This window comes from Kordia zhangzhouensis (assembly GCF_001005305.1).
In the GTDB taxonomy this organism is placed as follows: domain Bacteria; phylum Bacteroidota; class Bacteroidia; order Flavobacteriales; family Flavobacteriaceae; genus Kordia; species Kordia zhangzhouensis.
Map to the genome: position 1 here is coordinate 1 of NZ_LBMH01000007.1, position 57,671 is coordinate 57,671.

Annotated in this window: 47 protein-coding genes (1 of these 47 running past the window's edge); 15 read left to right on the forward strand and 32 right to left on the reverse strand. The window is 33.7% G+C overall.

Going from position 1 to position 57,671, the window contains the following annotated elements; translation table 11 throughout:
• The 10 genes from AA088_RS18675 to AA088_RS11925 all read right to left on the reverse strand — a co-directional run.
• Positions 1-2,364 (reverse strand): immunoglobulin-like domain-containing protein (locus tag AA088_RS18675; protein WP_157547182.1); only part of this gene is annotated, 2,364 nt, incomplete at its 3' end.
• Between the two features lie 493 nt (positions 2,365-2,857).
• On the reverse strand, positions 2,858-4,555 hold the full coding sequence (locus AA088_RS11885; protein ID WP_046745237.1) for a patatin-like phospholipase family protein: 1,698 nt from the start codon (positions 4,553-4,555) through the stop codon (positions 2,858-2,860).
• Positions 4,556-4,717: 162 nt separating this feature from the next.
• Positions 4,718-6,826, reverse strand: coding sequence for a flavin monoamine oxidase family protein (locus AA088_RS11890; RefSeq protein ID WP_046745238.1), 2,109 nt, complete (start codon positions 6,824-6,826; stop codon positions 4,718-4,720).
• A 174-nt stretch (positions 6,827-7,000) separates the two neighbouring features.
• Positions 7,001-7,162, reverse strand: coding sequence for a hypothetical protein (locus AA088_RS18365; RefSeq protein WP_157547183.1), 162 nt, complete (start codon positions 7,160-7,162; stop codon positions 7,001-7,003).
• Positions 7,163-7,501: 339 nt separating this feature from the next.
• Positions 7,502-10,132 carry a DNA gyrase/topoisomerase IV subunit A gene (locus tag AA088_RS11895; protein WP_046745239.1) on the reverse strand — a complete coding sequence of 877 codons (2,631 nt, stop codon included), beginning with the start codon at positions 10,130-10,132 and terminating at the stop codon, positions 7,502-7,504.
• A 484-nt stretch (positions 10,133-10,616) separates the two neighbouring features.
• Complete coding sequence (locus tag AA088_RS11905; RefSeq protein ID WP_046745240.1) at positions 10,617-12,473, reverse strand: DNA topoisomerase IV subunit B; 1,857 nt, start codon at positions 12,471-12,473, stop codon at positions 10,617-10,619.
• Positions 12,474-12,616: 143 nt separating this feature from the next.
• Positions 12,617-13,417, reverse strand: a complete 801-nt coding sequence (locus AA088_RS11910; protein WP_046745241.1) for a hypothetical protein — start codon at positions 13,415-13,417, stop codon at positions 12,617-12,619.
• An 82-nt stretch (positions 13,418-13,499) separates the two neighbouring features.
• Complete coding sequence (locus AA088_RS11915) at positions 13,500-13,940, reverse strand: hypothetical protein (protein ID WP_046745242.1); 441 nt, start codon at positions 13,938-13,940, stop codon at positions 13,500-13,502.
• Between the two features lie 101 nt (positions 13,941-14,041).
• Entirely contained in the window at positions 14,042-15,133 is a 1,092-nt protein-coding gene (gene ychF / locus AA088_RS11920) for a redox-regulated ATPase YchF (RefSeq protein ID WP_046745243.1), read from the reverse strand.
• Between the two features lie 92 nt (positions 15,134-15,225).
• Entirely contained in the window at positions 15,226-16,359 is a 1,134-nt protein-coding gene (locus tag AA088_RS11925) for a M57 family metalloprotease (RefSeq protein ID WP_046745244.1), read from the reverse strand.
• A gap of 166 nt (positions 16,360-16,525) precedes the next feature.
• Between AA088_RS11925 and AA088_RS11930 the strand changes: the two genes are divergently transcribed.
• Positions 16,526-19,042, forward strand: a complete 2,517-nt coding sequence (locus AA088_RS11930; RefSeq protein ID WP_046745245.1) for a M14 family metallopeptidase — start codon at positions 16,526-16,528, stop codon at positions 19,040-19,042.
• 26 nt (positions 19,043-19,068) lie between these two features.
• Here the strand turns inward: AA088_RS11930 and AA088_RS11935 are convergent, their stop codons facing one another.
• Positions 19,069-19,404 (reverse strand): tRNA-binding protein, encoded by a 336-nt coding sequence (locus tag AA088_RS11935; RefSeq protein WP_046745246.1) that lies wholly within the window; start codon positions 19,402-19,404, stop codon positions 19,069-19,071.
• 45 nt (positions 19,405-19,449) lie between these two features.
• Between AA088_RS11935 and AA088_RS11940 the strand changes: the two genes are divergently transcribed.
• Positions 19,450-20,007, forward strand: a complete 558-nt coding sequence (locus tag AA088_RS11940) for a thioredoxin family protein (RefSeq protein WP_046745247.1) — start codon at positions 19,450-19,452, stop codon at positions 20,005-20,007.
• Here the strand turns inward: AA088_RS11940 and AA088_RS11945 are convergent, their stop codons facing one another.
• Together AA088_RS11945 and AA088_RS11950 are read right to left on the reverse strand one after the other, a co-directional pair.
• Complete coding sequence (locus tag AA088_RS11945; protein WP_046745248.1) at positions 20,008-20,562, reverse strand: YfiT family bacillithiol transferase; 555 nt, start codon at positions 20,560-20,562, stop codon at positions 20,008-20,010.
• A 41-nt stretch (positions 20,563-20,603) separates the two neighbouring features.
• Positions 20,604-21,536: a peptidylprolyl isomerase gene (locus AA088_RS11950; protein ID WP_046745377.1), complete on the reverse strand. Its 933-nt coding sequence runs from the start codon at positions 21,534-21,536 to the stop codon at positions 20,604-20,606.
• A 477-nt stretch (positions 21,537-22,013) separates the two neighbouring features.
• On the opposite strand from AA088_RS11950, the gene AA088_RS11955 reads away from it, so the two are divergent.
• The 3 genes from AA088_RS11955 (at position 22,014) to AA088_RS11965 (ending at position 24,992) form a co-directional block, all read left to right on the forward strand.
• The gene (locus AA088_RS11955) at positions 22,014-22,196 is read left to right on the forward strand and encodes a hypothetical protein (protein WP_046745249.1); all 183 of its coding nucleotides are present in this window, start codon (positions 22,014-22,016) and stop codon (positions 22,194-22,196) included.
• A 107-nt stretch (positions 22,197-22,303) separates the two neighbouring features.
• The gene (locus AA088_RS11960; protein WP_052752884.1) at positions 22,304-24,307 is read left to right on the forward strand and encodes a tetratricopeptide repeat-containing sensor histidine kinase; all 2,004 of its coding nucleotides are present in this window, start codon (positions 22,304-22,306) and stop codon (positions 24,305-24,307) included.
• A 16-nt stretch (positions 24,308-24,323) separates the two neighbouring features.
• Positions 24,324-24,992 (forward strand): response regulator, encoded by a 669-nt coding sequence (locus AA088_RS11965; protein WP_046745250.1) that lies wholly within the window; start codon positions 24,324-24,326, stop codon positions 24,990-24,992.
• 49 nt (positions 24,993-25,041) lie between these two features.
• Here AA088_RS11965 and recQ read toward each other — a convergent pair whose 3' ends face one another.
• Complete coding sequence (gene recQ, locus AA088_RS11970) at positions 25,042-27,240, reverse strand: DNA helicase RecQ (RefSeq protein WP_046745251.1); 2,199 nt, start codon at positions 27,238-27,240, stop codon at positions 25,042-25,044.
• Between the two features lie 85 nt (positions 27,241-27,325).
• Between recQ and AA088_RS11975 the strand changes: the two genes are divergently transcribed.
• The 7 genes from AA088_RS11975 to AA088_RS12000 all read left to right on the forward strand — a co-directional run bounded on the left by AA088_RS11975 (position 27,326) and on the right by AA088_RS12000 (position 33,733).
• Positions 27,326-28,294: a KpsF/GutQ family sugar-phosphate isomerase gene (locus tag AA088_RS11975; protein ID WP_046745252.1), complete on the forward strand. Its 969-nt coding sequence runs from the start codon at positions 27,326-27,328 to the stop codon at positions 28,292-28,294.
• Positions 28,294-29,112, forward strand: coding sequence for a twin-arginine translocase subunit TatC (gene tatC, locus AA088_RS11980; RefSeq protein ID WP_046745253.1), 819 nt, complete (start codon positions 28,294-28,296; stop codon positions 29,110-29,112). The genes AA088_RS11975 and tatC overlap by 1 nt, the downstream gene beginning before the upstream one ends.
• The gene (locus AA088_RS11985) at positions 29,105-29,452 is read left to right on the forward strand and encodes a carboxymuconolactone decarboxylase family protein (protein ID WP_046745254.1); all 348 of its coding nucleotides are present in this window, start codon (positions 29,105-29,107) and stop codon (positions 29,450-29,452) included. The genes tatC and AA088_RS11985 overlap by 8 nt, the downstream gene beginning before the upstream one ends.
• 75 nt (positions 29,453-29,527) lie before the next feature.
• Positions 29,528-30,277, forward strand: coding sequence for an LPS export ABC transporter ATP-binding protein (gene lptB / locus AA088_RS11990; protein ID WP_046745255.1), 750 nt, complete (start codon positions 29,528-29,530; stop codon positions 30,275-30,277).
• 113 nt (positions 30,278-30,390) lie between these two features.
• Positions 30,391-30,723, forward strand: coding sequence for a hypothetical protein (locus tag AA088_RS18370; RefSeq protein WP_157547185.1), 333 nt, complete (start codon positions 30,391-30,393; stop codon positions 30,721-30,723).
• A 40-nt stretch (positions 30,724-30,763) separates the two neighbouring features.
• Positions 30,764-33,163 carry a TonB-dependent receptor gene (locus AA088_RS11995; protein ID WP_046745256.1) on the forward strand — a complete coding sequence of 800 codons (2,400 nt, stop codon included), beginning with the start codon at positions 30,764-30,766 and terminating at the stop codon, positions 33,161-33,163.
• Positions 33,164-33,175: 12 nt separating this feature from the next.
• Positions 33,176-33,733, forward strand: a complete 558-nt coding sequence (locus tag AA088_RS12000; protein ID WP_046745257.1) for a hypothetical protein — start codon at positions 33,176-33,178, stop codon at positions 33,731-33,733.
• A 74-nt stretch (positions 33,734-33,807) separates the two neighbouring features.
• On the opposite strand, the gene AA088_RS12005 is transcribed toward AA088_RS12000, so the two are convergent.
• On the reverse strand, positions 33,808-35,115 hold the full coding sequence (locus AA088_RS12005; protein WP_046745258.1) for a right-handed parallel beta-helix repeat-containing protein: 1,308 nt from the start codon (positions 35,113-35,115) through the stop codon (positions 33,808-33,810).
• Between the two features lie 2 nt (positions 35,116-35,117).
• Positions 35,118-35,858 (reverse strand): CDP-alcohol phosphatidyltransferase family protein, encoded by a 741-nt coding sequence (locus tag AA088_RS12010; protein ID WP_046745259.1) that lies wholly within the window; start codon positions 35,856-35,858, stop codon positions 35,118-35,120.
• Between the two features lie 148 nt (positions 35,859-36,006).
• Between AA088_RS12010 and AA088_RS12015 the strand changes: the two genes are divergently transcribed.
• Together AA088_RS12015 and AA088_RS12020 are read left to right on the forward strand one after the other, a co-directional pair.
• Positions 36,007-37,065 (forward strand): putative type IX sorting system protein PorV2, encoded by a 1,059-nt coding sequence (locus AA088_RS12015; RefSeq protein WP_164484239.1) that lies wholly within the window; start codon positions 36,007-36,009, stop codon positions 37,063-37,065.
• A gap of 75 nt (positions 37,066-37,140) precedes the next feature.
• Entirely contained in the window at positions 37,141-38,328 is a 1,188-nt protein-coding gene (locus AA088_RS12020; protein WP_046745261.1) for an Lnb N-terminal periplasmic domain-containing protein, read from the forward strand.
• A gap of 55 nt (positions 38,329-38,383) precedes the next feature.
• Here the strand turns inward: AA088_RS12020 and AA088_RS12025 are convergent, their stop codons facing one another.
• Entirely contained in the window at positions 38,384-39,781 is a 1,398-nt protein-coding gene (locus tag AA088_RS12025) for a sugar transferase (protein ID WP_046745262.1), read from the reverse strand.
• Positions 39,782-39,790: 9 nt separating this feature from the next.
• Positions 39,791-41,068: a phenylacetate--CoA ligase family protein gene (locus AA088_RS12030; RefSeq protein ID WP_046745263.1), complete on the reverse strand. Its 1,278-nt coding sequence runs from the start codon at positions 41,066-41,068 to the stop codon at positions 39,791-39,793.
• A 159-nt stretch (positions 41,069-41,227) separates the two neighbouring features.
• Between AA088_RS12030 and AA088_RS12035 the strand changes: the two genes are divergently transcribed.
• A complete protein-coding gene (locus tag AA088_RS12035) occupies positions 41,228-42,106 on the forward strand; it encodes a class I SAM-dependent methyltransferase (RefSeq protein WP_046745264.1) in 879 nt (292 codons plus the stop codon).
• 144 nt (positions 42,107-42,250) lie between these two features.
• Here the strand turns inward: AA088_RS12035 and AA088_RS12040 are convergent, their stop codons facing one another.
• The 14 genes in view from AA088_RS12040 to AA088_RS12105 are tightly spaced (at most 13 nt apart) and all read right to left on the reverse strand, a layout consistent with a single transcriptional unit that may run on beyond the window.
• Positions 42,251-43,255 (reverse strand): glycosyltransferase family 4 protein, encoded by a 1,005-nt coding sequence (locus tag AA088_RS12040; protein ID WP_046745265.1) that lies wholly within the window; start codon positions 43,253-43,255, stop codon positions 42,251-42,253.
• Positions 43,256-43,268: 13 nt separating this feature from the next.
• Positions 43,269-44,234: a glucosamine inositolphosphorylceramide transferase family protein gene (locus tag AA088_RS12045; RefSeq protein WP_052752885.1), complete on the reverse strand. Its 966-nt coding sequence runs from the start codon at positions 44,232-44,234 to the stop codon at positions 43,269-43,271.
• A 1-nt stretch (position 44,235) separates the two neighbouring features.
• Complete coding sequence (locus tag AA088_RS12050; RefSeq protein WP_046745266.1) at positions 44,236-45,840, reverse strand: glycosyltransferase family protein; 1,605 nt, start codon at positions 45,838-45,840, stop codon at positions 44,236-44,238.
• Positions 45,840-46,793 (reverse strand): glycosyltransferase family 2 protein, encoded by a 954-nt coding sequence (locus tag AA088_RS12055; RefSeq protein WP_046745267.1) that lies wholly within the window; start codon positions 46,791-46,793, stop codon positions 45,840-45,842. Before AA088_RS12055 ends, AA088_RS12050 begins: the two co-directional genes overlap by 1 nt.
• A gap of 1 nt (position 46,794) precedes the next feature.
• A complete protein-coding gene (locus AA088_RS12060; protein WP_046745268.1) occupies positions 46,795-48,114 on the reverse strand; it encodes an O-antigen ligase family protein in 1,320 nt (439 codons plus the stop codon).
• Positions 48,111-49,193 carry a glycosyltransferase gene (locus AA088_RS12065; protein ID WP_046745269.1) on the reverse strand — a complete coding sequence of 361 codons (1,083 nt, stop codon included), beginning with the start codon at positions 49,191-49,193 and terminating at the stop codon, positions 48,111-48,113. The genes AA088_RS12060 and AA088_RS12065 overlap by 4 nt, the downstream gene beginning before the upstream one ends.
• Positions 49,190-50,410: a hypothetical protein gene (locus AA088_RS12070; protein WP_046745270.1), complete on the reverse strand. Its 1,221-nt coding sequence runs from the start codon at positions 50,408-50,410 to the stop codon at positions 49,190-49,192. Before AA088_RS12070 ends, AA088_RS12065 begins: the two co-directional genes overlap by 4 nt.
• Positions 50,411-50,417: 7 nt before the next feature.
• Positions 50,418-51,539: a glycosyltransferase family 4 protein gene (locus AA088_RS12075; RefSeq protein WP_046745271.1), complete on the reverse strand. Its 1,122-nt coding sequence runs from the start codon at positions 51,537-51,539 to the stop codon at positions 50,418-50,420.
• A 1-nt stretch (position 51,540) separates the two neighbouring features.
• The gene (locus AA088_RS12080) at positions 51,541-52,320 is read right to left on the reverse strand and encodes an FkbM family methyltransferase (RefSeq protein ID WP_046745272.1); all 780 of its coding nucleotides are present in this window, start codon (positions 52,318-52,320) and stop codon (positions 51,541-51,543) included.
• Complete coding sequence (locus tag AA088_RS12085) at positions 52,317-53,318, reverse strand: glycosyltransferase family 2 protein (protein ID WP_046745273.1); 1,002 nt, start codon at positions 53,316-53,318, stop codon at positions 52,317-52,319. The genes AA088_RS12080 and AA088_RS12085 overlap by 4 nt, the downstream gene beginning before the upstream one ends.
• Positions 53,315-54,460 (reverse strand): glycosyltransferase family 4 protein, encoded by a 1,146-nt coding sequence (locus AA088_RS12090; RefSeq protein ID WP_046745274.1) that lies wholly within the window; start codon positions 54,458-54,460, stop codon positions 53,315-53,317. Before AA088_RS12090 ends, AA088_RS12085 begins: the two co-directional genes overlap by 4 nt.
• A gap of 12 nt (positions 54,461-54,472) precedes the next feature.
• On the reverse strand, positions 54,473-55,780 hold the full coding sequence (locus AA088_RS12095; protein ID WP_046745275.1) for a hypothetical protein: 1,308 nt from the start codon (positions 55,778-55,780) through the stop codon (positions 54,473-54,475).
• Position 55,781: 1 nt separating this feature from the next.
• Complete coding sequence (locus tag AA088_RS12100) at positions 55,782-57,188, reverse strand: glycosyltransferase family protein (RefSeq protein ID WP_046745276.1); 1,407 nt, start codon at positions 57,186-57,188, stop codon at positions 55,782-55,784.
• Positions 57,173-57,671: the end of a hypothetical protein gene (locus tag AA088_RS12105; RefSeq protein WP_046745277.1), read on the reverse strand. Its footprint extends 1,076 nt past the window's final position; only the last 499 of its 1,575 coding nucleotides appear in the window; the start codon falls outside the window, past its right edge — the gene reads right to left on this strand; the stop codon is at positions 57,173-57,175. The genes AA088_RS12100 and AA088_RS12105 overlap by 16 nt, the downstream gene beginning before the upstream one ends.

Here is a 57,671-nt window from a genome sequence, read left to right on the forward strand (position 1 = left end):
TGTAGCGCCTGCTTCTACATAAATATCTCCCACATTTAGATTAATGATTGTGTCTCCATTTAAAGTGATTGTAGGAGGAACATCATCAACAGGAATAACTACATGAACTGTTCGAGTTACCTCGTTGGCTTCATTTCCAGCCGCATCAGAGACATTATAGAATAGTGTGTAAGTCCCTGCTGTTGTTGCATCTACCGATCCAGTTACCTGAATGGCATTTGTGATATCTCCATCTATATTATCAAATGCTGTTGCCCCTGCATCTGTATATGTTGTGTTTATAGGTAATGTTATTGGATTATCTCCAAGTAAGGTAATAACTGGTTTTAATGTATCTGGTTCTGCTGAAACAATTCGCACAGTATAATCTTCTACTTCCCCATAAGTAAATGTTTCGCAGGGCAATGGAATTTCGTTGTATTTCATAGAAACTCGCATTCGAGTAACTCCATTAGGGATTGCCGTTGGAATTGTAAATGTACCACTAACAGGAGTCGTCTGTGTTGCTGATTGCGTCCATACCTGCTCTCCAGGATCGTCAAAATCTCCATCTTTATTGTAATCAATCCAAGCTGCATAAGCTTCATCGTATGCTGAACCTGTCCAAGTTGGTGTTACGGTTATTGTATATTGTGCATTTTTCGTCAAATCGGTTGTTATATTTGTAAAATCAGAATAAAATTGAGCATCTGAAGCATTGTTAATATCTCCAATTTGAACATTGCTAATGTATTCGTCTGTCACATTAGAACTTACTGAGTTACAATAAATCAATACGAGGTCTTGACCAGTTGTTATTGTTACCTCATTACTCATTGCTGATTCGTTTCCGGCAGCATCTACAGCAGTGATACTAAATGTATAAGTTGTATTGGGAGATAAGCCTGAAACTACATACGCCATCGATTCTGGTAAAGATTCTCTTAAATTTCCATTTTGATATAAATTATATCCAATAACGTCTACATTGTCTGTAGAAGCTGTCCATGAAAGGTCTGTTGAACTCTCTGAGGTATTATTTGCAACCAAATCTAAAGGAACTGTTGGCGCTTCGGTATCTTGAGAAATATCATTAACAATTTTGATAGTTTGTGATGTTTTAAAGTAACCACATGTACCTACAGCATAAGTAACTTCATATGTTCCTGAAATAGAATTTGCCACATCAATTTCTCCTGTTGTAGGATTGAGTGCTATTCCTGAAGGAGCTGAAAATAAACCATTGCTTACGCCAATAACAACTGGTGTTGGATTTGATCCATTGATGGCATAAGTACTTGCCATATATGAGAATTTGGCAAAATCATTGTAGTGTGTGTTGATAAAGTTGAGTACAACTGCGGCATAATCTTTTGCAAAAGGCACTAGAGTTTGCGGTCTGTTGTCATACACTTGTCCATTATACGTACCTAAATCGCGTACACGGCGGTTTACTTCTGTCATAATTCCATCGATTCTTCCTGCACCACCACGTCCGTCATTGGCTCCATTTCCAGAACCATGGCGTCTGTTGTTGTAATAATCTCCATCAAAATAAGCATTATTGTTAGGTTTTGTATCATCGCAACTTCCATCTCCATTATTGGTTGCACTAGGAACTGCCCTATATCCACTTGTACTATTGCAACCAGGATACCCCAAACTAGCATAAAACGTACCTGAAGCAGATTGAAACATTTCTCCAAGACTTGTATTTCCTCTAATGAGCTCTTCGTGTGTTAAATTGTTTAAATTACTACTAACTAAATGTCTGATTGTCGATTTGTTAATAATATTCGAGGCGTTTAAGTCTGCCACATTCAACTCATTTGCTGTTATATTGTATCCTGCTTCAATCCGAGGAATAGAGTGGCTTTGCCCGTGAAGATCAATGTACAATCCTTTTCCCCAATTGGCTTCAACAGAGGCACTTGCTTGATCTATAAAATTATGGAATGCATTCCAATGGTCTGCTGCATTTGCGTTTCCACAGGTAGCTTCATTTATCTCTCTATTAGGATCTAGTTTGGATCGATGCAAATTGTTTATGATTACATGAGCATAACAACCCGTAAGTTGAAATATTTCTTTTTGTATTTCACGAACTAGAATTTCTGTATTATCATCTCGCTCGTTTGTACCGCAATTTCTATCAGGTAATGAACTATCATTGTCTGGATAAAAAATTCCTCCTATTGTTTGTCCTGATTGTAATACACCTCCATGCGGAGCGGAAATGATAATTGGTAAATTTCCTGGTATGTATTCAATGTAATTTCTAGTGTCGCCTGTAGTTTGTTGGTAGTACATAGACACGCCTGGTGTTTGTGCTTGTAAATAAGACGCAAGAAAGCATAGCACAAAGAATTGTAAAGTTTTCTTCATTTTTTTAATAATTAGGTTAAGTTCATAGATTATTTTGGGAAGAATAATCCGAAAAACAGTTTTATTTTTTTTGAAACACACATTTGGGGCAAAATGTATATTCCAGAGGCTATAAATTGATTAAAAAATCACCCGATTTTTTGGGGCAATGCTATATATAATTTGTTAAATCCGTATATCTATTTGTTATATAATTGCATTAGATCGGGTAAAATTTGAATCATTTATAACAAATGTAGCTGACTCTTTTTGGAAAACTTTATGATTTTACCTTACAATAGTTAAGTGATTCACTTAAATCACCTCTCTTTTACATTTTTTTAAAATATTTATATAAAAAAAGATTGTCTTTACAGCTTTATGATTGTGTAGTCGTGAACTTAGTTTAAAACTCAAAGCATTGATTTGAAGTACTATGAGAATCTTGTTAAGTTAGAGTATGACAGTCACAAGTTGTATAGACAACCTTATTTGTGTCTTTTGTACGTATTTATTATGCTTTTTTCAATGTTTCTACATAAAATAACGGATTTTCATTGAACGCTTTCCAATCTTCTAATAATGCATCATATAATGCATCTATTGCAGTAGTTTGCTCTTCAGAAAGTTTTATTTTTTTGTTTTTCTTTAGTTTTAATATATAATCCATCAATTTATAGCATGAGGTAAATTGACCACAGGCAATGAGTGTATCCATTCGGTCTTTTTGAATGTCGGTTTCATCCCACCATAGTGTTGTAGGTGTTTCTGAAGCTGTAAGCCCTACATTTTTTAGGATTGTACTTGGTGCAGGCTTGATATTTCTGTTATAGCTAAAAGATTTACTATAAGCTGTTTTTTCACCATTTAGTTCATATACTGTTGCTGTAATGACTTTGTGTCGTAGTTCTGAATTTGAATACAGTAACTTATAATTTAAACGTCTTACTTGTTTTAAAAAAATATCATTCACCATGATTACCGTAGAAGAGATACGTTCTGTAAGCATTCGTTGAACAAGTCCAATACTTAATTTCCCAAAGCTTAATACATCATCTACCAATGGCGGCGGAACATTTTTGGTAAATAGTGACTTGATTGAGCGTATGCCAAATCCTTTGGCTACCGTTGCGAGTAACCCAAGTACCGTAAGTAACAGTCCAATACCAGTTATAATTCCTCCTAAAATATATAAAGCAGTCCAAGATTTGCCTTTAACTATTTCCATAGAATTGAGAACCATCAACAAAATACCTACCACAAGAACGATGATATATAGCGGTTTTATTTTGACAAAACTCATGATTTTAGAAATTGTACTTTTGATACTTGCACTTTCGTTTTTGGCTTTTGCTTCTGGTTGCCACGGGTTCATTTTAAAACTTCCTACATCATTTACTACTATCAAGTCTAGTTCTTTTTTTAGTTCATCATCACGCTTACGAGCTTCACTAATATTAATCATACTTCCAATTCCTTGATTGTCAGCAATTCCTCCATCCATAATTCCAACTCCATCAGCAAAACGTTCTAAACTTTTAACAGATTTGTACGCCGTTGTTTGTTGGTTTTTAATATAATCATCAGGAAAAGTTAAGGGCTCAAATCCCAATGGAAAACAAGAAGAGGAAGCTACTATATCGCCTAGCTGCAATTGCCCTTCTAAATCGTTTAAATGTTTACTACTTAACGGTTTGTTTCCAAATAATCCACAATTTTGAAAACGAAAAGCTAAACCAAACGAAAATTCAGTAGAGTTAAAACATACATATTTCAAATTCTTTAACTTCTCTTTGTCTAAAAACATATCAAAGCTTCCTTTGTAGATTTCCATATCTGCATAGGTAAGCGCAAAAGCATTGATTAATGAACGCTTTTTATGTGGATTTTCTTTCCAGACTTTATCATTCCCTAATTTTTCAATTGCTGTCGACAATAACATGTCATAAGTAGGTTTGAAATCATTATAGAATTGTGTAAAAAATTCTTGAAAGTTAAAATTTTCTTGTTGAGAAGCTTTTGCAAATGCAACTCCAAATAAAGTTCCACCACTTACGGTACTAATAGCTTCAACATTTTCTAGTAATGGTTTTCCTAAATAGTGAATCTTATCATAATAAGAAACCACTCCTAGAGAAAAAAAGGTAGCACGATAACCGCCACCACTAAAACATAACCCTATGTTTTGAAACGGAATAAAATCTTCTTGCATGATGTGTAGTTTATATGGTTCGTTAGTATTAATTGGCTATTAATGAGTAAGGGAAGTTTCTCAAATATAATCATTTAGGTATGTAAAAACCAAAAGGAAAGTCGTAAAAGACCTTCCTTTTGTAAAGAAAATATATAGTTGTTAGTAGTACTGATATATATGTCATTTTTTTACGGCAACATCGGGAGCTGTTAACACACCCCATGTCGCTTTCATTTTAACAATGTGTTTTGTTGCGTTCATCTGCTCTAAAATATTATTGACCGCATTATACGCAGAATCTAAAGCTCCTACAATCCATCCATGATGAACAGAGCAACACTCTCCTGCTATATTTAATGCTCCATCAAATTCAGGAGTTAGCAATGTTGGATATAGATTTTTAAATTGTCCTGGGTTGAATAATGCAAAAGCACCACCACCCGCATGATTGTCCCAATACCATGTTTTTGTGGTTACACCATTAGTATATCCTGCAAAATGTTCATAAATATCTATTTCAGGGTACATAAATTGAATTCCTTTCAAGCATTCATTAACACGCTCTTCATCAGTCAATGTTCCCATACGCTCGGCATCTTGAGCCCAGCAATAAATTTGTAATACACCTTTTTCTGCATCATATCCATACGAAGGATATACAATTTGTCTATTAGCGCGATCACTTGCAGAAACACCCAACCCTGTTTCGTATTGACGTTCTCCTAAATTTTTCCAAAATTGTTTATTGAATGTTATGAACGCTTTAAAAGCTGGCATATAGTTACATTCGCGTAAAGCCCGTGTTTTAGCAAATGATAGGTTTTCAAAAAAGTTAGCATGTTTTTGTCCGTTAAGATAGGCTCCGTTTGGCAATGTACTGATTACATATGCGTATTCTCGTGTCAATTCATTAACCGTTCCATCTTCTTTTTGATGCTCAATTGTTAATCGCATTCCGCCTTTATTATCAAATAATGATGCGTCATATACAGCTTGTGAGACTTTATGATTCATATGAACACGTTTCTTTTCTTCGGAAGGATCATAAGAAGTATTCGCTTCATGTTTTGGTTCTGCTTTTGGAACAGATGTTGGCGGTTCTGCGTCTTTCGTTAAGTTTGGTGGAGAATACCCATAGGCATCATTTTTGCCTTTTTCCATTCCAATAAGCTCTTGCGCAACTTGTCCGTCGTTCATCGTAACTCCTTTTTTAAGATTGAGTACGGTACGACAAGTATCTGGAAAATGCTGCATTCCTTTATCCATCGTAATCATATAAATGTTTGGATCGGAATAATCATACGAATTTTTACTACCATCCCAGTCATATACCGCAATTACCATTTCAACAAAAGAAACACTGTACATTCCAGTTCCAACATTCACAGTTTCTAAATAACTTGCTACATTATACGAAAGGTTTTCACAAGGCGCGCCCATCTTAGGGTCGTAATATTCTTCCAAGTCTGCCAACGTAAATACATTGGTCAAATAGGCCCACATAGAGTAGTTATCATAACGCATCAGCTTCGCAAAACCTGTTTCAAACGATTTGTCAATCGCCTCCAAAAAAGGACCATTAACTTTGTCTAAAATTACATTGATAGGCAAATATTTATTTCCGTTTTTATCAACCTTTTCTGTTACCCAAACTTCCGGTAAATCACCTCCTTGTTGAACTCCAAAGTTTAGCGAGTTCGTAGAAGCATCTTTTGCTAAAATGGGTGCTTTCATATTGTTATATCGTAAGCGTTGATATTCAGAGTTGTAATAGAATTTTCGCCATCTGAGTAATTGATCTTTCAATCCATTACGTTCTAATACATAATTTAATGATAATGCTAAATGCTGTACAGGCAACATATCGTCTGAGAATTGCGGAATGCGCATACCTCCTACTTCCCCATACAATCCTTTGTTTTCTTTACTTTCTGCATCATACTTAGGAGAATACCAAGTATCAATACGGCCTCCTACACGATTTGAAGCTTCAAAAATTTCAAATTCTATACCAAGTGATTGCAAAATTAGTCCAGCATACATCCCTGCAAATCCGCCTCCAATAATACCCACTAATGGTTTTGGTTCTTCTGTTGTTGAAACGTCTACTATACGTTCTTTAAGCAATCCGATGCTTTCTGTTTTTCTGCGTTGTTTTTGAAGTGTTTCTTTATAATCTTCACCATAATTTTCAATAATCCAATCAGAAAAAGCGCGACGAACTGAACTTTTCACTTTTTTGCCTTTGTCGGACGAACGATTTCCTGGATGAAATGATAAGTAACTCATACGAATTGTATTTTGGGTTGGTTAAGGTTTAAGACAAAGCTACTAATCTCACTATGGAAAGACAATAGGGATTTCTACGTGGTTTTTTGATATATAATAACTGAATAATATAATTAAAAAAGCGCCAATTCAACCAAATTGACGCTTTTAAAATCCTAAAACTATTTACAGTGTTTAGTAATGATCTGGACAACAGAATCCTGCGGCACTACAAGCCCAATTTGGAGGACAATCTGAATCTCTATCACAATAGATCATCACGCCTCCATTGATTTTTGCTTGTGTTTCTTTAGATAACATTTCTGCATTCTTGATTGTTGAAATTTTGTGTAACATACTGTTTGTTTTTTGATAATTCCTACTCTATTAAAGGCTTTTCAGATTCCGCCGATTATGAGTCAATGTAGGAAATGTATTGTAAGCATTTGCAAGTCCCGACAAAGGTTAACACATTTTAGTAAAGGTTGACATTTTTTTTAATGCATTGACGGTGAGTTAATTTACTTTTTTGAATTGATTATTTGTTATCCTAAAAATGCTTAGTTTTTCGTTGTGAGCTTCTGTTTTAAACGTAGAATTACAAAAAAAAGCGCCAATTCAACCGAATTGACGCTATCTTTTTATACTCTAGTTTGTATTTTTTATATACTTACACTTGTGTTAAAGTATTGTTTATTATTCCTCATTAAACAAGCCCATTTGTCCATTATTGGATGTCTCATTCTCTTTTTTAACATCGATGGTTTCCTCATCTACAACTTCCATATCTTCTGCAGGAACTTCTTTTTCTTCTTCGTAAGGTAATGATTCTAAAATATTAATTTGGCGAACTTTATCTGTTGTTAATTGGTTTCCAAGTGCTTTGATTCCTTTCACTGCAATAAATTCTTCCAAGTTAACTTCTAAGTTTGGTTTTTGATCTTTTCCGCGTTGTTTGTAAAAGACCACTTCTGCCATCGGACGCCAATCAGTCATAGCCAATTCCAGATGCGATTTTGGATGATCTGTAATAAATTGTTCAACTTTTGAAGGGCTTTCTACCAAGAAACGTTTTACATAGTAGCGTTCTTTTTCGCCATCATAATAAATTGCAGAAATTGGTTTTTTTGGATTCCATTTTTCCAAAATAATCATGTCATCATCAAAATGAGTCGTTAGTTCAGGAAGAATCGTTTTCACTTCTCCTTTTTGATTGATTATCAACAATCGGTCTTCGCCTTTAAACGCTCCTAAAAGCTCGCCTCTACCATCAGTATTTAAACGTTGTACAGTATCATCAAACCATATTTTTCGTGGTTTGAGTGTAGATATTCCTTTTTCTTTTAATTCTATACGTTTAACAGCATACTTGGTTACTATGTTTCCTTTTACTGCCCGACCTTTGATTGCCAAATCTGCAAAATCTAAATCCCATTTTAGTTTTTTAATACTTCCTGCTTGGCGTAGTAAAATGGTAACAACTTCTGCTTCTCCATTCGGATTGGCCGAAAAGTAGGTAATCATTGATCCTTTTTTTTCTTGAGTTAAATCATATTCTTTGTCACGAGTTACACTTGTTACGGCAAAACGCTTCATGTAGCTCGCACCACCTTTTCCGTCACGATAAATCATGTTGTAAATGGTACGCTTGTCTTTTTTCTTGAAAATGGCTACATGAATGATGTTTTTTCCAATGAATGTTTTTGCATCTACACGTGTTACTTGCATTTTTCCTTCACGAGTAAATACAATAATATCGTCAATGTCTGAACAATCAGTAACGTATTCATCTTTTCTAAGAGAAGTTCCAACAAAACCTTCTTCTCTATTTACATAGAGTTTGGTGTTGCGAATGACCACTTTTTTCGCATCTACATCGTCAAAGATTCTAATTTCTGTATTGCGCTCTTTTCCTGGTCCATATTGTGTTTTAAGACGTGTAAAATAAGAAATTGCATATTCAATAAGATTGTCTAGATGATGATTTACTTCTGCTATACTGTCTTCTAAAGCTTCAATTTTTTGTTGAGCTTTGTCAATATCAAATTTAGAGATACGTTTAATACGTATTTCCGTTAGTCGTGTAATATCTTCAACCGTTACTTCTCGTTTTAGATGCGTAATATGTGGTTTTAGGCCTTCATCAATAGCATTGATAACACCTTCCCAAGTTTCTTCTTCCTCTATTTCGCGATAGATTCTATTTTCAATGAAAATTCGTTCCAATGAAGCAAAGTGCCACTGCTCTTGTAATTCAGCTAATTGAATTTCTAACTCTGCTTTTAAAAGATCTACGGTATGATCTGTTGAACGGCGCAACATTTCAGAAACACCAATAAAGAGTGGTTTGTTATCATAAATGATACATCCTAAAGGCGAAATAGAACTTTCACAATTGGTAAATGCATATAGTGCGTCAATCGTTTTATCAGGAGATATATTGTTTGGTAAATGCACTAAAATTTCAACATCTGCAGCCGTATTGTCTTCAATTTTTTTGATTTTAATCTTTCCTTTGTCATTTGCTTTAAGGATTGATTCAATCAACGTTGTTGTATTGGTTCCATAAGGAATTTCAGTAATGACTAGCGTATTTTTGTCTAATTGCGATATTTTTGCTCGAACACGTACTTTTCCACCACGGAGTCCATCATTGTAATTGCTAACATCCATAATTCCTGCAGTAGGAAAGTCAGGATAAATTTGAAAACGCTTCCCTTGCAGGTGTTTGATTGATGCATCAATCAATTCAATAAAGTTATGAGGCAAAATTTTTGTAGAAAGTCCTACTGCGATTCCTTCAGCTCCTTGGGCTAATAATAATGGAAATTTAACAGGAAGATTTACAGGTTCGTTTTTACGACCATCATATGATAGTTGCCATTCTGTAATTTTAGGACTGTACACAACATCTAGCGCAAACTTTGATAAACGAGCTTCAATATAACGTGAAGCTGCGGCTCTATCACCGGTAAGAATGTTTCCCCAGTTTCCTTGCGTATCAATCAATAAGTCTTTTTGCCCAATTTGTACCATTGCATCTGCAATACTTGCATCTCCGTGCGGATGGTATTGCATGGTATGTCCTACAATGTTAGCCACTTTGTTATAACGACCATCATCTAGGTCTTTCATAGAGTGCATGATACGACGTTGAACAGGCTTAAAGCCATCTTCAATAGCAGGGACAGCTCTCTCTAAAATTACATAAGAGGCATAATCCAAAAACCAGTCTTTGTACATGCCTGTAACTTTAGTTATAGTATCTTGTGTCGTATGTTCTTCTTGCTGATCGTTTGCGTGCAAATCTTCGTTATGTTCTTCCATTAAGAAATTTCGTTGTTATGCTTTATGACTTTTTCAAGTGATCGTTTTAAAATTCTTGTTTTATTTCTGCTTAGCAGAGAAATGTTGAATCGTACTCTTTTTATGTGATTTGTTTTGGACTTGACATAAATGTATAAAAAACTTAAAAATACATAGTTTTTAACACGGAATCGATGCAGTTTTTCTTTAGGAAATTCTGCTCTATGCTCACGATAATTGATAAAATGAGACACAAATAGTCCTTTATTTATAAAAGTAAGCACGTTTCCGTCACTGTCAAATTCAAAATATTTTGCCGTACTATAAAAAATCAACATCAAAGACAATAAAAGTATAGGGATACTATACCATAAATGTTTTTGATTTGAATCTTCTTGAAAAAGAAATAAGTAAAGTATGACTAACAGACTACTTATTCCTAAAAAAAAGTAGAAGAACGGCACCCACTTTTTTGATTTTGAGTTGCTAAACCGCATATTGTAACCTATTTATCTTCCACCAAATCAAGTTCAACTTTAAGATTGTTAATAATAAAGTCTTGCCGGTCAGGTGTGTTTTTCCCCATATAGAATTGCAATAATTCTTCTATGGACGTTTCTCTGTCAAGCATTACAGGATCTAAACGGATGTCGTCTCCAATAAAATGTTTGAATTCGTCAGGAGAAATTTCTCCTAATCCTTTGAATCGTGTAATTTCAGGCTTTCCAGATAACTTTTGTATGGCGGCTAGTTTTTCTGCTTCGCTGTAGCAGTATATAGTTTCTTTTTTGTTTCGAACTCTAAATAATGGTGTTTGCAATATATATAAATGTCCTTCTTTAATTAATTCTGGGAAAAATTGTAAGAAGAATGTGATGAGTAATAAACGAATATGCATTCCATCTACATCGGCATCTGTTGCAATTACAATATTGTTATAGCGCAAATCTTCCATAGATTCTTCTATGTTTAATGCGGCTTGTAATAGATTGAATTCTTCATTTTCGTACACAATTTTCTTAGACATTGAATACGAGTTTAGTGGCTTTCCTCGCAAGCTGAATACCGCTTGAGTGTTTACATCACGAGATTTTGTAATTGATCCCGAAGCGGAATCTCCCTCAGTAATAAATAGCGTCGTTTCGAGTCGTCTGTCTTTTTTAACATCTCCTAAATGAATACGACAATCGCGGAGTTTTTTATTGTGCAAACTTGCTTTTTTAGCACGCTCTTTAGCTAATTTACGAATTCCAGATAATTCTTTACGTTCGCGCTCCGCTTGCAAAATTTTACGTTGCAATTTTTCTGCGGTGTCAGGATTTTTATGAAGATAGTTATCTAAATACTTTCCTATAAAATCATTAACATACGTACGTACTGTTGGCAAATCGCCTCCCATTTCTGTTGAACCTAATTTGGTTTTGGTTTGTGACTCAAACACAGGTTCCATTACTTTGATACTGATTGCAGAAATGATTGATTTACGAATATCTGATGCCTCGTAACCTTTTCCATAAAAGTCACGAATAGTTTTTACGATAGCTTCACGAAACGCAGCTTGATGTGTTCCTCCTTGCGTAGTATGTTGTCCGTTAACAAACGAATGATACTCTTCGCTATACTGAGTTTTACTGTGTGTGAGTGCTATTTCAATATCATCTCCTTTAAGGTGAATGATAGGATATAGCATATCTTCTTGATTGTTATTGTCCTCTAAGAGATCTTTAAGACCATTTTCTGAGAAGAATTTTTCTCCATTAAAAATAATCGTTAGTCCTGGATTCAGATATACATAGTTGCGTAACATTTTTGCAACATATTCTGTTCTGAATTTATAGTTTTTAAAGATGGTTTCGTCAGGAATGAAGGTAACTTTGGTTCCGCGTCGACGTGAGGTTTCTTCCAAAAATTCTTTCCCTGTTAGTTCTCCAGATTCAAATTCTGCTGAACTTGATTTTCCATCACGAGTTGATTCTACTCTAAAATATGTAGAAAGTGCATTTACGGCTTTTGTACCAACTCCATTTAATCCCACAGATTTTTTAAAAGCTCTTGAGTCATACTTTCCACCAGTATTCATTTTAGAAACGACGTCAACTACTTTTCCTAGTGGAATTCCACGACCGTAATCGCGTACAATTACTTTTGTTCCTTGAATGGATACTTCAATTGTTTTTCCTGCGCCCATCACATATTCGTCAATAGAGTTATCTAAAACTTCTTTTAACAGAATATAGATTCCATCATCTGCGGATGAGCCATCTCCCAATTTTCCGATATACATTCCAGGTCGCATACGGATGTGTTCGCGCCAGTCGAGTGAACGTATATTTTCTTCGGTATATTGTGAGTCTTGTGTCATTGATTGAAGTGCTATTAGGGTTGGATGCTAATATACTATTTACATTCAAAAAATAAAACCCGAACCGTTGAAAATAATCAACAAAAAGCGCAATATCTGTATAAATATTGCGCTTTTCTTGTTAGGTATATTTTTAGATTCACTTATTCTGACCAATAACGTAACGTTACAACGATAAATCCATCGTTTCCAACTAAACTTTGATCTAAAGTTACTATTGCGCTTGATGCGCCATCAAAATAACCATCATAGGCATCAAAACGATACGTTCCTACTGGTAAGTTTAAAAATGTATCATAGTTGTAATAGTCTGTGTAAAAGATTTCTCCCGTATCTTGATTGCTTGCTGCATATCCTGGTAGCGTTCCTGCTGGAACAGAAGCGCCAGAACGCTCATCTACTAATTCAATACGTACATTGTATGTTACTGCTAAAGATTTTAAATTGGTTGCTTCTATTTTTATTTCTTTCGCTAAAGCAATTTGCGTATTTAATAAACCTCGAATTTCACTGATAAGCCCACGAGCTTGGTTTGTATTTCCTTGTTCTATAGCCGTTTTTAATGCAGCACTTTTGATTCGTACATAGTCTTCATTTCCTTCTATTGTAGAAGCTTTACTTTGAATACTACTCGGATCAATGTTGCTATTTCCTTGTGCTGCTCGTCCGATGTAATAGTTTACTTCATCACTATATTCTTCAACAACTTCCATACTTACATCCATAAGTTGTAAATAGGTAGTTACATCTGGATTGGGATTGTTATTTACTAAATAATCAACGGTTAATGTTTTTAAAGCAGCTTTCGTTCTTTTTGCTTCTATACGAATTACTTCCGCCGAATCAAAAACTTCGTCTAAATCATTAATAACAGATTGCTGTGCGCTTATATTTGATATGAAAAGAAATACAAATGCACTTACTACTAGAGTAATTTTTTTCATGATAGTGGTAATTTTATTGGTTGTAAGAAATATTTGAATATTAAAAAAGGCGTATTCTTATAAATACGCCTTTTGCAATGTTTTATTCAGACCAGTAACGAAGTGTTACGACAATGAAACCGTCGTTTCCTTCTAAACTTGAACTTAGTGTAACAACTTCACTTGAAGAGCCATCAAAGTACCCATCGTACGAATCGAAACGATACGTTCCTGCTGGCAAATCATAAAATTCATTATAATCGTAATAGCCAGGATAATACAATTGGTTAGTATCTAAGTTTCTAGCTGCATATCCCGGTAATGTTCTAGGATCTACAGGTTGTCCAGAACGCTCATCCACTAGTTCAATACGAACATCAAATGTTTGTGTAACTTTCTTTGCGCTAACAGCTTCTGATAACATTTCTGAAGCTACAGCAACATCAGTAGTGTTTTGTAGGTTGTTTTTTTGTAACTCTTGTGCTTTTACATTTGCAGTAAATACAAATAGTACAGCAATTAGTACATACGATAGTTTTTTCATGGTAATAATATTTTTTTGATTACCATGCTAAATTACAAACAGAATGTAGCTAAATCGTTACTGTTATATTATAAAAATCTTAATGTTTTATCGTAACTTTTTTAAACATTAAATAGGAAATGCATTACATCACCATCGTTTACAATATAGGTTTTTCCTTCAACTGACAGTTTACCAGCTTCTTTTACTTTATTCTCTGTACCATATTGAACATAATCATTGTATCTGATTACTTCTGCACGAATAAATCCTTTTTCAAAGTCTGTATGAATTACTCCTGCTGCCTGAGGTGCCGTAGCTCCAATAGGAATAGTCCAAGCTCGTACTTCTTTTTCTCCAGCAGTAAAATACGTTTGTAGTTCTAATAATTTGTATGCAGCACGAATTAATCGTGACACTCCAGGTTCTTCCAATCCGATATCTTCTAAGAATAGTTGACGTTCTTCATAATCTTCTAATTCTGCTATGTCTGCTTCTGTTCCTACTGCTAGTACAATAATTTCTGCATCTTCATCTTTTACTGCTTCGCGAACCTTTTCCACATAAGCGTTTCCTGTTTTAGCAGAAGCTTCATCTACATTACATACATAGAGAATTGGTTTTGCAGTGAGCAATTGAAAACCTTTCATTAATTCAACCTCGTCATCAGATATTTCAACTGCTCTCGCTGAAATTCCTTGTTCTAAAGCATTTTTAAACTTTTCAAGTGTAGCTTGCTCTTTTTGCGCTTCTTTGTTTCCTGTTTTGGCTGCTCTCTTAACTTTTTCTAAACGTTTTTCTACCGTTTCCAAGTCTTTTAATTGCAACTCAATATCAATCGTTTCTTTATCACGAATTGGGTCTACACTTCCGTCTACGTGTACAATATTGTCATTATCAAAACAGCGTAACACATGCATAATAGCATGACACTCACGAATATTGCCTAAGAATTGATTTCCTAAACCTTCTCCTTTGCTAGCTCCTCGAACTAATCCTGCAATGTCAACAATTTCTACGGTAGCAGGAATTACTCTTTGTGGATTTACCAATTCTTCTAATTTTTCCAATCTTGGATCAGGTACATTTACAACACCCAAATTAGGCTCAATGGTACAAAAAGGAAAGTTTGCACTTTGCGCTTTCGCATTTGATAAACAGTTAAATAGAGTTGATTTTCCAACGTTTGGCAATCCTACAATTCCAGCTTTCATGTGACAGTTCAAATTTTAGTGCTGCAAATATACTATAATCTCTATGTTTTCATAATTATAAAATTAAAAAGGAGACAATTCGTTTTACTTCTTTATAAATTATTATAAATGGTAGTTATACTCATCGCATCTTCTCCATGATTTATAAAAGTTATACGAACTCTAGAAAAATTTGATGTAAATTGACGATGTAGTGCTTGCCCTTGTAGTGGAGCACATTGCTCTATACTATTTCCGTATGGTGTACCATTAGAATCTACACGTTGTATTTGTATTCTGTGCCAATCCATTCCATTATCATTAGTCATGGTAACATGAATTCCTTTAGTTCCTCTTCTTCTATCATAATTTCCTGATGTCACTGAAAGTGTTGGAAATTGATTTCCGAATGCTGGATAGAGTGCCCTAGCTGCTCTTTGGTCATTTGCATTGATATTTAATGTTCCTGCTCCATTAAAAGAAGCAATCATTACCGAAGTAGGATCATTAAGATTAGTGTTACATAAAATGGTTGTAGTACTAGAATCTCCAATATGTGAATGATGAAATCCTAAACAATGCCCCAATTCATGTCTAAGAATACTAATTCGACCATTCTGCGTAAGTGCATTGCTTGGAGGAACATCATTGATTGACATTACATTTCCTACATTTCCGTTAGCTGGAAAAGAAGCTCTTGCCCATACATTTGCAGGTAAGTTTCTATGGGTTGCTGGAGCTGCTGCAGAATTATCTCCATAGATAATTAACTCTGCTGCATTTTCATTAAAAACCTCTTGAAGATTGATTGTTGAATTTGCTATTCCTGTCCAATCAGCAGCCGCAGTTCTAATAGCAGTTTCCCAATTAGCTCCATTATTCATCGCAACAACACTTGGATGAATGAAATAACTGATATTTGCTGAGTTTCCAATAGTTATAGTTAAGTTGGAAGCTACAGCTGTTTGCTTTCCGCAATCATTAGCAGCTACAGTTTCTTTGGTTACTACAATATCATCTTCAACTACATAATGATTTGCAAACACCCATACATTTTTAGATTGAAATCCCATACATTCAATAGCATCTTTTACTCCTTGATCTTTCAGTAGATAAGACGTTTGATCTTCAACAGAATTAGATTCTTCTGAGAATACTTCATCTTCCTTTGTACAACTTATAAAGCAAGTCCCAAACGCACTTATAAGTAGCACAATAACTACATAATTTATTTTACTTCTTTTCATAATTATTATTTTTAAGATTATACCTCTAAACTTAACAAATGTATATTAGGTTTTCTTACGGTTTAATCCTACATTTTTGGATGTATAATGGAAAATACGGTCTTAGCGTTTTGATTTACTATATAAAAAACTGATTTTTGTTTATATAATCAACAAACCTAGTATTATGAAAAAGTATTTTTTTGTATGTTGTTTTCTAATCGCTTTTTTAAGTGCTGCGCAGGAAAAGGACATGTTTTCGTACTATTTACCTCAAAATGTAACATACAATAAAAATATTCCCACGCCTAAAAGTGTCATTGGTCATGAAGTTGGAAAATGGCACGTAACACATGATAAGTTAGTGATGTATATGAAAACACTCGCTGCGAGTTCAGATCGTATCACAATTCAAGATCGAGGAAAAACTTTTGAAGATAGACCATTACTATTACTTACTATAACAGCTCCCGAGAATCATCAAAACATTGAGAAAATTCAGAAAGAACATGTATCGTTAACAGAGTCTAACGGACAAAATATAGATGTTTCTAATATGCCAATTGTAGTATATCAAGGATTTTCTATTCATGGAAACGAAGCTAGCGGTAGTAATGCTGCTTTGCTTCTCGCCTATTATTTGGCTGCTGCAGAAGGATCACAAATGGATAATTTATTGAATAATACAATCATTTTATTGGATCCTTCTTTTAATCCTGATGGGTTGCAACGATTTGCAAGTTGGGTTAATATGCATAAAAGTGAGCATTTAATCAGCGATCCGCAAGACAGAGAATATACTGAATCATGGCCACAAGGACGTACAAATCATTATTGGTTTGACATGAATAGAGATTGGCTCCCTGTACAATTACCTGAATCGAGAGCACGTATTAATACATTTCATCAATGGATGCCTAATATTTTGACCGATCATCATGAAATGGGCTCTAATTCTTCATTCTTTTTTCAACCTGGTATTCCGTCACGTACACATCCTTTAACACCAAAAATGAACCAAGATTTGACAAAAGAAATTGCTACGTATCACGCAAAAGCTTTTGATAAACTAGGCTCTTTTTATTATACAGAGGAAAGTTTTGATGATTTTTATTATGGAAAAGGTTCTACGTTTCCCGATATTAATGGAAGTATAGGGATTTTATTTGAACAAGGAAGTGCTCGTGGGCATGTTCAGGAAACTGAAAATGGTTTGTTGACATTCCCTTTTGCTATTCGAAATCAATTCACAGCGGCATTGTCTACGCTAGAAGCTGCTAAAAATATGCGGACAGATATTTTACGATACCAACAACAATTCTACAGTAGTGCACAAAAAGAAGCTAACAATTCAAAAATACGTGCTATTGTTTTTGGTGACGAAAAAGATGCGGCAAAAACATATCATTTAGCTGAAATGCTACAACGACACAAAATTACTGTACATGCGTTGAAAAATGATTTTACACAAAACGGAAAAACGTATGCAAAAGGAAGTAGTTATATTGTTCCTGTTGACCAGCGTCAAAGTAGGTTAATTACTGCCATTTTTGAGAAACGAACAAAGTTTCAAGATAGCTTATTTTACGATATTTCTGCATGGACACTACCATTGGCGTTCAACCTTTCCTATGATAATTTAAGTTCTCTTTCTAATGCAGGCGATGTTATTACGGAATTAAAAATTCCTAGAGGAGATGTAATAGGTGCTGGAGATTATGCTTATTTATTTGAGTGGAATGAATATTACTCTCCCAAAGCGCTAGCCAAAATTAAAGCAAAAGGGTTGCGTGCTAAAGTGGCTATGAAACCGTTTACTTTGGAAGGAAAACGTTATGAGTATGGAACCATTATGATTCCAGTTCAAAATCAACAGTTGAATGCAAAAGAATTACGTACGTTTTTAACAGAAATTGCCAACGAAAGTCATATAACCATTACAAGTGTTAGTTCTGGCTTAACAGAAGGTATAGACTTAGGAAGTAATAATTTTAAAGCTATTAAAAACAGCAAAGTAGCCATGCTAATTGGCGACAATATTACCTCATATGATGCGGGAGAAATTTGGCATTTATTTGACCAACGTTATGAAATTTCACTTACAAAACTTGATACTCGTAATTTTGAAAGAAAAAATCTTTCAGCATATACACATATTATTATCCCAAACACATATTCGTTGCCAAAAGATATTACAACAAAGCTGAAAGATTGGGTTAAAAATGGAGGAACTCTAATTGGATACAGAAATACTGTACGTTATTTAACTAACAATAATTTTATTTCATTAGATATTAAGAAAACTGGAATTGAAGCAAAAAATGTTTCATTTGAACAGCGAAGAGATCATACTGGTGCACAAGTTATTGGTGGAGCTATTTTCAATACTAAGATTGATCGTTCACATCCTATAAATTTTGGATATTTAAATGATGAACTTCCAATGTTTCGAAATACTACGGTTTTTCTTAATCCTAATGATAAAAGCTATAACAATCCGATTCAGTACACCAACAATCCACTATTAAGTGGTTATATTTCAGAAGAAAACTTGGAGCTTCTTAAAAATAGTGTTCCTTTTCAAACAGCACAAATGGGTGGCGGACGTGTTATTGTTTTCACAGACAATACTAACTTCAGAGCCTTTTGGTACGGGACTAATAAATTATTGATGAATGCAATTTTCTTTTCAAATATGATGTAACTACTGCGCTATGTGTGATGTGTTTTTTATGAAATTTTTAAACCGTTTGGGATTGGGACTGAAGGCTCCATTAAAATAACATCATCCCCATCAACAGCTCCCATGACTAAACACTCAGAGAAAAAATTAGCAATTTGCTTTTTAGGAAAATTCACAACGGCCATTATTTGTTTGCCAACTAATTCTTCTTTTGAATAGCGTTTTGTAATTTGTGCAGATGATTTTCGAATTCCAATTTCTGAGCCAAAATCAATTGTAAGTTGATATGCTGGTTTTCTTGCTTTTGGAAAGTCATTGACTTCCATAATTGTTCCAATACGCATGTCTACTTTTGCAAAATCACTCCATAGTAAATCACTCATAGTATTTTTTTGAGTAAATTTATGGCTTAAAAAACAAACTATCAAATGGCACTTACACCTTCAAATATGCTTTCTCTTGGAACCAAAGCTCCTGATTTTTCTTTGCTAGATACCATTTCAAACGCTACGGTTTCTTTGCGTCAACATAGCGGAACAAACGGAACTATTATTATGTTTATTTGTAATCATTGTCCATTTGTAAAACATGTGAATCAAGGAATTGTAAAATTGGCTAATGATTATATGTCAAAAGGAATACAATTTATTGCCATTTCTAGTAATGACATAGAAAATTATCCAGAAGATGCGCCACATTTAATGAAGGAGAACGCTGCGCAGGAAGGCTTTCCTTTTCCATATTTGTACGATGAAACACAACAAGTTGCCAAAGCATATGATGCTGCTTGTACTCCTGATTTTTATCTTTTTGATGAAGATTTATTACTTATATATCGTGGTCAATTAGATGATTCTCGTCCAAACAACGGAATACCCGTTACAGGAAACTCTATTCGGTACGCCTTAGATATGTTACTCTCTGGCAGACAAATGAGTAGAATTCAAAAACCTAGTATTGGTTGTAATATTAAATGGAAGAACTAATTATTTCTTTACATTTTTATTAATCCAATTATTTCGCATCAATACATTTTCAATATGAGCATAATGATGGTTGCAATGCCAAGCATAAATAGCTATATTTTCTACCAAACAAACTTCTTTACTTCCTTCTGGATGAATAAATATTCTTTTCAATTGTGTTTCAGACAATCCTTTTAATAAATAAACCCATTTAGCATGCAAGGAATTAATTGTGGAAAGCGCAAGTGAAATTGGCGCAAACTTACTATCAAACATGTCTGCCCAACGATCTTCATAATATGCTTTTATAATAGGTTTCTCCTCTGTAAGTGTCCACTTAAAACGAATATAACTATTCAGATGACTATCGGCAATATGATGTACTACTTGCCTAATTGTCCAGCCACCTGGTCTATATACTGTATCCAATTGAAACTCTGACAAATGAGAAACTAATTGTTGAAGACGATTAGGGAATTCTTCTATAGTTTGTATCCAATCAGCAATCATCTCCGTTGTAATATTTTCTGGAATGTCGGGTTTTCCTTTTGGATACTTGAGTGATTCTAAATTCATAATTAAAAAAAACGCTCTGAAATTTCAGAGCGTTCAAGATATTATTTTACATCCATTAATTCTACATCAAACATAAGCATTGCATTTGGAGGAATAACGCCTCCTGCTCCTCTAGCTCCGTATCCTAAATGTGGTGGAATTACAAAGCGAGCTTTATCACCAACTTTCAACAATGCAATACCTTCATCCCAACCAGAAATTACATTTCCTTGTCCTAAAGGAAACTCAATAGGTTTGTTGGCTCTGTAAGAAGAATCAAAAACACGTCCATCAGGAAACATTCCTTTGTAGTGAACCGAAACAATTTTTCCTGCTTCAGCCGTTGGTCCATTTCCTTCTTGAATAATTTTATAACGCAATCCACTTTCTGTTTTATCAAAACCAGTAGCGATTTCTTCAATTTCTTTCTCCATTTTCTCTTTAGCTGCCTTTTCTCTTTCGGCCTTAGCTCCATTAAATAATCTGAATTGTTCAACAGCATTAAATGCTTCTGCTTCTGCTCCAATTCTTACGATCTCTACATTATCAATTTTATCTCCTTGAGAAATAGTATCTACAACTTCTTGTCCACTTTCTACATGTCCAAAAACAGTGTGTTTTCCATCCAACCATGGAGTTGGCACATGTGTAATAAAGAACTGGCTTCCATTTGTCCCTGGTCCAGCATTTGCCATAGATAAAACTCCTGGAGCATCATGTTTGAGTGTTGGATGAATTTCATCATCAAAATTATATCCAGGACTTCCAGTACCTGTCCCTAAAGGACAACCACCTTGAATCATAAAATCAGGAATTACTCTATGAAAAGAAAGTCCATTATAATAAGGAGTTCCTTGTGGTTTTGCTTTATTTTCTAAATTTCCTTCAGCTAAAGCAACAAAGTTACCTACTGTTCCTGGCGTTCTTTTATAAGTTAAACTTAAAAGGATTTCACCTTTCGTTGTATGAAGTTTTGCGTATAATCCGTCTTTCATTATGATAAATTTTATTTGAAATGCGAAGATACGCATCCTAAAACAATTAGGAAATACACAGAAGAAAATAATCACCTTACCGATTGTACTGTATTACCGTACTTTTTTTACTTAAAAACCATACCTTCTTTTTTTAGTTTGGTTTTAACTTGATTTCTCGAAATCAAGTTATAGAACCGAAAAATTAACATCTCTGATTTTCAGTTACTTAAATTTGATTTTACGCTCTTTAAAAAATAAAAAATATAGTATTTTTTTATGAATCAGGAGTTCAAGTAGTGTTTTGAAACAAAACGAATAATAAATGTTTTTTTTATCTATAAAACATTTGTAAACACGAAAAAAAGTAAGGTAAAAACTTACAAAATGAGATTAAAAAAGTACTTTTTAAGGGCTGAAGAATAAAACGTTAGGAAAAAATGAGTAACAAAATAAAGAAACAATAACTAGTAAATAACTTAATTAAAATTAAAAAAAATGAAAAAAATATTCGGATTATTCGTATTATTATTAATAGTGAATTTAGGATTTATAGCATGTGAGCCAAACAGTATTTCAGATGCAGGAGACGATAATGTTTTTGAAAATGTAACAGGAACTGGTGGCGATGAAGAAGTTGTTGAAGGAGAAGGAAGTGATAGCCCATCTTCTACCAATTAAACTATAAAATATCATATAAACTATAAAGAGCCTCTGATAAACTAATATTTGAGGCTTTTTTTAAAATTATTTATTTTTACAAATAAATAAATTATGCAGCATCACTAATGCTTATAAAAAAATATATATTATTACTATTAGCAATCGTTTCATTTACAAACTTGTATTCTCAAAATACTGCTATTAATGATTCTATTCAAGAGCTGATAAAAAAGTCTAATGACAAAACTTTAGAAACTTACCTACGTAGGAATTATTTAAAATTGGCGGTAGAGAAAAATTCGTTGATTGATTATGATTCTATCAGAAGTAAAAATCTCTACAAAATTTCAAATAGTTTTTTAAAACTAAAAGATTCTGCAAACTTCAGAAAAATAAATGAGCTTGGTTTAAACTTCTCTCGCAAAATCAAAGACTCTGTTAACTTAGCAAAACACTATTGGGATTTAGCTACCTTTTATAAGTATCATAAAATAAATGACAGTGCATATATTTGTTATGAAACTTCAAGAAAAATCAATCAAAAGTTAGGAAACTTACTTAATGTAGGTAAGTTACAGTATAACATTTCTGAAGTTCAGATTAAAGTTAAAGATTATACCGGAAGTGAACTCACAACTACCAAAGCAATCGAAATATTTAAAGAATTAAAATCTTACCGTAGTTTGTACAGTTGCTACAATAACTTAGGAATTATTCACAACAACTTAGAAGAGTATGAAAAAGCGTTAGAATACCATAACGAAGCTTTGCTCTATTTAAAAAAATCTGGAGAAAAAAACATTAAAGAAGCTACAACATTAAATAATATTGGAGTTGTACATCGTAATGAAGGCAATCACGAATTGGCCGTTAAAAATTATACAGAAGCATTGAAATATGACAGTTTATTTATAAAAAATACCCGATTATATGCTACTTTAACAGATAACCTAGCCTATTCTAAGTTTAAATTAAATGACCTAACAGAGTTACCTGAACTATTTTACAAAGCTTTACGTATTCGAGACAGTCTTGATATTTCTGCAGGTATAATAATCAACAAATTACATTTAGCCGAATACTATTTATTTAAAAAAGATACATTAAAAGGACTTGAACTCACTAATGAAGCAATGATTTTAGCTAAAAAAACAAATGCATTTAGAGACTTGCTAGTATCTTATAAATTACTTGCTGAAATTGAACCTGAAAATGCTTCTTCCCATTTAAATGAATATATAAGAGTAAATGATAGTTTGGTAAAATATGAACGAAGCATTCGAAATAAATTTGCTAGAATTAAGTTTGAAACCGAAGAAGTGAAAACTCAGAATGAAAGATTAAGTATCCAAAATACATGGATTGTAGCTGTTTCTACTGCAATTATATTTTTTGGTTTTCTTATTTATATCATCACGCAGCAGCGAACACGTAATAAAGAACTGGAAATGGAGCAACAGCAACAACGTGCCAATGAAGAGATCTATAACTTGATGATTGATCAACAAGATAAAATTGAAGAAGGGCGAAAACGTGAAAAAGAACGAATATCTTTAGAGCTTCATGATGGTATTTTAGGAAGGTTATTTGGAACGCGATTAAGTTTAGGAAGTTTGAATGGCAAGGATGATTCCAATTCCAAAAAAATAAGAGAGCAGTATATCAATGAGTTACAAAGCATTGAAGAAGAAGTAAGAAATATATCTCATGAGCTTGGATTGGATAATTTCGACAAAACGACGAGTTATAGTACAATGATTGCAAATCTTTTGGAAGAACAATCTAAAATAACTAACTTTAAATACCAGATTGAAGATGATGATAGAATTGTCTGGACAGACATTCCTGGGCATATCAAAATCAATATTTATCGTATTATTCAAGAGTCTGTTCAAAATATAAATAAGTATGCGCAAGCAGAAAATGTAATATTAGATTTTAAAAAACACGAAAATCGTATTCTTTTAACAATTAAAGATGATGGTATCGGTTTTGACCAAGAAAAAAGAAGTAACGGTATTGGATTAAAAAACATGAAATCACGCGTAACCTTACTTCACGGACAATTCACTATCAACTCAGTTCAAGGTAAAGGAACTTCAGTCACTATTGACGTTCCAATGGCGTAGAACTTAACCTAACGAAATGAAAGATATTAGAGTACTTATTGTAGATGATCATCCAATGATTATTGAAGGCTATAAAAATGCCTTGCTAGGAATCAATTCAGACGAAATGAAACTCCGAATTGATACTTCAGATAGTTGTGATGGTGCATATGCAAAAATTAAAAATGCATCGACAGGCACACCTTACGATGTTGTTTTTTTAGATATAAAACTACCTCCTTCAAGTGATGGAAAAATTATTTCTGGAGAAGATTTAGGAATAAAAGTAAAAGAATTACTTCCCGACACTAAAGTAGTAATCTTGACAATGTTCAATAATAATTTTAGAATTCATAACATTCTTAAAAATATCAATCCTGATGGTTTTTTGGTTAAGAGTGATGTTACTTCTGATGAATTAATGCGAGCTTTTCAAGTTGTTCTTACCGATCCGCCATATTACAGTCATACCGTAACTAAACTACTACGAACACGAATTATTAACGAAGTCGTTTTGGATGATATTGATAGAAATATTCTTTTCCATTTATCAAAAGGTATAAAAACAAAAAACTTAACAGAATACATTCCGCTCTCGCTTGCTGCAATTGAAAAACGCAAACGTCATTTGAAAGAGGTATTTGATGTAGAGAAAAAAGGAGATGAATCGTTATTAGAACAAGCTAGAAATACCGGTTTTCTATAAAAACTAAAAAGCTGTTTCCGAATTGGTAAACAGCTTTTTTTTATTCTTTTTAATTTGCGACTTCACTAATGAATTTGATTCGATACAAGCGTAACTCTTCGTCATCGTAGTCGCCATCAAACTCTTCCAAAGCATCTGAAATTTTGTCCGTTTCAGATTCTAAGAAATATTCATGAATTTCCTCTTGTTGGTCTTCATCCAAAATTTCATCAATCCAATAACTGATGTTCAACTTTGTCCCACTATAAACTATCTGTTCCATTTCTTTGATAAAATCAGACATTTCCAGTCCTTTTGCAGAAGCAATATCGTCTAATGGTAACTTTCTATCTACACTTTGGATAATGTAAAGCTTTAATCCTGAATTAACCCCTGTACTCTTTACGACCAAGTCATCAGGACGAACAATATCATTCTCTTCTACATAGTTTTTGATAAATTCAATAAAATCTTTCCCATATTTTTTTGCTTTTCCATCACCTACTCCATGAATATTTTTCATTTCTTTTAAGGTGATTGGATACTTAAGTGCCATGTCTTCCAAAGAAGGATCTTGAAATACCACAAATGGAGGAACTCCTATGCGTTTGGCAACTTTTTTACGTAAATCTTTTAGCATGGTCATCAATTGCTTATCCGCAACTGCATTATTACCTTTTGAAGCGGTAATTATACTATTGTCTGTAGATTCATCAAAATTATGATCTTCCGTCATCATAAATGACGTCGGATTTTTGATAAAAGATAATCCATCATCTGTCAGCTTAATTACACCATATGATTCAATATCTTTTCGCAAAAGACCTGCCACCAATGTTTGGCGTATCAATGCCATCCAAAACTTACTATTGCGTGAACTACCACTACCAAAAAAAGGTTGTAAATGCGTTTTATGCGACTTAATCAAAGCGTTTTCTTTTCCGACTAATACATTTACAATATTCTTGGCTTTGTAAGTTTGTTTCGTTTCTTGAATTGTAGTTAAAAGCTGTGACACTTCGTCTTTTGCTTCAACTTTTTTCTTAGGATTTCTGACATTATCATCCATATCAGCTCCTTCTCCATCATCAGGAAACTCTTCTCCAAAATAATGCAATATAAATTTACGTCGCGATATAGAAGTTTCTGCATACGCAACTACTTCTTGTAGCAAAGCATGCCCTATTTCTTGTTCTGCTACCGGCTTACCTGACATAAATTTTTCAAGCTTTTCGATATCTTTATACGAATAAAAAGCCAAACAGTGACCTTCACCACCATCGCGACCAGCTCTTCCCGTTTCTTGATAGTAACTTTCAATACTCTTAGGAATATCATGATGAATTACGAAACGAACGTCTGGTTTGTCAATACCCATTCCAAAGGCAATAGTTGCTACCACTACATCACATTCTTCCATTAGGAACATATCTTGATGTTTTGCTCTTTTTTTAGGATCTAAACCTGCATGATATGGAACTGCATTGATTCCGTTAACTTGAAGTACTTGCGCCAACTCTTCTACTCGTTTACGACTTAAACAGTATACAATACCACTCTTATTAGGGTTTTGTTTTATAAAACGTATGATGTCTGCGTCAACATTTTTTGTTTTCGGGCGAACTTCATAAAATAAATTAGGTCTGTTGAAAGATGCTTTGAATGTGTTCGCATCAGTTATTCCTAAATTTTTAAGAATATCTTCCTGAACTTTGGGTGTCGCAGTAGCGGTTAATCCAATTATAGGAATCGCATCTCCAATTTTTTTAATAATATTTCTAAGGTTTCTATATTCTGGTCGGAAATCGTGTCCCCACTCAGAAATACAGTGTGCTTCATCAACTGCCATAAAAGAAATTTTTACCGTTCGTAAAAACTCTATATTTTCTTCTTTGGTCAATGATTCAGGTGCGACATACAATAATTTAGTTATTCCATTTGTAATGTCGTCTTTTACTTGTTTGGTCTCCGCTTTGGTTAGCGAAGAGTTCAATACATGTGCAATACCATCTTGGGAAGATATGCCACGTAAGGCATCTACTTGGTTCTTCATTAAGGCAATTAGGGGAGAAACAACGATTGCCGTACCATCTTTCATCAATGCTGGCAACTGGTAGCATAAGGATTTACCACCACCCGTTGGCATTATAACAAAGGTATTTTGATCGCTGATAATGCTTTTGATAACTTCTTCCTGTAGTCCTTTAAATTGACCGAACCCGAAGTGCTTCTTTAGTTCCTTGTATAAGTCAATTTCTACTAAACTCATTCTATCTTTTTACTATTTTACATACATTTGCATTCACTAAAGATACTATTTTCTTTAGGAACCACAATTTTTAAATTTAATCATTTTGAAATATAAAGATACTATTATTAGTGTTGCTAAGCAAACCATTGAAACAGAATATAATGCGATAAAAAATTTAATCCCTTTAATTGATGCTGAGTTTGCAGAAGCTGTTTCTTACATTTACCATTCACAAGGCAGAGTGGTTGTTACTGGAATCGGGAAAAGTGCTAACATCGCTACAAAGATTGTAGCAACCTTAAATTCTACAGGAACACCTGCTATTTTTATGCATGCTGCTGATGCTATTCATGGAGATTTAGGAATAATTCAAGAGCATGACACTGTTATTTGTATTTCAAAAAGTGGAAACACTCCCGAAATCAAGGTTTTAGTTCCTTTAATAAAAAATAGTTCTAATAAATTAATTGCTATAACTGCCAACAGAGAATCCTTTTTAGGAACACAGGCAGACTTTGTGCTACATGCATATGTGGAAAAAGAAGCGTGTCCTAATGGCTTGGCACCAACCACAAGTACAACAGCACAACTTGTTTTAGGTGATGCATTAGCGATTTGTTTGTTAGAATTAAGAGGGTTTTCTAGTAAAGATTTTGCAAAATACCATCCTGGTGGCGCCTTAGGAAAAAAATTATATTTACGAGTAAATGATTTGTCTTCAGTAAATCAAAAACCTAAAGTTTTCTCAACCAGTTCTGTTAAAGATGTTATTGTTGAAATTTCTAAAGGAATGCTCGGAGCAACAGCTGTTATTAATGAAAAAGAAGAAATTATCGGCGTAATTACTGATGGAGATATCCGTAGAATGCTATCTAAGAACGATTTTATTGGTGATTTGACAGCAGCAAACATCATGTCATCCAATCCGAAGCGTATTTCTAATGAAGCTATGGCGGTAGAAGCTTTGGAAATGATGGAAGATAATGGTATTTCTCAATTAATGGTTGAAGAAGACGGGAAATATGCTGGAATTGTACATTTACACGATTTGGTAAAAGAAGGAATATTATAATGGGGAAAAATAAAAACGAAATGTCGTTCTTAGATCACTTAGAAGAACTAAGATGGCACCTTATTCGAAGTTTTGCTGCAATTTTTATCATTGCTTGTGTTGTATTTGTATACATTCAGCCTATCTATAAGAATTTATTAATTGTTCATTTAGATGGAGACTTTGTAACCTATAAAGTGTTTTGTGATGCGTTTCAATTTTTTGGTGTAGAAAGTGATTTTTGTTCTTTAACTTTTGATGATCAACTCATTAATACAGATGCTACAGGACAATTTACCATGGCTATTTGGTCTGCTATCATTCTCGGATTTATTTTTGCATTTCCATACATTGTTTTTGAATTATGGAGATTTATAGCTCCAGGATTAAACCCTAAAGAACGTAGTAGATCTAGATGGTTCATTTTCTTTGCCTCTTTTCTATTTTTCATAGGATTGTTATTTAGCTATTATATTATTATGCCTATGTCTTCTTACTTTTTCTATAATTTTGAAATTGCTGAAGAGATTAAAAACACCATTAAAATACAATCACATATCAGTCTTCTAACCAATACACTTATTGGTGTGTCATTGGTTTTCGAATTACCGTTAATTATTTACTTTTTGTCAAAAATTGGACTGGTTACACCGCGATTTTTACGAAAATATAGAAAACATGCACTTGTTGTTGTACTAATATTAGCGGCAATTATTACACCTCCTGATGTTGGAAGTCAGATTGTCGTGGCAATTCCAATCATGATTTTATACCAAATAGGGATATTCATATCAAGTAGAGTTGAAAAAAATCAAAAAAAGAAATTAAAAAATGGCTAATCAAGTAGAAGAATTCAACGCATATCGTGCTGAAATGAATGAAAAAATTTTAGCAGATAACAACAAAATCATCAAGCGAATTTTCAATTTAGACACTAATGCTTATATGGAAGGTGCGCTAGATGTAAAGACTAAAGAACTACTCGGATTGGTGGCTTCTGCGGTATTGCGTTGCGATGATTGTATTAAATATCATTTAGAAACAGCATATAAAGTTGGGCTCTCAAAAGAACAAGTAATGGAAGCTCTTGGAATTGCTACTTTAGTTGGTGGAACAATCGTAATTCCTCATTTACGTAGAGCATACGAATTTTGGGAAGCATTAGAAGCGCAGTCCTAATCACGTTAATTTCCTATTAAAAAACGTAAGCGTAGTATTGAAATTCGTATTTTTACGCTTCATAATAATCAAAATATGATTTTAAGAGCCGATAGTATCATGAAGTCCTACAAAGGACGTAAAGTTGTAAAAGGAATTTCTTTAGAAGTAAATCAAGGAGAAATTGTAGGATTACTTGGTCCAAATGGAGCTGGAAAAACTACTTCTTTTTACATGATTGTAGGTTTGATAAAGCCGAACGGAGGAAAAATCTATTTGGATGATATGGAAATTACTAATTTTCCAATGTACAAACGCGCACAAAATGGAATTGGGTATTTGGCACAGGAAGCTTCTGTTTTTAGAAAATTAAGTATTGAAGATAATATTTTAAGTGTATTACAACTCACTAAGCTCTCAAAAAAAGAACAGGAAATGAAGATGGAATCGTTGATTGAAGAGTTTGGTTTAGGACACATCCGCAAAAACCGTGGCGACTTATTATCGGGTGGTGAACGTAGACGTACTGAAATTGCACGAGCCTTGGCAACTGATCCAAAGTTTGTATTATTGGATGAACCATTTGCAGGGGTTGACCCTGTGGCGGTAGAAGATATTCAGCGTATTATTGCGCACTTAAAGAATAAAAACATTGGAATTTTAATTACAGATCACAACGTACAGGAAACCTTGGCCATTACCGATAGAACGTATTTAATGTTTGAAGGAAACATTCTCAAAGCAGGAAAACCAAGAGAACTGGCCGAAGATGAAATGGTGCGAAAAGTATATTTGGGACAAAACTTTGAGTTACGTGAAAAGAAATTAGACTTCGAAAAATCTTAGCAAAACTCCTTTTCGTATAGAATAAATCAATAAAAGATATTTTTTTTAAGTAAACCATTTAGTACATTTGTGTAAAATCGTGTATTTTCGATTTACCAAATCTATACGCAACTGTGGAAATTATCCAAAAAATAAAGGACATTTGCTTAGCCTGTTTGTTACTATTAACATTGGCTACTCCTTCTTTTATACAGTTTTCACACCAACTCATAGAAGAACACGAAACAAGAACGTGTCATGAACAAAAAGAGCACATTCATGAAAATAATGTGCATTGCGACTTGTGTACGTATCACTTTTCAAATTATTACTTTGAGTTCACAAGTCTTCCAAACTTATTAGTAGCTCCAATTATTTCTAACCCGGCTGAAGGCACTATAAAGTCTTTATGCCATTATTTACCGCTTACCAACAAGCGACTTCGTGCGCCTCCTTATAATTCTTAGAACATATAAACTTCATTATTTTTAAACTAAGAATTTTAAAATGCGTACTTACATAATTATGTTATTGCTTTGCAGTAGCGTAGTTCTGCATGGTCAAAACTGCAACTACGAACTCACTGGTAAAGTGATTGACTTACATGATGAATCTGTACTTCCTGGTGCAACATTAATCATCGCTGGTCATGAAAAAGTTACTCAATCTGATTTGAATGGGAATTATACTTTTTCAAACCTTTGCGAAGGAAATTACACGATTCAAGTATCACATCCTAATTGTGCTACACAAGCTTTCAAAGTAAAAATTTCTAGCAATTTGAACCGAAACTTCAAGCTAGAACATCACTTAGAAGAATTAAATGCGATTACGCTACAAGCGTCCATTTACGGAAATAAAACAAAAACAAATTTTGAGCAAAAAATAGATCAACAACAATTAGATCGTTTCTCAAATGGTTCTTTAGGAGATGTTTTAAACACTTTAAGTGGTGTTTCTTCACTTAACACAGGAAACGCTGTGGTAAAACCTATCATCAATGGTGTACATAGCAGTCGTGTAGTAGTGATGAATAACGGCGTCCGTATGGAAGATCAAGAATGGGGAGCAGAACATGCACCAAGTATTGATGTGAATACGGTTGGAAATATTACTGTTGTAAAAGGTGCTGGAGCCCTCAAATACAGTGGTGATGCGATAGGCGGAATTATTATCACTGAGGCTTCAAAAGTTCCTGTGAAAGATACTATATATGGAAAAACGTTGATGACTGCTGCTTCGAATGGTCGTGGTGGGAGCATCACTTCTACCCTTACAAAAAGTTATCAAAATGGCTGGTATGGCTCCATACAAGGTACATTGAAACGTTTTGGCGATTTTGAAGCGCCCGATTATGTGCTGAGCAACACTGGTGTTTTTGAACGAAATATCGCTGCTCGAATTGGTTATAATCGTTTCAACTATGGTGTAGAAGCTTATTATTCTTATTTTAAAAATGATATTGGAATTTTGCGTGCCTCTCATGTAGGTGGAGCAAGCGATCAAGTGCGTACCATAAATAGCGGAGTTCCCTTAATCGTCAGAGATTTCACGTATGATATTAACGCTCCAAAACAAGAGGTGTCTCACCATTTGTTCAAAGTACGTGGATTTAAAGACCTTGAAAACTTAGGGAAAATTACGCTCCAATATGATTTTCAACGAAATCAACGCTTAGAATTTGATGTGCGTCGTGGAGACGATCTTGAAAGAGCTTCTTTAGATTTGGCACTCACCTCACAAACACTTCGAGTTGATCTAGACACCAACAATCCAAAATTATTGAACTTGGAAACTGGTATATTAGCGCAGTTTCAGCAAAATGAAGCTGATCCTAGTACAGGCGTACGACGCTTAATTCCAGATTACAAACGTTATAGTTTCGGGATATATGGTACAGGGAATTATTCGATTACAGATAAATGGTTAATAGAGTTTGGTGCACGATTGGATTATATACATATCAATGCTGATAAATTTTATCGCACTTCTTTTTGGGAAGATCGCAATTATGATGTTCTATTTGCCGATATTGTAGTGGGTGAATTTGGAAATCAAATTTTAACCAATCCTAAGTTAGATTTTGCGAATGCTTCTGCTACAGCAGGTACGCGCTATTCGTTGAATGACTCATATACAGTATTTGCAAATTATTCACTAGCTTCTCGTGCTCCTAACCCTTCTGAGTTATTTAGCGAAGGCTTACATCATTCTGCATCACGTATAGAGTTGGGCGACTTACGATTTGATTCTGAAATTGCACATAAAATAGCCCTAACGCTCCAAAAAGAGGGAACTATTTTTGGATTTTCTGTTAATCCGTATATCAATTTCATTAATGATTTCATCATTATTGAACCAACTGAAATTCAACAAACAATCCGTGGAAATTTTCAAGTTTGGGAATATCGTCAAACCAATGCCACATTACTAGGTTTGGATATTGACGCTTCGCTAACCTTATCTAAATATTTTAATTATTATCACCAATTTTCATTGGTAAAAGGATATGATGAGTCACGCAAATTACCATTGATAGATATGCCTCCTGTAAATACTGTTAACGGGTTAGTCTATCAAAACAAACACATACACAATCTCAGAATTGATTTACAAAGCGAATATACATTTAGACAAAATGAATTTCCTAATAACAATTTTGAGGTATTTATCCCCGAAACAAACACTTTTGAGCTTGTAGATGTTAGTACGCCACCAAAAGCGTATCATTTACTGCACTTACAATCGAGCGCAGATTTTACTTTAGGAAAAACATCAATGCTTGCTGTAGGGGTTTCTGTTTCTAATATTTTCGACACCAAGTATCGAAACTACCTGAATCGTTTGCGCTATTATGCAGATGATATGGGGAGAAACTTTTCAATTAATTTAAAAATAACTTATTAAAAAATTAAAAAAATGAATACGATTAACTATAGACTTTTAACTTTAATTACCATCATCAGCACTTTATTTATTTCTTGTTCTAGTGATGATGATGCACCGATTCCTGTAAATGAAGAAGAGGTAATTACTACAGTTACTGTAACGCTAACTCCTGTTGGTGGTGGAACTGCTGTAACTTTACAGTCCAGAGATTTAGACGGTGATGGTCCTGATGCTCCTGTAGTGACTGTTTCTGGAAATTTAGTTTCTTCTGCGTCTTATACGGGTACTGTGGTTTTATTGAATGAAACAGAAACTCCTGCAGAAAATATTACCAATGAAGTACAAGAAGAAGCCGAAGAGCATCAATTTTTCTATGTTGTTAACGGAGCAAACATTAGCACAACTTATACAAGTTTTGATGCGAATAACAATCCATTAGGTACTACATTCAACTTGAGTACAGGTGCTGCAAGTACTGGTACATTTACAGTAACTTTAGTACATGAACCGACCAAACCAAATACTGGATTGGCTAATGCTGGTGGAGAAACAGATGTAGAAGTTACATTCAATGTAACTGTGCAATAGATTTTAGTAACGAAACTATTATAGCAACAAAAAAGCCGTTATTTAATTGTAATAACGGCTTTTTGTTATCATATTCATAAAATTTCTGTATCATCAGATTCATTGAAAACAGCACCAAATACTTGCCCTGAGCTAGTATTATTTACCACCTTAATTGCGCTAGGATACTCTTTTATCCCTTTTTTATAGGTCGATTTAATAACTATTCCGTAGTGTTGTGTCAATTGTGCTTCGGTTGGCACTTGATAAAATTCATTATTCTCAATGGTAATATGATGACTTCCATATTCTATACGTATACCACCATAGGGATGATTTTGATAAATACGATCTCTCGTTTGTTCATTGCTTCCACATTTATTGTGCGTAAGCGAAAGGTAGGAACTTCCCAATACACTTATACCACAAGAATTGTTCTCTTCTGCAGTATTATTGCTAATTTCTCCTTGATGACAACGCTCAAAAGCAAACCCAAGATCACCTGAGCCAGTAGCTATATTATTTTTGCATACAAAGTTTTTAGTGTCCTTTATGCTGAACAAATCAGCAGAACCTCCACTAAAAAAACCTAATTTTGGTCCTATAATGGTATTATTCATTAGTTGTACACTATCATGAAAATTAGAGTTTCCTGTATAATCTTTATCGCCACATGTTAAATATATACCGCTAAAACTATCTGGTCTTCCTTTAGGTTTTCCATCAGGTTGAATGACGGATGCTACTGCTTTTATTCTAATTGAATTATTTTCTATACGTACTTTATCACAAAATTCAGGGTTCTTCTTGTCCATATTTCCTGTGAAACGGATTGCTGTATTTGTCATTGAATCTGAAAAAGAATTGTTTTTTACTTCTATCTCAGAATTTCGCTTCCATAAACCAATTCCTATATAACTATCTTCAAATGTGCAATTTTGAATCGTAACTCCTTTGGTTTTTTGAATTCGTATTGCACAACATCCGCTTTTGTTCATTCCTTTAAATTCACAATTGTCTACTAGTATATTTGAATTCTCCATAGGAACTTTTCCATAACTAGTGATAACTATAGCGCCTACGGACGGACTTTGATGTTGTGTGTCAAATATGATATTTGAAAATGTTACATTTTGCACAGCATTCCCAAAAAAGAGATGTTTTGTTTCTATATTTTGAGAATGATAATATTTTATGCGTGCTTTTCCACGTTCAGTAGTCATAACTACATTATCAGGAAGCGAAAGTGTTCTGGAAATACAAATAAATGCGTTTTCAGGAAACTGAATCGTTCCTCCTCCACTATTCTTTATATCTTCAAGAGCTTTTTCCAATGCATCAGTCGCATCATGTGTGCCATCAATAGAGATATGATATGGAGCAGAAGTAATATCTAGTAACATCGTTATTTTTTTAAAATGGAAAATAACACATATAATAGTATAATAATTGGTATCGCTATAAAGTGTAAAAATGCTAATAAAGCTATACACAATAGCAAAAAGATATATTTCACACTATTATTAGCAAAACTCCAATCTTTAAATTTTAGAGCGAATAAAGGTATTTTGGCATTCAATAAATAGCAGCTTAACACCGTTACTGCCATTAAAAACCAAGTGTTGAGTAATAACGTATTGATAAACTCACTTCCTTGATAAGCCAATATCAATGGAAAAGAAATGATTAATAACGTATTTGCAGGTGTTGGCAAACCTATAAATGAAGACGTTTGATTTTCATCAATATTGAATTTTGCCAAACGATAGGCAGAAGCCAATGTAATCAACAACCCAACCATTGGTAGGATATGAACTTCATTTTGAAACCAATGCCACGAATCTGACCAAGAATGACCATCATATACTTTCTCATGAATTTCTAATGATCTGTTTAACAATTGATACATCACGATTCCTGGAACAAGTCCACTAGTCACAAGATCTGCTAAAGAATCTAACTGCAAGCCCAGTTCGCTTTGTACATTCAGCAATCTTGCCGCCAATCCATCAAAAAAATCAAAAAATATTCCTAAGAACACAAAAAAAGCAGCAATCTCCAACTGATTCTTAACGGCAAAAATTACTGCCAAACAACCACAAAATAGGTTTAAAAGTGTAATAAAATTAGGAATATGTCTCTTCATATGTTTGAATTGATTTTTTGTAAAAATAACTAAAGTTTACAAACTCTATCTTGAAACAGGCGAAATGTTCTTTAATATCTATACAATATCTATATATTTTTTGAGTTTATTAGGGTAGAAAATTGCATATTTGTAAAAATTTACACTCTTGAAAAAGTTATTTGTTTTCCTCTTTATCAGTGTTGCCTACGTTGCGCATAGCCAGTCTGTTGCCAAATATTCGAACGAATTTATGAATATTGGTGTAGATGCTGCTGCTTTCGGAATGGGAAATGCAGTCGTAGCCAACATCAATGATGTCAATTCTGTATATTGGAATCCTGCTGGATTAGTACAACTAGAAGATAAACAAATTGCTTTGATGCACTCAAGCTATTTTGCAAACATAGCTTTATATGACTATGCAGCTTTTGCAATGCCTATTGATGATAGAAGTGCTTGGGGAATTTCGTTAATTCGCTTTGGAGTAGATGATATTTTAAATACTACACAACTTATCGATAGTCAAGGAAATATAGATTTTAATAGAATTAGTTTATTTTCTGCTGCCGATTATGGAATTACCTTTTCTTATGCTCGTAAGCTACCTGTACAGGGATTAAACTATGGTATAAACGCAAAAGTTATTCGTCGTGTAATTGGTGATTTTGCCTCTTCTTGGGGATTTGGATTTGATCTTGGAATTCAATTTAAGCACAAAGATTGGAAGTTCGGACTAATGGCTCGTGACATTACAACTACCTTTAATACATGGAGTATTGATGAAGATTTGTTTAATAATGTTAGTGACCAAATTCCAGAGCAAGATCTTCCTGAAACTACTGAAATTACTATTCCGAAATTACAATTTGGAGTTGCACGTACGTTTACGTTCAATTACGATTATTCGCTTACCGCAGAAGTAGATTTGAATATGCGTTTTGCTGAAACCAACGATATTGTTTCTACTTCTTTTGCTAGTATTACACCTTCGGTTGGCTTGCAATTTGCGTATACAGACCTTGTCTTTTTACGTGCTGGTGTAGGAAACTTTCAGAATGAAAATAATTTTGGTTCTGAATCGCTTACCTTTCAACCTAATATCGGAATTGGATTTAAGTACAAAGGAATCCAAATTGATTATGCATTGACAGATATTGGAGACCAAAGTGCGGCTGTGTATTCAAATGTGTTCTCCTTAAAAATCGATTGGAGCTTATTTCGATAAAATCAAATCGTTAAATTCTAATTAAACATTTGAACATAATTTCATCTGCACACAAAAAGTAATACTTTTGATTTGATGAAAAAAATAGTAATTCTTCTTTTTCTATATGCTGGAATTGTTTTCGGGCAGACTTCTCAATCAATTAAGATTTCTCCCGAAGCCACATTCTCTGTAATTACCTGCGGAGCAGGAAACGAATTGTATTCGTCATTTGGCCACAGTGCATTCCGCTTCAAAGATCCTGTATACGGATATGACGTTGTATACAATTACGGTACTTTTGATTTTGACACTCCTCTTTTTTACGTCAAGTTTGCTCGTGGAAAACTTCCATATCAATTAGGAAGAAGCAGTTTTAAGCGATTTGTTGCAGTTTATAAGTATGAAAAACGTTGGATAAAAGAACAGGTTTTACGGTTAACGCCCGATCAAACAGAACAACTTCTCGCCTTTTTAGAAACAAATTATGAACCCGAAAATAGAGATTATAAATACGATTTCTTTTTTAATAACTGTGCCACTAAAATTAGAGATGTAATTCGTGAAAATTTTGATAATCAGTTCATTTTCCATCAAGATCATTTACCTGAAAAGAAAACGTTTCGCGACTTAATTCATGATAATTTAGATTCTAATTCCTGGTCTAGTTTTGGAATTGATATTGCTTTAGGTGCTGTTATTGACAAACCTGTGCATCCTGATGAATTTCAATTTTTACCTGAATATGTATTCAAAGCTTTTGAAAACGCTACACTTGTAGATGGTGTAACGCCTTTAGTAAGTGAAACAGAACTTATCCTAGCAGCTCCTGAGAATGCACATGTTAAAGGGAATTTTTTCTTAAGTCCATATTTCATTTTCTCCATAATAGCACTCCTCGTTTTTAGCGTTACTTATTTAGATTTTAAAAAAGGGAGACGCTCTCGATGGCTTGATACTATTCTATTAACTGTAATTGGTATAGCCGGTATTGTTATTTTTCTACTTTGGTATGCTACTGACCATTCTGCTACAGCAACAAATATGAATATCTGGTGGTTATTTCCTTTAACTATTTATTGGGCCTACCAATTGTCAACAAAAAAACAGGAAAAAAGAAAACTATGGATTATTCCTGCAATATTACTTTTCTTGCTATTGCTTGTTTTGTGCATTTGGATAATTGATTTTCAGCAATTTGCTCTAGCAACAATTCCTTTGTTATTCGTATTGATAGTTCGTTACGTATATTTGTTGTATTACTTTAGAAAGTTAGCATCCTAATTGAAAAGGATATGCGAATCTGAACTGTACCTATAAAACAATTACAATCTAAAACTTATCTACCTCGGTAAAACAAAACGGTACTAAGTGTTTTTACAATGATATTGATGTCTAAAAAGAAACTACGATGTTTTATATAATAAAGATCGTATTGTAATTTGCGTAAACTATCTTCAACCGAAGCCCCATAATCTGTTTTTACTTGTGCCCAACCCGTTACACCTGGTTTGACGACGTGACGAATTTCGTAAAAAGATAATTGTTCTGATAGTTCTTTTACAAATGAAGGACGTTCTGGTCGAGGACCAATCATGCTCATTTCTCCTTTCAAAACATTGATAAATTGTGGTACTTCATCTAAACGAGACCTTCGTAAAAAACGTCCAAATTTCGTTATTCGTGTGTCATTTTTGGTAGCCCAAACAGCACCGTTCTTTTCGGCATCTACTACCATACTTCGCAACTTATATATCTTAAAAGGTCGCCCGTTTTTACCAACACGCTCTTGAGTATAAAATAAAGGGCCTCGATTTGCTATTGCATTTCCAATTAATACTAGAGGCAAAAAAATCAAGCTTATCAATAGTCCCAAAACAGAAAGAAGTACATCAAACAAACGATGAAAAAACAGGTACAATTTGTTTTGATTGCTTCGGCTAAACGGAAAATATTTATAAAAGTCTTTACCAATATACTGTACAGGTACACGGAATGTTAACTCTTCATATACTTGGATGTATTCTTTAATAGGCAATCCTGTTTCCAACAAACCAATCAAACTATCAAATAAAGGTTTGTGTAGTTCTTCTCTTTGATTACTCGCAATGATAATCTCAGAAACAGCTTTTGAACGAACAACTTCCTTTAAATTCAAGCTAGTAATTTCTTCATAGTTTGCTAGTTTGGGAGCTATCTCTTTTTGATTGTCACTAGAGTTAATATAACCTACTATTTTAAAATACTTAGTGTTACTTTCAATAGCTTCTGACATAATTTTTATCTCTTCAAGAGTACCAATTATAAGAATGTTCTTGTAGAACCTCGGAGAAGAAATAAAGAAAATATATGCACAACGCCATAAAAAAATAGCGACTGATATTGCCAAGAAAAAGTACAATATCTGCAAACGATTTTCAGGCAACTCAGGCGTAAAAAATGGAGTTAATAAATAACACAATACGGTAATAGAAACAGACAATACAATTCCTTGGAAAGTAGTATCATATCGACTGGATTTTTGTAAATTATATAATTCTAAAATTGTCGAAAAAAGCATATAATATACAATCAACACCACACTCCAAAGCCAGCGTTCATGGGTCAGTCTAAAATAATCAAAATCAAAGGTGTTCGATACGATATACAAGCCAACAAGCAAGGCAATCACATCAAAAACACGAAGTAGCAACTTTCGTTCCGATATTTCGAAATGTATGTTTGAGTTTGAGGCCATAATGGTGTGCTAAATATAAGAGATAAAACTTTTAGTTTTCTCTTTGCCAAATTTTTTCTTCACATTTTGGTTTATTTTGTAGGTAATATCGTCGGAAAAATAATGGTGAATCTCTTTTTTTAGCAGCGCTAGTTCGTTATTAGTTAGGTTTTCTTCAAGGTTAAAGATAAGGATTCCTTTTTCTTTTTGGATAATTTGGTAGGTTAGTTTTAGATTATGTTTTTTTCCAAGGTTTTTAAAAATGTAGTAAAAGTACAAACTAGGATATATGTGTGCTTTTCCATATACGTTTTTCCCTATTCTTCCAGTTACTTCTTCTAAAATATAGTGAGCTTTTCCACACGAACAGGTCACTTCCTTAGGGGCTAATTTAATATAATCACCCAATTGATAACGGATTATAGGGAAAGCTTTCATTTGTAAATTGGTCACTACAATTTGCTGCGCTATTTCCTCTACAATGACGCCTTCCATATTGACATGCATTTTACCTTCAGTACATTCAAACGCAATGATTCCCGTTTCTGCAGCTCCATATTCACTTATTATAGGTACACCAAACGCGTCTTTAATTTCTGCTTTGTAGCTATCGTAAATTTTCTCTGAAGTCCCTTTTACCATTTTAAGCTTTTTAGGTTTTGGGAGTTGCTGTTCATTAATAAGTTTGGCTGATTGATAAATCATTGAAGAATATCCATGAATGTATGTAGCCCGTCGTAACTTATTAACGAATTTTTTAAATGATTGCTCTTTATAATCAAATACTCGAAAGCGATTTTGTAAACTATCTAAGAGCTGTACTTTTATTCGTTGTACCAGAGAGAAATCAAAACCCCAAAAATATCCGTTGCGCTCCCACGGCTCTACTTGATGCCAAGAATATCCTCTAAAAATGGAGGCGCGATTAAAGGAATCGGCACTTTCTTCACGTTTATACACTAACGGATCTCCTGACGAACCTGAAGTTGTTGCTGTAAAAGTTTTTTTAAAGTTGTAGTGTGTGTGAATTTCATTGCTGTGTTCCAATACTTCTTTTTTAGATAGCATTGGCAATTGTTCAATGTCTTGTATTGATGTAAAAGAATCTACATCAATTTCAGCAAATTTTTCTCTGTAATACGGAGCATTTTCTTTTGCAAAAGATACCAACTCTTTTAATTGTGCCAACTGATATGCTTCTAATTGTTCTCTAGACCAGATTTCAGATTGTTTTAAAAACGCAAACCACTTTCTAATAGAAGGATTTCGTAAGCGTTCACCAACCTGAAATATAAACTTGAAAAACATACAGGAGAATTATCTATAAGAATCGTTTAACTGTTTAAAAAGCGCCAATGCATCAGTTCAACATCAAATGAACCGTATCGTGCAAATCTAAAGTAATAAAATTTAACAGATGAAAATAATCATTTTTTATTTGTTATTTTGCAAGCGAATTTATCGTATATGAACCATAAAATAAAATCATTCATTTTTAAAACGCTAGATTTATTGCCAAGCAAATTGGGGTTTGGCATTTATCATCAGCTTCAAAAATTTCTGAATAGAAATAGTGTTCATTACAAAATCAAAACTAATGACCGTTCTTTTAAAGAAGCTTTACAAATCTTAGCGGAAGCTGATATTGAGCTTAAGGATAAGACTGTGTTAGAATTAGGTTCGGGATGGGCTCCCATCATTCCTTATTTTTTCCTATATTTTGAAAATGCTAAAAATGTTGTAACATACGATATTAATGAGCATTATGATTCCAAAACTATTGTAAAATTAAACAACTACTTTAAGTCTACTTTCAACATTGAAGTCGCTACAGAAAAAGGAAATTATCCCCTGCCACATCCTATTAGCTATTATCCTAATAAGAACTTAGCCATTTCGAAAACATTATCAGATGAACCTGTTGACTTGATTTTTTCAAGATTTGTTCTTGAACATATTCCTCCTAATGACTTAGAGAAGATTCATCAAAATTTTGCTCAAAGCCTGCTAAAGCCATTCTATATTTTACATATGATTTCGCCAAGTGATCACCGCGCGTATGACGATAAGACACTGTCGTATTACGACTTTTTAAAGTATAGCAAAGAACAATGGAAACAACAACATACAAAATTCGATTATCACAATCGATTGCGTTTGCCTGATTACTTGCAAATTTTTGAAAAAACTGGATATGAAATAGTCTCTTTACACTATGATACATGTGATGTAAACTCCGAAAAATATCGTAAGTTCAAGGAGTTAACACTTCATGAAGATTATACACATTACACCGAAGAAGAATTATTGGCAGGTAGCATTAATGTACTGCTCAAGTTTGGCTAACAAACACAAGCGTTTACTCCCTAAAAAGCTTTCTATAACAACTTCTAAGTAATACTATATATAACTTTTTAATTATTGAGAATAAGGAATTTAAATGTCCCGATTACAATAGAAAGAATAAAAAGGAAAAATTTTAAATGACTTCTACGCTAACAACTGCTTCCACTGTGCTTTGACAACGTTCCAATCAAAAGTTTCGGCTTTTTCTCGTGCGTTTTTGGTAAGCTTTTCCACCATTTCTGGAGAATTTAATAGCGTTTTAATGGCTGTACACATTTCTTGTACGTTTTCAGGCGCAACCAAAATTCCGTCTTCACCATCACTGAGTAAATACGGAATGCCTCCAACATTGGTTGAAACAACCGGTAATCCCAATGCCATGGCTTCTATCAAACTTACAGGAGTATTGTCAAAATTGGTCGTATTGATAAAAATATCATAGTCTTTAGACAGTGAAATCCATTCGTGTTTGGATAGTTTTCCTGTAAAGGTAACGTCTACATTTAATTGCTTTGCGAGCGTTTGTGTCTGTACAAACGAATCATCTTTTTTAGGCCCTACCATACACAATGAAACTTTTACACCACTTTCTTTCAATTGATGCGCCACGTTTACTGCCATTTGCGGATGATAAATTTCTGCAAACGAACGCACCCATAACAACTTCGCTCCTACTTTAGAACGTTTGGTGAATGGATAGTTTTCAATTTCTACATTGTTCGGAATGTGTTGCACGTTTGTGTAGCCATACTTTTCAAATACACTTTTTAGAAATAATGAGGGCGACACGTTTACATATGCATGTTGAAAGATTGCGTCACTTTTTGCCTTGCTGTGTTGCAAACGTTGCGCTAAGTTTCCGCCATGTAGGATGGGAATGTACTTGAGTTCAAACTTTCTACACAGTTGACTAACATAATAGGCATACAAAAAGTTGGTTGTACTATATGTATCAATCAACACGTACTCTACCTGTTTTCGATATTTAAATACATTCCAAAGCATGTCCAACAACCGTAAAAACTTGTTTTGTTTATTGGAAGTTAGCCGTATATCAAACCCTTCTTGTTGGAGTAATGCTCCCAAAGTTTCAATTGTAGTAGCAGTTTTTCCATGACGAGACACAATATTTCCAACGTAAAGAATCATCTATATAGGTTAATCAGTTATTTGTTAGACTAAAGGTGATTTTTTCTTTTCCAAAGCCATAACCATCAAAAATTGCTTTGTAAGTTCCATCTGGCAATTCATGAATATCAATATGATGCATTCCATTTTTTGCCCACGTATCTCCTTGGTTTTTAAGAATTGGATTCGTAGATAATTCTGACTCTCGATAATAGGTTTTAGAGATTGAATCGATAGCAAAACCATATACTGCACGTCCATATCCTCCAAAGTGATCTTGTGCAAAGCGAATCCATTGTCCATTATACTCAAAAATTCTTCCTGCAGAGCGTGTGTAATTTCCATTTCGTAATGGCGATTGCGGATGTTCTCGCCAATTTCCATACAAACTATCAGCTACATACAACCGTAAGTCCCAACCATCAGTAGCAAATAGATACGATGTTGCATCTTTTTCAAAATAGGACGCATCAACCAAACGCGCATCATTGATTAGTACTTTTTCTACTTTCCATCCAAACGGAAAATTATCGGTTGTATACAATCGTACTTGGCCGTGACGTTTCGTTTCAGGAATCATATAAGTTTTCCCTTTTTTTTCAAATATATATGGATATGATAAATGTACCGTTTCGTCAAGAGCAATTCCTAAATACTTCCATTGTCCATTTTCTTCCACAGCTACGCCAATATCTGCATGAGTTTTACCCATGATTTCGAAGAATGCATACCATTTTCCATTTTTTTGTAATAAGAAAGGATCTGCCATCAGCAGTTTTTCTGGAATATCATTTTGTATTCGATTAAATACTGTAGCTTCTGAAACGTTCCACTGCAGTGGATTTGAGGAAGTAGTCGTAGCAATTGAATAGTAAGCACCTGTAATTTTACGTCCGAAAAAAGGAACAGGTTGTTTCGTTAAATAGCAATATACAATATAGCTTCCTGTAATGAATACCAAAGTTATGAATATGAGTGCTATGCGTTTGATAAATTTCATACTACTTATTTACTTTATATAATCTCCAATTATGAATTTGATGCACTAATTCCAATTCAGGCCAGTCAATATATACTAAAACATAATCAATTCCATAAGAGCGCATAAATGCATTTCCTTCAATTCGAGAAGGTTGACTGTTAAAAGTATTGTATGCTTTGTACCATTGTATAAAACGCTCAGGATTACCTTCAATAATCATAGAAGCTCCTTTGGTGTCGAGATCTACAGAACGCTGTGCTCCTGACCTACAAATGGGCGGTGCATAAAATAAAGCATCTTTAGGTGTATTGGCTTTGATGTATTGCAACATTTCATGAAGCCCATCATTGCCTGATGCAGCATTGGTAATGTGTCCTATAGATAGTGAATTTGGTAATACTCTTGTAAAAAACTCCTTTGATACTATTGGAATATGTGCAGTAGCTCCTGATTTTGCTCCAATAAGAATGCATATGTATACCAATGTGAACCAAGGAATCCATTTTTCTTTTTGATACCTTTTTATGATATAATCCATCAAAAATAGAGCTGAAATAAAACTACTTATAATGGCTAGTTTTTGCATTCGTATAAGCTGAAAAGACATTCGTATATTCAAATCAAAAACATGATTGATTGCTTTTTCTACATATACTGAGCTATTGGGTAAACCAAGTACCAATGCTGTTACAAAAAGTATAGTGTAACATTTTTTTCGTTCTTTTGAATCAAAATAAGCAATAATTGTATAGAGAAATAATGGAACAAAAAATACAAGAATACTTGGCGACAGCCACTTTTGAATGTATACTATCGGGTCGAGAAAATATGGAGGTATCCGACTGTAAAATGCAGCATTATAGTCTTCTAAATTATAATGCACATCTACGTGTACACTTTTTATATAGGTCATGAAAAAAGGAAACATTCCCAGAGCAATCATCCCTAGTAAATATAGTGATCGAAGCGAAATAATCTTTTTAGTTCCCTTTTGAATGTATAGATACGCAACGTATACTGCCAAAAAGATGAGGATTCCGCCTAATCCACTGATTGGATGAAAGTTTAATATAAACCCAATTAGAAATCCAGCAATGTATAGTTTCTTTACAGATTGTATACTGAAAAATAGAAATGGTAAGGGTAATAACGCATAGTAAACTACGCGTGGTAAAAGCGACCAAATATCTGAAATTCCCCAATATTCAGCACCAGGTAACCAAATAATTCCCCGCATTGCTATGGAAATTAATAATGCTAACCAAAAGTTTCCAGATAATCGATACAATAAGAAATACCAAGCTATTCCAAATAAAATATGACACAAAAATGTGAGAATGTTCATTGCTTGCACATAGTTTCCTCCTGTAAACTTGGCAATACCGCGAATTGTTTCAATATAAAAAGGAGTATAATATGCTACATTTTTCAAGTCGCTTGCAAATACATCTTTGGGAAATAATGTGGGATCATCTTTTTTGAGACATACCGTAATGATATTATTTTGATCTGAACTGAAATGCGTTTCATTTGCATCTTTGTTTCCCAATACATATCCAAGCGCAATGATAAGATTGATTATTACGACAAGTATTCGCTGATATTTAATGGAAATGGAACGCATTAGTTACTTTTTGGAGCGCGTAATATATCGTATTGAATAGCTTGAAGCAATAATTGAAATCCTAAGATAATACACAGAGTGATGAGCATAATTGTTCCTGTAGGAGTGAATTCGCCTAGATTGTGATAATATATCCAATTGTAAATTCCGTATACCACACCAAATATAAACATTGGCAAACCAAATAATAAGTAAATTGACGCTATGTTAAAATCATAGATGAAATAGGTTTTTACCATTCGTTTTACGAAAGTTTTGGTAAGCTTTGGAATAAAGATAAAAGGTATTTTCCAGACTTTCATTGTTGATTTTTCATCTCCGTAATGTGCTGGCATAGGAACATCTTTGATTCGTGCATCGTGAAAGTACAGTTCGGCAATTAAGGATGACTCAAAATAGTAGTCACGATGAATATTTGTAAAGTCTAATTTTTTTAATAATGCTACTTCAATGGCAAAAAAACCATTTGTCGGATCAAAATTGTTCCAATAGCCTGAAGCGGCTTTGGTAAGAAACGATAAGCCTAAATTCCCTATTTTTCGTATAAATGGCATTTGTCGCAGTGCTTTGAAATCTTTGAAACGATTTCCTTTGGCATATTCCGCTTTTTTATCGATTAATGGCTGTAATAAATCTGGAATGAATTTACTGTCCATTTGGTCATCAGAATCCACCTTGATTACATAATCCAACTCCAGCTCTATCGCTTTTAGAAAGCCATTTTTTGTAGCACCACCAACTCCTGCATTTTTTTTGTTTTTAACAATGACCAATCGTTCTCCTACTTTGGCAAGTGATACTAAACTTTCTGGAATTGGTTCTCTTCCACAATCGTCTACAATAATGATTTTGTCAATATAATCGGGCAATTTGCGAACCACATTTTCTATGTGCTGTGCCGCATTGTAATACGGAATCACAACTCCTATTTTATGTTCTTGAAAACTGGTCATTTTATTTAAGTTTATAGTATCTAGGGCTTATAAATATGGCAGTTGCAAACAAAAATAAACCTAAAATTGCAAAAATAGGTCTATATACATATAAATGTTCTCCAAATAACAAAGTTACCATCATGGCTAGTACCATTCCTTTGAGAGACAAACTTAATGATGCATGTCTTGGCAGCTTCATTCTAAAATAGTTAACCAACCAACGCACATAAAAAAATAATCCTAAAAGACCTACTTCATTAATCAATGTTAAGTATATATTGTGTGCAGAGTTTCCAACTAAAATAAAATTATTAAACCCTGAACCTAAAGGAATTACATACGGATTCGCTAATAAATAATCAACATACCGCAGGGACAAGTTTTTTCGCCCTGATCCTAAATCTTCATACAACTGATCTACATCTACATTTCCTTGTTGTAACATTGACGGGTCGGAAATTTTGTTAACAACACGTCCTTCAAACACATCGGTAACCATGGTTAGTATTTCAGAATTATAGATAGACAAAGCGATTACACCCAATCCTATAACCATTGACATGTATATGAATTTTCCCGTTCGCATTACAAAGAAATACAATGCAAAAATGGCAACTCCAGTGTAACTCGTTCGAGAACCACTTATTCCGATGCAAAACAAGGCAATCAAAATTCCACTCATGAGAAGAATTTTATTAATCTTTATGTTCTTTTCTAAATAAATGCCAACAAAAGTGATTAGAGAGAGCATCATAACCATTCCTAATACAATTTTATTAGGGCCTAGTATCCCTGAATAGAAATTTCCATAGGCTTGTCTATCCAATTCGCTCCACAAGTACGGTACGATTCCAATATTTTGTAAAATCACAACCATTCCTGCTACTAAAGTCATGATGAGATGCAGGTAAATGAACAGTTTTAGATTTTTTTTTCGTTTCATTAAAATCATAAAGAATATTCCCGATAAAAAGAATACGACAAAATGATACATAAAAAGAATGGTACGAAGAATCCAAATATTTTTTCCATTTAAAAAGCTAATAATAAATGTCAATATCATGGTAATCATACACCATCTTATGAAAACTGCCAAGTAGTATAAATAGCTTCTCTTTTTTATAAAATAGTCAATAAGAGGCCTGTTATTGAAATAGTAATACAATACGGCTAATCCTAAAAAATCATACAATCGAAGCTCATTATTTCCGGTAAGACTGTAATTAAACACTGCTAAATTGTAGAAATAAGAAACTAGCATTCCTGCCAATAAAATTTTTAAATATTTAGTATCAGCCAATGCAAATAATTTCTTTTCTACCACTTCTTGCAATGTCATGCTTTGTCTATTTCTGTATATAAATTGTGTATCTTATTAATGATCGCTTCTTTTGAATAGTTTTGTTCTATATGTTTTGTGAAATTTGACGCTATTCTCGCTCTTATTTCTTCATTTTGCATTAAAAGCTGTAGTTTTTCTGCAAGTGCTTCAGAGTTTTGCGCTGGTACAATGTACCCTACTTGTTCGTTATATACAACTTTTGAACATTCGCCCACATCCGTAACTACCACACTTACCCCATGTAAACCGTATTCTAAAAGGGCTATTGGTAAGCCTTCCGATTTAGAAGAAAGCACTCCGATGTCACACTGTGCTAATATATGCGAAATATCTTCTCTGCTTCCATACATATACAGTACTTTTTCCAATTTTTTATAGGAAACATATGCTTCTATTTCTTCAGCATATGCATCTTGAAAATTTTTACCTACTAGATGCAGTGTCCATTGCGGAAATTGCTCCGTACATTTTGCGAACGCATCAATCAGATTTTTATGATCTTTTTGTGGACGCAAGTTTGCCAAACATACAATGCGTTTCCCTTCAATTCCCATTAGCTTTGTTTGTGGTACTTCATTCTCATTTTTTACTGGGAAATTTGGGAAATACATAACTCGTTTCACATACAACTTCTTCACAGCCCATTCTTTAAGTAAATGATTCACAGAAATAACAGCACTCATACCAAAGGATGCGATGGTAATGGGCAATGACTTTCGTTGATGTAAAGCTTCACTATTGCCATAATGATCATGCCAAACAATTTTTATGTTTGAGTAATACATTTTGACCAAGAAAGCAAAGAAATACGAACTTGCATGTGCATGTATAATTGTGATTTGATGTGTTTTTACAAAATGTACCAGTCTTCGTATAGCTGCAAAGTCAAATGTTTTTGTTTTTTTTAGGAAGAGATACGTAACATTATTTGCAAGTTGATTTTTCAACATTCCTTCTTCACGTGTCGCACATAAAAACGAAGCCCCATATCGATCTGCAAGTACGTTTGCATAACTTATTGCTAGTTTTTCTGCGCCACCCGCATTTAAAGAATCTATAAGTTGTAAAACTCTCATAATCGCCCTCGTTTTGGCACATAATAATCACACACAAAAGCAATACTAATCATAAATAATCCCATAGATGGCAGCATGTATCGCAATAATGGAACGACCAATAAAGCCATTCCCCAAAAATAAAAAGTAATAAGAAAAACTGTAATTAACCACCATGAATAATGTCTTTGTTTCTGGCGAAATAGCACAATACTTCCAACCACAAAAAACAGTATATACACAATACTAATAATCTTAATAACACGTTCTTTTTTAGAGTTTTGACTATCCAAACCGTACCATACTCGCTGTGCTTTGTATGCATAAAAATTGAGTACTGCTCCTTTGTCTTCTTTCCATTTTTCCTTTAAAAAAGTGAGTACATCGCTTAGTGAATGTACTTCTTCTCTTTGCTGATAGAAAGAATTACTAATCATTGCCACATCTTCCGATACAGGTATTTTTTCACGATAAAATTTATTGCTCAGATTAAATCCGTCAATAATTGAATTTACACCATGCGATGATAGTACAACAAATTGATTGCTTTTTACGTAATTGTAAACTGACCAAGGAGCAATTGTGAGTGCAGTAACAGCCAAGCTTATAATTGCACTTAAAGCTGCTTTTTTCTTGTTCTTAAAAAGATAAACGATGCATACAAAAGCGTATATCAACGGGATTAAAATCCCTATAGGTCTTGTCAATAACGCCAATGCTAGTAAAAAACTACTAATTATCAATTCTTTATAAGTAGTGTTTCTGTATAAAAATCGAAAAAAATAGAGTAATGACGCATACAAAAACACACAGAAAGGTACCAAACTCAACGGTTTATAAGTAGCGTATATAATAAACGGACAAGCTAAAAATAAACACATTGCAATACGTGCCAACCGTTCTTTTTCAGGAAATATAACCAATGAAATTGAATGTATTAAATGTCCTGAAAATAGTGTCAATACAATAGAACACAATGAAGTAATAATCATTTGAGGAATCCCTGTGAATGCTGCCAATTGATATTGAAAGTAGAGCCATATTGGGAAAACAGGCGGAGTTTTGTTCCAAAAAAATCCTGTTTCATCCAAAAAACTTCCGTTATTAATTAAGCTTTGCACCGAAGCTGTATAATCTTGACTTTCAGAACTTAAAATACCTAATTTATAAAATACAATATGCGCTATACCGTATAGTATAAAAAAGATGAGATAATATGTTCTGTAAGACATTTTCATACAATAATTAATGTTTTAACAACTGAATAATTTCTTCTTCAAAGGTATCCAATGTATATTTTCGACTCCATTGAATTGCTTTTTCTACTTTTTCCTGATAGTTTTCAGGAGACAGTAATACATTCTCAATAGCAATCACTGCACTTGCAACCGAAGGCTCTATTAATATACCACGATTTCCATTATCTAACATGTATGGAACGCACGAAATTTGCGTCACTATTGGTAAACTGCCCCAAAACATTGCTTCTGCTACAACTTTAGGCCAACCTTCAGATTTAGAAGGCAGCATCATAAAATGTGCGCTTTTATGAACTTCTTTTATTTTATCTGCGGCTACGTTTCCGTGAAGCTGCACGTATGTTTGCAATTGATTTTTCGATACATACTCCTCTACTTCAGTTCGCCTTATTCCATCTCCATACAAATCTAAACGAACGTTGTGACCTTTTTTTTGGAGTTGTTCTATCACTTTGACCGCAAGCAACGGACGCTTTCCTGGTGACAAAGAACCTATAAAACTAAAGTTAATTGTTTCGTTTAAATTACGACGCATTACGGCTTCTTTATCACTGTTTTTGTATGTTGCTGTAAAAAACGACTTAATGTTTTTGGTTTGGTTTTTCCAATCACCATATACCAAAACACTCATCTTTTTTGTTAACCAAGTATTGGAAAGAATTTTTTTCTGCAATCGGTAACTTAGAGGTTGTTTACTTTTAGGATCCCAATTTCCTGCATATTTTGCTGTTTTAATTTTGGATGGAAAGAAGATTTGTGCTACACAACCTATGAGTCCTATGTTTCCTGGACAACGCAAGTGTATATGATCTGCTTTTCGCATCGCCGAAATAATTTTAAAAAAAATAACCGGCAACACAAATAGCGCTTTGATGGCAGCCTTCGCATTGAGTAGATTGAAAGCAGGGATTTGCTTGAAATCAATATGTGCATGTTGATAAGAAATATCAATAGGCCGAATTTCTTTATCTTCTAGGAATGGTGCTACAATCGTAACGGTATCTACATGTTTTAACCACAAATTCATCTCTTTTACATACGGTGCGTATGCATAGTACTCAGCTTCTTTTTGAGCGTGTAAAACGTGGGTAATTATTAGAAAATTCATATCAAGCTACACTATTTCCTGCAAAAGTGATGATTTCTCCATCTTTATAAAAGACCGTTTTATATGGATAGTTTATCGCTTTAAAGAAAGCTTCTACTTTTTTATAGGTTTGTTCATTATTTACCCAATGATAGCTAGCAATGGCAAAATTTGGTTGATGCTTTTTGATGGTTGTTTTTAAACCATCCATCGCTTCAATTTCTGCTCCTTCTATATCCATTTTAATGAAATCCAAGCGTTGCAGTTGAGCTGTTTGCTGAAAACTATCAATCGTAATCGCGTCTTTTAAAATAGTTTTGGCATTTGCAGGTTGATAGTGAATCGAGGAAGACACTGTTCCTGCTTCAAAAAACTCTAGTTGAGTGTTTTCATTCCAAATTAGTTCTTCTTTGATAGAAATATTGTTCACTTCTGGGTTCAAAGCAATGTTTGCCTGCATTTCTACAATGTTAATTTTGTCTGGCTCAAAAGCAAATACTTTTCCAGTATCTCCTACTTTTTTACTGTAGTAAATAGATAAATATCCATGATTAGCTCCAGCATCAATAACGACGTCACCTTTTTTGACTGTGTAAAATGTTTCGTATCGCTCAATATCTTTTACAATGTAATACATCGGAAGCTTAGTGATAACTTCTGTACAATCAGAAAAAACAGTTTTGTAATTTCCGTTGATGCGCTTAAATTGTTCTCTTCGTATTTTATTGAAATACAATTCTTTGAACAACTCTTTAGCTCCTTTAGATGGGAGTAGTTTATATATTTTTTTGAGAAAACTCATCGTTCAATTCGGGGTTTTTGGAACCATAATGTGAACCAAGCGACTATTCTGCCAATCGATTCTGTGAATGCTTCTATTTTTTTAGGTTGGGTAAAGATATTTGTAAATCTGAGAATTGCCAAAAACAATGTCGTTGCATTCCACTGTAACCTAGCTTTTATTGACGGGTTTGCATATTTGACACGCCAAACGTACCAACCGTTTTTTACGACCATTTTCCCATAAGCGTATTGATTTGGGCGACCTGCAGCATCATGATGATGTTCCAGTTGTGCAGCCGTATTGACATATAATTGTCCTATTTTGGATACCCGCAAAGTAAAATCGGTATCTTCATACAAACCATATCCATCAAAATAAGTTGAAAATTTAAGTTGTTGAAATACTTCTTTTTTGAAGGAAGAAACACCGCCCATAAAGACTTCTACAGGATAGGTATTTCCTGAAGGTGGTAAAAATCCAACAGCTCTTCCATGTGCAAATGTAGGCATTATACACGGTGGTGTAGCATCTAGCAGCCCTAGCTTTTTTCGCAATTGATTGCGTTGTGATTCATTTCTAAACCAGCCATCATATTCAAAAGATTTTTGAGAAGGTTGGTTATTTTCCGTAATTTTTGTCCAGTGTACTTCATTTGTGATATATCCGCCAACTCCCAAAGCGTTAGGATAGGTTTTGTAAGTTTCTAGTAAATGTTCAAAATAGTGAGCTTCTAAAATAGTATCATCATCTAAAAAACAAATAACGTTACTAGTTTCTGAAACGTTTTTGATTCCAAAATTTCGTTGTTTTGTTAAACCTCGATCCGCTTCTGTTACTTTAAAATATATGAGATTTTTAAATGAATGATGATTCAACATCTTTTGCGTTTCCTCATTTCGAGATCCATCTATGATTAGTATTTCATTAGGATATAACGTTTGTGCTGCTACCGATTGCAATAAGGTAAGCAAAGGTTTGGGACGCATGTATGTACAAATAATCAATGTAAATTTCATGAGTGCTCATTCATTAAAGATGTGTAAACAGCAATATTTTGCGAGGCAATTTTAGTAATGTCAAATCGTTCAATCGCTTCTTTTCGTGCTTTTTTTGCCATTCTTCCAGCTAGTTCTCTATCGGTTACTAAGAGATTAATTTTTGCGGCAAATTCAGTATGGTTTGTTGGATCGACCATGAAACCTGTTTCTCCATCCGTAATGATTTCAGTTGCCCAGGGATAGTTTGTATTTACCAATGGCTTTTCCATTGCCATAGCTTCGATAGTTACCATTCCAAACGATTCTGCTAATGAAGGAAATACACATACAGCAGCTTTTTTGATATGTTTTTTCATTGTTTGGTACTCAACTTTTCCTAAGTAATTTACTTTAATCAAAGCTTCTTTGGATACTAATTCTTGAAATAACTCCCAAGTGGAGCGTTGTTCTTTCACATCAATCGCATCATTCCCCACTAGGATTAATTGGCAATTATCATTTTTTTGGATGAGTTGATTGAAAATGTATGCCAATTCAAAAATTCCTTTTTTACGAATAAGCGTTCCAAAGTACAGAATTGAACCATCAACTGTTTGTGTAGCATCAGGTGTAAAATCGTTGAGATATATTCCATTGGGAATGATTGTAATATTTTGAGTTGTATTGAATAATTCAGTAGTCTTTTCTGCAACAAATTTACTAACAGCAATCACTTTATCAGCTTTTTTAAAAGCTTTTTGTTCACGTTGAAAGTTTGCTTTTTTAACCAATCGTTGTTCCAAGTGACAAAAAAATGTATCACTCCCATGCAAACGCATGACAGTAGGAATGGAGAAATTCATATTTGCAGAAATTCCTGTCCAATCAACCACTTCCAAAATATCTATTTGTTCTTTTAGAATTACTTTATTGATATACGCATTAATAATTCCTTCATTCAGTTTCCACGTAAATGCTGGAAATTTGCGAAGTTTTATTTTATGAATAGTTATACTACCTTCTTCAACTATTTCCTGTTTATCTTGAAAATAGGTAAAAATAGTAACACGTAATCCTTTATCAACTAATGCTTTGCATAAATTTTTCGTACTCGTCCCTATTCCTGCAGCTTTAGGAAGTTTTTCATGAGGATATTCAGGAAGCAAAAAAGCAATATGCATGTACAGTCGTTTTTAATACGTGGATGAAATAAAAAAGGTTTGTGCTATATTACATATGGCAACAAATAGTAAAGATATTGTGAATAGTACATCTAAAACAGTATTCTTGAACTTTTTACGCAATAACGGAATGCTTACTAAAATAGCCATAAGTAATAATATTTCATAGCCAATATACCATCGGTATTCCATCATTGTAAAACACAACATACAAATTAATAATGTATACGTAATGAACAGCCAAAACGCTATTTTTTGTGAACCAAACCATGGTTTTTGAAAGAAAATCAGTAATGGAAATACTAACATACAACCGTAATAACGAATAAATTTGGCAACAGAATACACTACATTGTACGCAACTACTTGGGCATATAATTTAGGATCTTTTTGAACAAATTTTAATGAAGAATTTGGTAACGAGTCTTCTCCATTTTCTTGAACATATGTCCGTACTTCACTAAATGGTGTTTTATTAAAGATAGCACTTTTATGCAATGGCTCCTTCCCTTCTTGAATTTTTTTTAGTCCTAGATAATTACGTTGAATCCAATTGACGTCTTTTTCAAAGTTTTTATTGTAAAAACTCAATGTGCCTTTTTCTTTTAATGACGGATAGTGTATTAGAGAAATGATGGTTGCACACGAAACACCAATGATAAATCCCGCGCTGAGCAAGTTTTTGAATTGTAAGCTTTGAAAGAGGAATTTGATTCCAAAGAAAACTGCCACTATAACAAACAGAAATAATGACGTTGGACGAATTGCAGTGCAAATTCCAAGCAATAATCCTATATAGATGTAATATAGATTTGTTTTTTGTGTAGTAGGGAGTTTTGCAAAAAGTATATAAAAAATAATAGCTATAAAAACGGCTAAAAATGTATCATTTGCAGTCCGAACGTATGAGTGAATGTTGAGTGTTATAAAAATATAGGTAGCTGCAATTGCGTAAAAATATATATGATCAACAATTCCTTTGATTTTTTTGAGTAATTGCAACCCAACAAACAATACAATGAGTTCTGATAAAATATTGACTGTAATAATCGCTGCATCTACATTATTGAATAGTTTGTAAAACACCCAAATTGCTGAATTGTATAACAAACTTGTTCCATGAACACTTGCTTCGTAAAAGCCATTTTCGTTGAAAAAAGCAAAACTTTCCTTATATCGATCTGGATCTCCCAATTGATGACTTCCAAAAAAGATATGTTTCAAAATATACATAGCCCACGTCACAACAAAGACAATCAACGAAAACCGCAAAAGCTTTCGTGATGTATTTTTTTGTGTTGTAAGTGTTTCGCTTGACATTTTATAGATTCTTTAATAGTGTTTGAAAGGCATCATACATACGCTTAGAAACTTCATCTAACGGATGTTTTGCAATACTTTCTGCCCATTTACTACGCGATGAACGATTTTGCTGCTCTAACGCTTCTAAATCGCTTAAAACATTCGTATATTTTGCTTTATCTTCTATTCTGTAAACAGCATTTTCATGTGTTTCAAATGTTTTAAAATGCACAAAATTGTACAAACGCCCAATATTAAAATCTTTATGTCCATTGGTTTGCGCATATGTGCAATAAAAAGCCGGTTTTCCCAATAAAATTGCATCTAAAGCCATTGTGGAACCAATATTGAACATCGCTTCGCTGTAAAACAATGTACTATATAATACACCCAAATTGGAGTTGACCATATAATTTTTTGGCAACGGAAAGACATCATGATTCCAGGTAGGAATCACTTCTGTAAGTACTTCTTTGTATGTTTCTAAAACAGTCTTGAATCCTTCATTATAATCTGCTGGGTTAGCTCGTAAAATTACATGATATTGTTCTGAATTTGCTTGATTGTATATTGTAACGGCTTCTGCAAGATCTTTTAAATATAAAGGATCATCCATTCCAATAGACGTAAAATTCCCTGAAAAACACAAGAGCTTTCTATTCTCTGGCAAGTTATAAGCCTTGTAAAATAGATCTTTAGGGATTAAATATTCTGATTTTTTGTAAAATGTAAACTGCGGTGTCCCAGTAACGGTTATATTATTTCCTAAAACTTCCTGCGGATAATATGCTTCCATTTCTGCCTTCATATAGTCGCTCCACACAAAATAATGATCGGCTTTTAACATTTTATTCCCTTTCGGAAGATTATCCCATGAATGGATAAAGCTCACAACAGGAATATTTAAATCACGTGCAGCCAAAACAGGTGCAAGCGAAAAACTAGACACTTGGTGTGAACAATAGATAAGATCAGGAGTGTTTTCTTGTAAATATGTTATACAAGCCTTGTAATAACTCGAAGCTCTAGTGAGATTAAAAAACTGATCTTCTAATTGTTGAATTCCTTTTGGAGACGCGTAGAAATATGACAAAAAATTAATCAATCCGAATTTGAGCTGTTTCTTAAAACTGCTCTTTCCAGGCGCAACTCTGTATAATACATGGTTCTTGTTAACTTGTTTTTTATCATTAAAACGCAACGTTGCTTTAGCTTTTAAATAGCGTAAAAAATCAGTCTTTCCGTGATAATCAAATTCAGGCAATTGTTCCGTTTCAATATGAGAAGGTAATTTATCTAAAGCCGAAGAGGTAATGTTGTGCCAAACCAACATGTCAATGTTTTCTGGAGTTGTAAAGAAATCACTGGCATAATGGTTTTCAAAACTTTGATATCCTACAAATATGGATATTATCTTTTTTCGCATGGGGCAACTGCGTTATTGATATTGTCGACAAATATAGCCATTGATAAGATTCTGAAAAGAAAATAAAGTCCTCTATTTGGATTTTTTTGTTGTTGTCGTGCCAATTCTAATACTTTTTGCGTATCAAATACCTCTTTAAGCGAATGGATATGCTTTTGAAGCAATTTATACAGCACTACTCCTATTTCATTAGAAATACGATGATTCCAGTCTTGAACGGTTACATCCGACTGAATCGGGTTTCTGAAAAATGCTAACAAGTCTTGATTGGAAGTGTAAATAATTTCCTTGTGAATTTCATCGTTTTTGTAGCGATTCAAAGGCAGATGATGAGTTTGTTTGATGAAATCTTCGTGTAAAAACGGTGTAATTTTGTCCCGATATACAGATAGTAGTTTATGTCTGTTGCCAAAATTCCCCGGTAAACGTCCATTTCTATAAAAATTAATTAAAATTTCCGCATTCGAATTTCCTTGGTAATTT

Bases quoted from the DNA above. Each gene is read 5' to 3' on its own strand.
- AA088_RS11950 (WP_046745377.1), bottom strand. From the start codon at position 21,536: ATGAAAGACGGATTATACGCAAAACTTCATACAACGAAAGGTGAAATC.
- AA088_RS18365 (WP_157547183.1), bottom strand. From the start codon at position 7,162: ATGTTACACAAAATTTCAACAATCAAGAATGCAGAAATGTTATCTAAA.
- AA088_RS11965 (WP_046745250.1), top strand. From the start codon at position 24,324: ATGAAAGATATTAGAGTACTTATTGTAGATGATCATCCAATGATTATT.
- AA088_RS12050 (WP_046745266.1), bottom strand. From the start codon at position 45,840: ATGCGTTCCATTTCCATTAAATATCAGCGAATACTTGTCGTAATAATC.
- AA088_RS12065 (WP_046745269.1), bottom strand. From the start codon at position 49,193: ATGAGAGTTTTACAACTTATAGATTCTTTAAATGCGGGTGGCGCAGAA.
- AA088_RS12100 (WP_046745276.1), bottom strand. From the start codon at position 57,188: ATGCGAAAAAAGATAATATCCATATTTGTAGGATATCAAAGTTTTGAA.
- ychF (WP_046745243.1), bottom strand. From the start codon at position 15,133: ATGAAAGCTGGAATTGTAGGATTGCCAAACGTTGGAAAATCAACTCTA.
- AA088_RS11935 (WP_046745246.1), bottom strand. From the start codon at position 19,404: ATGAGTGATTTACTATGGAGTGATTTTGCAAAAGTAGACATGCGTATT.
- AA088_RS12085 (WP_046745273.1), bottom strand. From the start codon at position 53,318: ATGAAATTTACATTGATTATTTGTACATACATGCGTCCCAAACCTTTG.
- AA088_RS12025 (WP_046745262.1), bottom strand. From the start codon at position 39,781: ATGGCCTCAAACTCAAACATACATTTCGAAATATCGGAACGAAAGTTG.
- AA088_RS12000 (WP_046745257.1), top strand. From the start codon at position 33,176: ATGAATACGATTAACTATAGACTTTTAACTTTAATTACCATCATCAGC.
- AA088_RS11910 (WP_046745241.1), bottom strand. From the start codon at position 13,417: ATGAAAAAAATTACTCTAGTAGTAAGTGCATTTGTATTTCTTTTCATA.
- AA088_RS11955 (WP_046745249.1), top strand. From the start codon at position 22,014: ATGAAAAAAATATTCGGATTATTCGTATTATTATTAATAGTGAATTTA.
- AA088_RS12055 (WP_046745267.1), bottom strand. From the start codon at position 46,793: ATGACCAGTTTTCAAGAACATAAAATAGGAGTTGTGATTCCGTATTAC.
- AA088_RS12075 (WP_046745271.1), bottom strand. From the start codon at position 51,539: ATGAATTTTCTAATAATTACCCACGTTTTACACGCTCAAAAAGAAGCT.
- AA088_RS11940 (WP_046745247.1), top strand. From the start codon at position 19,450: ATGGCACTTACACCTTCAAATATGCTTTCTCTTGGAACCAAAGCTCCT.
- AA088_RS12040 (WP_046745265.1), bottom strand. From the start codon at position 43,255: ATGATTCTTTACGTTGGAAATATTGTGTCTCGTCATGGAAAAACTGCT.
- AA088_RS11925 (WP_046745244.1), bottom strand. From the start codon at position 16,359: ATGAAAAGAAGTAAAATAAATTATGTAGTTATTGTGCTACTTATAAGT.
- AA088_RS12070 (WP_046745270.1), bottom strand. From the start codon at position 50,410: ATGAAAATGTCTTACAGAACATATTATCTCATCTTTTTTATACTATAC.
- AA088_RS12030 (WP_046745263.1), bottom strand. From the start codon at position 41,068: ATGTTTTTCAAGTTTATATTTCAGGTTGGTGAACGCTTACGAAATCCT.
- AA088_RS12010 (WP_046745259.1), bottom strand. From the start codon at position 35,858: ATGAAGAGACATATTCCTAATTTTATTACACTTTTAAACCTATTTTGT.
- tatC (WP_046745253.1), top strand. From the start codon at position 28,294: ATGGGGAAAAATAAAAACGAAATGTCGTTCTTAGATCACTTAGAAGAA.
- AA088_RS12060 (WP_046745268.1), bottom strand. From the start codon at position 48,114: ATGACATTGCAAGAAGTGGTAGAAAAGAAATTATTTGCATTGGCTGAT.
- AA088_RS12080 (WP_046745272.1), bottom strand. From the start codon at position 52,320: ATGAGTTTTCTCAAAAAAATATATAAACTACTCCCATCTAAAGGAGCT.
- AA088_RS12045 (WP_052752885.1), bottom strand. From the start codon at position 44,234: ATGAAATTTATCAAACGCATAGCACTCATATTCATAACTTTGGTATTC.
- AA088_RS11930 (WP_046745245.1), top strand. From the start codon at position 16,526: ATGAAAAAGTATTTTTTTGTATGTTGTTTTCTAATCGCTTTTTTAAGT.
- AA088_RS12005 (WP_046745258.1), bottom strand. From the start codon at position 35,115: ATGTTACTAGATATTACTTCTGCTCCATATCATATCTCTATTGATGGC.
- AA088_RS12090 (WP_046745274.1), bottom strand. From the start codon at position 54,460: ATGCATATTGCTTTTTTGCTTCCTGAATATCCTCATGAAAAACTTCCT.
- AA088_RS11945 (WP_046745248.1), bottom strand. From the start codon at position 20,562: ATGAATTTAGAATCACTCAAGTATCCAAAAGGAAAACCCGACATTCCA.
- AA088_RS12020 (WP_046745261.1), top strand. From the start codon at position 37,141: ATGAAAAAAATAGTAATTCTTCTTTTTCTATATGCTGGAATTGTTTTC.
- AA088_RS11985 (WP_046745254.1), top strand. From the start codon at position 29,105: ATGGCTAATCAAGTAGAAGAATTCAACGCATATCGTGCTGAAATGAAT.
- AA088_RS11890 (WP_046745238.1), bottom strand. From the start codon at position 6,826: ATGAGTTACTTATCATTTCATCCAGGAAATCGTTCGTCCGACAAAGGC.
- AA088_RS11995 (WP_046745256.1), top strand. From the start codon at position 30,764: ATGCGTACTTACATAATTATGTTATTGCTTTGCAGTAGCGTAGTTCTG.
- AA088_RS12095 (WP_046745275.1), bottom strand. From the start codon at position 55,780: ATGTCAAGCGAAACACTTACAACACAAAAAAATACATCACGAAAGCTT.
- AA088_RS11915 (WP_046745242.1), bottom strand. From the start codon at position 13,940: ATGAAAAAACTATCGTATGTACTAATTGCTGTACTATTTGTATTTACT.
- AA088_RS11960 (WP_052752884.1), top strand. From the start codon at position 22,304: ATGCTTATAAAAAAATATATATTATTACTATTAGCAATCGTTTCATTT.
- lptB (WP_046745255.1), top strand. From the start codon at position 29,528: ATGATTTTAAGAGCCGATAGTATCATGAAGTCCTACAAAGGACGTAAA.
- AA088_RS12035 (WP_046745264.1), top strand. From the start codon at position 41,228: ATGAACCATAAAATAAAATCATTCATTTTTAAAACGCTAGATTTATTG.
- recQ (WP_046745251.1), bottom strand. From the start codon at position 27,240: ATGAGTTTAGTAGAAATTGACTTATACAAGGAACTAAAGAAGCACTTC.
- AA088_RS11895 (WP_046745239.1), bottom strand. From the start codon at position 10,132: ATGGAAGAACATAACGAAGATTTGCACGCAAACGATCAGCAAGAAGAA.
- AA088_RS11905 (WP_046745240.1), bottom strand. From the start codon at position 12,473: ATGACACAAGACTCACAATATACCGAAGAAAATATACGTTCACTCGAC.
- AA088_RS11885 (WP_046745237.1), bottom strand. From the start codon at position 4,555: ATGCAAGAAGATTTTATTCCGTTTCAAAACATAGGGTTATGTTTTAGT.